Annotated in this window: 48 protein-coding genes (1 of these 48 running past the window's edge); 36 read left to right on the top strand and 12 right to left on the bottom strand. The window is 69.8% G+C overall.

The genetic code is table 11. From position 1 onward, the window contains the following. Positions 1-134: 134 nt before the first annotated feature. Complete coding sequence (locus AB0H43_RS37740) at positions 135-1,826, bottom strand: ABC transporter substrate-binding protein (RefSeq protein ID WP_360008127.1); 1,692 nt, start codon at positions 1,824-1,826, stop codon at positions 135-137. A 120-nt stretch (positions 1,827-1,946) separates the two neighbouring features. Then, positions 1,947-5,150, bottom strand: coding sequence for an efflux RND transporter permease subunit (locus AB0H43_RS37745; RefSeq protein ID WP_360008129.1), 3,204 nt, complete (start codon positions 5,148-5,150; stop codon positions 1,947-1,949). Between the two features lie 121 nt (positions 5,151-5,271). Between AB0H43_RS37745 and AB0H43_RS37750 the strand changes: the two genes are divergently transcribed. The 3 genes from AB0H43_RS37750 to AB0H43_RS37760 all read left to right on the top strand — a co-directional run bounded on the left by AB0H43_RS37750 (position 5,272) and on the right by AB0H43_RS37760 (position 7,688). Continuing rightward, positions 5,272-5,751: a MarR family transcriptional regulator gene (locus tag AB0H43_RS37750; RefSeq protein ID WP_360008132.1), complete on the top strand. Its 480-nt coding sequence runs from the start codon at positions 5,272-5,274 to the stop codon at positions 5,749-5,751. A 244-nt stretch (positions 5,752-5,995) separates the two neighbouring features. Next, the gene (locus AB0H43_RS37755; protein WP_360008134.1) at positions 5,996-6,403 is read left to right on the top strand and encodes a hypothetical protein; all 408 of its coding nucleotides are present in this window, start codon (positions 5,996-5,998) and stop codon (positions 6,401-6,403) included. Between the two features lie 49 nt (positions 6,404-6,452). Further along, a complete protein-coding gene (locus tag AB0H43_RS37760) occupies positions 6,453-7,688 on the top strand; it encodes a cation:proton antiporter (RefSeq protein ID WP_360008136.1) in 1,236 nt (411 codons plus the stop codon). A gap of 26 nt (positions 7,689-7,714) precedes the next feature. On the opposite strand, the gene AB0H43_RS37765 is transcribed toward AB0H43_RS37760, so the two are convergent. Next, positions 7,715-9,688, bottom strand: coding sequence for a glycosyltransferase family 39 protein (locus AB0H43_RS37765; protein ID WP_360008303.1), 1,974 nt, complete (start codon positions 9,686-9,688; stop codon positions 7,715-7,717). Positions 9,689-9,895: 207 nt separating this feature from the next. Here AB0H43_RS37765 and AB0H43_RS37770 point away from each other — a divergent pair, with 207 nt between their 5' ends. Continuing rightward, a complete protein-coding gene (locus tag AB0H43_RS37770; RefSeq protein WP_360008139.1) occupies positions 9,896-10,642 on the top strand; it encodes an alpha/beta fold hydrolase in 747 nt (248 codons plus the stop codon). Positions 10,643-10,734: 92 nt separating this feature from the next. On the opposite strand, the gene AB0H43_RS37775 is transcribed toward AB0H43_RS37770, so the two are convergent. Further along, positions 10,735-12,666, bottom strand: a complete 1,932-nt coding sequence (locus AB0H43_RS37775) for a penicillin-binding transpeptidase domain-containing protein (protein ID WP_360008142.1) — start codon at positions 12,664-12,666, stop codon at positions 10,735-10,737. A gap of 201 nt (positions 12,667-12,867) precedes the next feature. Here AB0H43_RS37775 and AB0H43_RS37780 point away from each other — a divergent pair, with 201 nt between their 5' ends. The 7 genes from AB0H43_RS37780 to AB0H43_RS37810 all read left to right on the top strand — a co-directional run bounded on the left by AB0H43_RS37780 (position 12,868) and on the right by AB0H43_RS37810 (position 23,960). Further along, complete coding sequence (locus tag AB0H43_RS37780; RefSeq protein ID WP_360008145.1) at positions 12,868-17,742, top strand: NAD-glutamate dehydrogenase; 4,875 nt, start codon at positions 12,868-12,870, stop codon at positions 17,740-17,742. 68 nt (positions 17,743-17,810) lie between these two features. Beyond that, entirely contained in the window at positions 17,811-18,251 is a 441-nt protein-coding gene (locus AB0H43_RS37785) for a hypothetical protein (protein WP_360008148.1), read from the top strand. Positions 18,252-18,285: 34 nt separating this feature from the next. Beyond that, entirely contained in the window at positions 18,286-19,125 is an 840-nt protein-coding gene (locus AB0H43_RS37790; RefSeq protein WP_360008151.1) for a DegV family protein, read from the top strand. A 331-nt stretch (positions 19,126-19,456) separates the two neighbouring features. Then, positions 19,457-20,191: a ComEA family DNA-binding protein gene (locus AB0H43_RS37795; RefSeq protein ID WP_360008154.1), complete on the top strand. Its 735-nt coding sequence runs from the start codon at positions 19,457-19,459 to the stop codon at positions 20,189-20,191. Continuing rightward, complete coding sequence (locus AB0H43_RS37800; RefSeq protein ID WP_360008157.1) at positions 20,188-22,443, top strand: ComEC/Rec2 family competence protein; 2,256 nt, start codon at positions 20,188-20,190, stop codon at positions 22,441-22,443. The genes AB0H43_RS37795 and AB0H43_RS37800 overlap by 4 nt, the downstream gene beginning before the upstream one ends. 6 nt (positions 22,444-22,449) lie before the next feature. Next, entirely contained in the window at positions 22,450-23,469 is a 1,020-nt protein-coding gene (gene holA, locus AB0H43_RS37805) for a DNA polymerase III subunit delta (RefSeq protein WP_360008160.1), read from the top strand. Further along, a complete protein-coding gene (locus tag AB0H43_RS37810; RefSeq protein WP_360008162.1) occupies positions 23,466-23,960 on the top strand; it encodes a hypothetical protein in 495 nt (164 codons plus the stop codon). The genes holA and AB0H43_RS37810 overlap by 4 nt, the downstream gene beginning before the upstream one ends. A 67-nt stretch (positions 23,961-24,027) precedes the next feature. Here AB0H43_RS37810 and rpsT read toward each other — a convergent pair whose 3' ends face one another. Both rpsT and AB0H43_RS37820 read right to left on the bottom strand, forming a co-directional pair. Further along, on the bottom strand, positions 24,028-24,297 hold the full coding sequence (gene rpsT / locus AB0H43_RS37815; RefSeq protein WP_360008165.1) for a 30S ribosomal protein S20: 270 nt from the start codon (positions 24,295-24,297) through the stop codon (positions 24,028-24,030). A 123-nt stretch (positions 24,298-24,420) separates the two neighbouring features. Then, positions 24,421-25,377 (bottom strand): phosphotransferase, encoded by a 957-nt coding sequence (locus tag AB0H43_RS37820; RefSeq protein WP_360008167.1) that lies wholly within the window; start codon positions 25,375-25,377, stop codon positions 24,421-24,423. A 68-nt stretch (positions 25,378-25,445) separates the two neighbouring features. On the opposite strand from AB0H43_RS37820, the gene AB0H43_RS37825 reads away from it, so the two are divergent. The 5 genes from AB0H43_RS37825 to AB0H43_RS37845 all read left to right on the top strand — a co-directional run bounded on the left by AB0H43_RS37825 (position 25,446) and on the right by AB0H43_RS37845 (position 30,929). Continuing rightward, entirely contained in the window at positions 25,446-25,988 is a 543-nt protein-coding gene (locus AB0H43_RS37825; protein WP_360008170.1) for a DUF4240 domain-containing protein, read from the top strand. Positions 25,989-26,268: 280 nt separating this feature from the next. After that, complete coding sequence (gene lepA, locus AB0H43_RS37830; RefSeq protein ID WP_360008173.1) at positions 26,269-28,146, top strand: translation elongation factor 4; 1,878 nt, start codon at positions 26,269-26,271, stop codon at positions 28,144-28,146. Positions 28,147-28,223: 77 nt separating this feature from the next. Further along, positions 28,224-28,652 (top strand): NUDIX hydrolase, encoded by a 429-nt coding sequence (locus AB0H43_RS37835; RefSeq protein WP_360008176.1) that lies wholly within the window; start codon positions 28,224-28,226, stop codon positions 28,650-28,652. A 96-nt stretch (positions 28,653-28,748) separates the two neighbouring features. After that, positions 28,749-29,885: a hypothetical protein gene (locus AB0H43_RS37840; RefSeq protein WP_360008179.1), complete on the top strand. Its 1,137-nt coding sequence runs from the start codon at positions 28,749-28,751 to the stop codon at positions 29,883-29,885. A 186-nt stretch (positions 29,886-30,071) separates the two neighbouring features. Then, positions 30,072-30,929 (top strand): hypothetical protein, encoded by an 858-nt coding sequence (locus AB0H43_RS37845; protein WP_360008181.1) that lies wholly within the window; start codon positions 30,072-30,074, stop codon positions 30,927-30,929. A gap of 58 nt (positions 30,930-30,987) precedes the next feature. Here the strand turns inward: AB0H43_RS37845 and AB0H43_RS37850 are convergent, their stop codons facing one another. The 3 genes from AB0H43_RS37850 to AB0H43_RS37860 form a co-directional block, all read right to left on the bottom strand. Then, positions 30,988-31,896 carry a phytanoyl-CoA dioxygenase family protein gene (locus tag AB0H43_RS37850; protein WP_360008183.1) on the bottom strand — a complete coding sequence of 303 codons (909 nt, stop codon included), beginning with the start codon at positions 31,894-31,896 and terminating at the stop codon, positions 30,988-30,990. A gap of 262 nt (positions 31,897-32,158) precedes the next feature. Next, positions 32,159-33,007, bottom strand: coding sequence for a hypothetical protein (locus AB0H43_RS37855; protein WP_360008186.1), 849 nt, complete (start codon positions 33,005-33,007; stop codon positions 32,159-32,161). A 160-nt stretch (positions 33,008-33,167) separates the two neighbouring features. Next, positions 33,168-33,914: an enoyl-CoA hydratase-related protein gene (locus AB0H43_RS37860; protein ID WP_360008192.1), complete on the bottom strand. Its 747-nt coding sequence runs from the start codon at positions 33,912-33,914 to the stop codon at positions 33,168-33,170. Between the two features lie 52 nt (positions 33,915-33,966). On the opposite strand from AB0H43_RS37860, the gene hemW reads away from it, so the two are divergent. Then, on the top strand, positions 33,967-35,178 hold the full coding sequence (gene hemW / locus AB0H43_RS37865) for a radical SAM family heme chaperone HemW (protein ID WP_360008195.1): 1,212 nt from the start codon (positions 33,967-33,969) through the stop codon (positions 35,176-35,178). On the opposite strand, the gene AB0H43_RS37870 is transcribed toward hemW, so the two are convergent. Then, positions 35,171-35,641, bottom strand: coding sequence for a DUF4870 domain-containing protein (locus AB0H43_RS37870; RefSeq protein ID WP_360008198.1), 471 nt, complete (start codon positions 35,639-35,641; stop codon positions 35,171-35,173). The genes hemW and AB0H43_RS37870 overlap by 8 nt on opposite strands. Before the next feature lie 286 nt (positions 35,642-35,927). On the opposite strand from AB0H43_RS37870, the gene hrcA reads away from it, so the two are divergent. From hrcA to AB0H43_RS37915, 9 genes are all read left to right on the top strand, one after another. Beyond that, entirely contained in the window at positions 35,928-36,947 is a 1,020-nt protein-coding gene (hrcA, locus tag AB0H43_RS37875) for a heat-inducible transcriptional repressor HrcA (protein ID WP_360008201.1), read from the top strand. 10 nt (positions 36,948-36,957) lie between these two features. Then, entirely contained in the window at positions 36,958-38,091 is a 1,134-nt protein-coding gene (dnaJ, locus tag AB0H43_RS37880) for a molecular chaperone DnaJ (protein ID WP_360008204.1), read from the top strand. Positions 38,092-38,096: 5 nt separating this feature from the next. Continuing rightward, positions 38,097-38,867 (top strand): 16S rRNA (uracil(1498)-N(3))-methyltransferase, encoded by a 771-nt coding sequence (locus AB0H43_RS37885; protein WP_360008207.1) that lies wholly within the window; start codon positions 38,097-38,099, stop codon positions 38,865-38,867. A gap of 147 nt (positions 38,868-39,014) precedes the next feature. Next, on the top strand, positions 39,015-41,267 hold the full coding sequence (locus AB0H43_RS37890; RefSeq protein ID WP_360008210.1) for a pectinesterase family protein: 2,253 nt from the start codon (positions 39,015-39,017) through the stop codon (positions 41,265-41,267). Positions 41,268-41,391: 124 nt separating this feature from the next. Next, on the top strand, positions 41,392-41,739 hold the full coding sequence (locus tag AB0H43_RS37895) for an HIT domain-containing protein (protein ID WP_360008306.1): 348 nt from the start codon (positions 41,392-41,394) through the stop codon (positions 41,737-41,739). 191 nt (positions 41,740-41,930) lie between these two features. Beyond that, positions 41,931-42,977: a PhoH family protein gene (locus tag AB0H43_RS37900; protein WP_360008212.1), complete on the top strand. Its 1,047-nt coding sequence runs from the start codon at positions 41,931-41,933 to the stop codon at positions 42,975-42,977. 71 nt (positions 42,978-43,048) lie between these two features. After that, a complete protein-coding gene (gene ybeY / locus AB0H43_RS37905) occupies positions 43,049-43,567 on the top strand; it encodes an rRNA maturation RNase YbeY (RefSeq protein WP_360008215.1) in 519 nt (172 codons plus the stop codon). Continuing rightward, a complete protein-coding gene (locus AB0H43_RS37910) occupies positions 43,567-44,832 on the top strand; it encodes a hemolysin family protein (protein ID WP_360008217.1) in 1,266 nt (421 codons plus the stop codon). Before ybeY ends, AB0H43_RS37910 begins: the two co-directional genes overlap by 1 nt. Beyond that, positions 44,825-45,193 (top strand): cytidine deaminase, encoded by a 369-nt coding sequence (locus AB0H43_RS37915; protein WP_360008220.1) that lies wholly within the window; start codon positions 44,825-44,827, stop codon positions 45,191-45,193. Before AB0H43_RS37910 ends, AB0H43_RS37915 begins: the two co-directional genes overlap by 8 nt. A 37-nt stretch (positions 45,194-45,230) precedes the next feature. Here the strand turns inward: AB0H43_RS37915 and AB0H43_RS37920 are convergent, their stop codons facing one another. Both AB0H43_RS37920 and AB0H43_RS37925 read right to left on the bottom strand, forming a co-directional pair. Continuing rightward, a complete protein-coding gene (locus AB0H43_RS37920; protein WP_360008222.1) occupies positions 45,231-46,310 on the bottom strand; it encodes a GNAT family N-acetyltransferase in 1,080 nt (359 codons plus the stop codon). A 10-nt stretch (positions 46,311-46,320) separates the two neighbouring features. Beyond that, positions 46,321-47,388 carry a beta-eliminating lyase-related protein gene (locus AB0H43_RS37925; RefSeq protein WP_360008225.1) on the bottom strand — a complete coding sequence of 356 codons (1,068 nt, stop codon included), beginning with the start codon at positions 47,386-47,388 and terminating at the stop codon, positions 46,321-46,323. Between the two features lie 385 nt (positions 47,389-47,773). Between AB0H43_RS37925 and AB0H43_RS37930 the strand changes: the two genes are divergently transcribed. The 10 genes from AB0H43_RS37930 to AB0H43_RS37975 form a co-directional block, all read left to right on the top strand. Beyond that, on the top strand, positions 47,774-49,060 hold the full coding sequence (locus AB0H43_RS37930; RefSeq protein WP_360008228.1) for a GNAT family N-acetyltransferase: 1,287 nt from the start codon (positions 47,774-47,776) through the stop codon (positions 49,058-49,060). A 72-nt stretch (positions 49,061-49,132) separates the two neighbouring features. After that, positions 49,133-49,909, top strand: a complete 777-nt coding sequence (locus tag AB0H43_RS37935; protein ID WP_360008230.1) for a methyltransferase domain-containing protein — start codon at positions 49,133-49,135, stop codon at positions 49,907-49,909. Between the two features lie 44 nt (positions 49,910-49,953). Further along, positions 49,954-51,264, top strand: coding sequence for an MFS transporter (locus AB0H43_RS37940; protein ID WP_360008233.1), 1,311 nt, complete (start codon positions 49,954-49,956; stop codon positions 51,262-51,264). Next, positions 51,261-52,283 (top strand): Gfo/Idh/MocA family oxidoreductase, encoded by a 1,023-nt coding sequence (locus AB0H43_RS37945; protein WP_360008236.1) that lies wholly within the window; start codon positions 51,261-51,263, stop codon positions 52,281-52,283. The genes AB0H43_RS37940 and AB0H43_RS37945 overlap by 4 nt, the downstream gene beginning before the upstream one ends. Continuing rightward, positions 52,280-53,368 carry a DegT/DnrJ/EryC1/StrS family aminotransferase gene (locus tag AB0H43_RS37950; protein ID WP_360008239.1) on the top strand — a complete coding sequence of 363 codons (1,089 nt, stop codon included), beginning with the start codon at positions 52,280-52,282 and terminating at the stop codon, positions 53,366-53,368. The genes AB0H43_RS37945 and AB0H43_RS37950 overlap by 4 nt, the downstream gene beginning before the upstream one ends. Beyond that, on the top strand, positions 53,361-53,936 hold the full coding sequence (locus AB0H43_RS37955; RefSeq protein WP_360008242.1) for a DegT/DnrJ/EryC1/StrS family aminotransferase: 576 nt from the start codon (positions 53,361-53,363) through the stop codon (positions 53,934-53,936). Before AB0H43_RS37950 ends, AB0H43_RS37955 begins: the two co-directional genes overlap by 8 nt. Next, positions 53,936-54,784, top strand: coding sequence for a sugar phosphate isomerase/epimerase family protein (locus AB0H43_RS37960; protein ID WP_360008245.1), 849 nt, complete (start codon positions 53,936-53,938; stop codon positions 54,782-54,784). Before AB0H43_RS37955 ends, AB0H43_RS37960 begins: the two co-directional genes overlap by 1 nt. Further along, a complete protein-coding gene (locus AB0H43_RS37965; RefSeq protein ID WP_360008247.1) occupies positions 54,781-56,085 on the top strand; it encodes a M20/M25/M40 family metallo-hydrolase in 1,305 nt (434 codons plus the stop codon). The genes AB0H43_RS37960 and AB0H43_RS37965 overlap by 4 nt, the downstream gene beginning before the upstream one ends. Then, positions 56,085-57,164 carry an Ldh family oxidoreductase gene (locus AB0H43_RS37970; protein ID WP_360008249.1) on the top strand — a complete coding sequence of 360 codons (1,080 nt, stop codon included), beginning with the start codon at positions 56,085-56,087 and terminating at the stop codon, positions 57,162-57,164. Before AB0H43_RS37965 ends, AB0H43_RS37970 begins: the two co-directional genes overlap by 1 nt. Continuing rightward, a protein-coding gene (locus AB0H43_RS37975) for a Gfo/Idh/MocA family oxidoreductase (protein WP_360008252.1) crosses the window boundary here: on the top strand, positions 57,161-57,671 show its 5' portion. It continues 404 nt past the right edge of the window; only the first 511 of its 915 coding nucleotides appear in the window; its start codon is at positions 57,161-57,163; its stop codon lies off the right edge, out of view. The genes AB0H43_RS37970 and AB0H43_RS37975 overlap by 4 nt, the downstream gene beginning before the upstream one ends.

A 57,671-nucleotide genomic window follows, 5' to 3' on the forward strand; every position in this document is an offset into this window, starting at 1 on the left:
GTCGGCGGCCTGGGGTGTGCGGATCTTCGGCCGGGTCCAGCCCAGGGTCTGCTTGAGTAGCCGGAAGTGTGTTCGAGGTCGAATCTGCGCACGCGCGCGGGAAGCACGCACAAACCTGATCCGCTCCTGACGGGTCAGCGGACGTAGGCGCCGGTGAGGTTGGGGCGTCCGCTGGTCGGGCTGAGGAACACGCCGCCCAGCCCCGGCCCGTGCAGCAGGAAGGCGCTGGCGGACACGGTCGGGATGAGGGGGGCGTACCGGGACATGACGTCGTGATCGAGCTGGCCGTAGAGCGGCGCGGCGGCCGTCCGGTCGGTCATCGCGGACAGGTCGTCGAGCCGACGGTTGACGCACGGTTCGTCGAACTTCGCGAAGTTCACGCTCCACCCGGCGGCGAGGCTGCTTCCGTGCAGCAACGTTCCCAAGGTCGCGTTGCCGTCGGGGAAGTCGGCGACCCAGGCGCTGTACATCAGGTCGCACGTCGAGTCGGTCGCGCCGATGATGCCCCAGTAGTCACCCGCGTTCAGCGGCGTCGGAGTGATCCGGAAGCCGGCCCGCTGCAACCCCGTACGCACGACGGCCGCCCCCGTGGCGTCGTCGGGCGTATCCGGGTAGCAGTAGGTGAGCGTCGGCTTCCGCCCGCGGAGCAGTTGCTTGGCCTGAGTGACGTCACCGTGCCCGGCACTCGGGTACGCGTCGTAGTCGAGCCACCCCGGCATGGTCGGCGAGAGGACGGTGGTCAGCGGCGCGCCGACGGCTGTGCCACCTTGCGCCTGGATCAGGGCTCCTCGGTCGAACGCCCAGTTCAGCGCCTTGCGTACGGAGACGTCGGTGATCCGCCGGGTGTTGATGCTGATGTACTTCGCGAGCCCGGTCGGGCCGGCGAGCGTACGGGCGGTCAGGGTGGGGTCGCCTTGCACGGCAGAGATCTGATCGGCGGCGACGTTCGCGGTCATCACCGCCGCCGCGTCCGTCCCCGTCGCCGTCATGAGGCGCTGGGTCTGCGTCGCCCGGTCCACCGTCCATTCGATGTGGATGGTGTCGGCGTACTGGTGGCGCAGCGGGTCGGAGGCCGGATTCCAGGCCGGATTGCGACCCAGGGTCAGCGAGACCCCCGGTACCTCGGCGATCCGCCGGTACGGGCCGGTGGCCAGGAAGGTCCGGTCGTAGTCGGCCTGCGTATCGCGGGCCTGCGGCACCGGGGTGGTCGTGGGGAACGCCACCAGATAGGGCAGCTCCGGATGCGGCTGGGCGAAGGTGAAGACAAGCGTCTGATCGTCGGGCAGGCTGATCCCCGGCGGGACCGGCGATCCCGCGTACGGGCCGGGGTAGGCGCCGGACGGATCCAGCGCGGGCTGCAGGTAGTGCGGCCCGTACGCACCCTGCTCACTGAACGACCGCGCGATCCCGTACGCGATGTCGCGTGAGGTGATCGGGCTGCCGTCCTCGAACGTGCTGCCGGGCCGGAGGTGATAGGTCCAGACGCGGCCGCCGTCGCTCGATTCTCCGGCGTTGGTCGCGAGGTCGCCGACCAGCCGGGTCGGCCCGCCGGCCGGATCCTCCCGATAGCCGGTCAGCGTGCGGTGGAAGAGCTGGGTGGACAGCTCGACGACGTCGTAGATCTGTTGCGGGTCGAGGTGGGCCGGGGGAGCGTCCTGCAGCCAGGTCACCTGCCCACCGGTACGCGCGCCGGGAACCGCCGGAGCCGGAGTGGGGGCGGTCCCGGCGAAGTCGATGACGACCTCGGCGGTCGCCGCCGACGCGGGTGACCCTGGGCCGGCGATCAGCCCGCTCGCTACCAGCGCGAGGACAAGTATGCGTCTCATGCGCGGACCGTAGGGCGACCGGGCGCGTACCTCCGCGTCGCTTAAGCCAGGAGTGAAACGAGCGAACGGCCCCCGCGCGGCTGCGCGGGGGCCGTCAGTGGTGCTGTCGGCCGGACTTCGTCAGGGACGAGCCCAGTCCTCGGAGGGCAGATCGCTGAATCCGTTCTTCTGCGCCGGCGTCTCCAGGAGGTTCGGACCGGGCGTGGGCTCGGGCTCGGTCGGCGTCTCCGCCGCGAGACCGGCCTTGCGGGCCCGCTTGGCGGCCTTCCGCTCCTTGCGGCCCTCCACCATGGTGTAGAGCGTCGGTACGAGGATCAGCGTGAGCACGGTCGAGCTGATCAATCCACCGATCACGACGACGGCCAGCGGCTGCGAGATGAAGCCGCCCTCGCCGGTGATGCCGAGTGCCATCGGCAGTAGCGCGAAGATCGTCGCGACCGCCGTCATCAGGATCGGGCGCAGCCGTCGCCGGCCGCCCTCGACCACCGCGTCGACCACGCCGGCGCCTTGGGCCCGGTATTGGTTGACGAGGTCCAGCAGCACGATCGCGTTGGTCACCACGATGCCGATCAGCATCAGCATGCCGATCAACGCCGGTACGCCGAGCGCGGTGTCCGTCACGAGCAGGGCCAGGATCGCCCCGGTGGCCGCGAACGGCACCGAGACCAGCAGGATCAGCGGCTGCACCAGGCTCTTGAAGGTCGCGGCCATGATCAGGAAGACGATCGCGATCGCGGCGAGCAGCGCCAGGCCGAGGTTGCCGAAGGCGTCCGCCTGGTCGGCGCTGGCGCCGCCCACGGTGTAGGTCGCACCGGCGGGCAGCTGCAGCGCCTTGAGCTTGGTGTTCAGATCCTGCGTCGTCTTGCCCAGGTTGCTGCCCGTGGCGGTGCCGCTGACGGTGACGCTGCGGTCGCCGTCGATCCGCGTGATCTGGGTCGGGCCGTCCACGGTGGCCACCTCGGCGACCTGGTCCAGAGTCAGCGGTCCCGCGATCGGCAGCTTCTTGAGCTGGTCCAGCGAGGTCGGCGAGGCCGCCCCGAAGGTCAGCACGACCTGCTGCTGCCGTCCGTCCAGGGTGTACTGGCCGAGCGGAGCGCCCCGGAAGACCGCGCCGACCGCCTGCGCCACCTGGGCCTCGGTCAGCCCGACCGCGGCCGCCTTCTGGCGGTCCACCGTCACCTGGACCCGCGGCGCGCTCGTCGACAGGTCGCTGGCGACGTCGGTGACGTCCGGCACCTCGGACATCGCCTGCCGTACCTGGTCGCTGGCGGTCTTCAAGGCCGCGTCATCGTCGGCCTGCACGATGATCTGCAGCGTGCTCGCCGAGAAGCCGCCCCCGCCGTTGCCGGCGTCGACCTTGACCTCGCCGACGTCGGTCAGCTTGGCCAGCTCGTCGCGCAGCTTCGCCTGCACGTCGTACGCCTTGGCGTCCTTCTTCAGCGTGATGCTGACCGTCGAGGTGTTACTGCCCCCGGCGCCGAAGCCGAAGGTGCCTCCGGAGCCGACCGTGACCTGGTAGGTCTCGACGCCCTCGGTGTTCGCCACGACGGACTCGATCTTCTTCGCGGCCGCGTCGGTCACCGCCAGGCTGGTGCCCTTCGGCATCTCCTGCGAGACCGTCAGGGTCGTCTCGCCGGACTGGTCGAGGAAGTTCGTCTTCAGCAGGCTCGCCATCCCCATGGTGAGGAAGAAGACGAGGATCGCGGCGGTCACCGTGAGCCAGCGACGCCTGGTCGCGAACCGGATGATCGGCACGTACGCCCGCTGCAGGAAGCTCCGGCGTTCCTTCGCCTCGGCCGCCTCCCGGATGGCCTCGCCGTCCGCCGAACCGTTGGCCGGCTTGAGGAACCAGTACGCCAGCACCGGGATGATCGTCAGCGACACCGCCAGCGAGGCGAGCAGGGCCACCGTGACGGTGATGGCGAAGCTGGAGAACAGCTGCCCGACCAGTCCGCCGACCAGGGCGATCGGCGAGAACACGGCGACCGTCGTCAGGGTCGACGCCGTCACCGCGCCCGCGACCTCCTTGACCGCGCCGAGGACCGCGTGCTGCTTGTCCTCCCCGTACGCCAGGTGCCGCTTGATGTTCTCGAGGACCACGATCGAGTCGTCGACGACGCGGCCGATCGCGATGGTCAACGCGCCCAGCGTCAGGATGTTGAGCGAGTAGTCGCCCACCTTGAGCGCGATCAACGCGATGATCACCGACAGCGGGATCGACACCGCCGTGACGATCGTCGACCGGATCGACAGCAGGAAGACCAGGATCACGATGATCGCCATGACCAGGCCGAGCGCGCCTTCGGTGGTCAGCCCTTCGATCGACTTCTCCACGTACGGGGCCTGGTCGAAGACGGCGGTCAACTGAGCGTCCCCGCCCAGCTTCGTCTTCAGGTCGGGCAGCATGTCGGAGATCTCGTGCGAGATCCCCACGGCGTTGCCGTCCGGCGCGGCGAACACCATGATGCCGAGGCTCTCCTTGCCGTTCGTCCGGGTGATGGACGTGGCCGGGGCGAGCTGCTCGGTGATGGTCGCGACGTCGCCCAGCTTGACCGGGACGACGACGGTGCCCGGGGCGGCCGAACTCGGCCGCAGGTACAGGTTCTTGAGGTCGTCGATCTTGGTCAGCGGCGTACCGACCGAGACGGTCAGCGTCTTGTCGCCGGCGGGCAGGGTGCCGGCCGGCATCGCGATGCCGTTGACCTTCAGCACGCTCATCAGGTCGGCGACGGTCAGGCCCGCCCCGGCCAGCTTCGCCGGGTTCGGCGCGATGACCAGCTGCGCCTGGCGCTCACCGGTCAGCTGCGCCTCGCGTACGCCGTCGATGCCCTGGATGGCGGGCAGGACGTCCTTGGTGATCTTCTCGGCGAGCTGGCGTTCGTCGCCCCCGTTGCTCGCGCTGAGCAGGACCACCGGGAAGTTGTCCGTGCTGAAGGCGAAGACCTGGGGGTCTACGCCGTCGGGCAGGGTGGCCGAGAGGCGGTTCAGCGACGACTGCATCTTGGTCGTCGCGTCGTCGAGGTCGGTGCCGAACTCGAACTCGATCTGCACCGTCGAGACGCCCTCGGAGGAGGTGGAGGTGACCCGCTTGAGGCCCGGCGTCCCCTGCAGGGCGTTCTCGATCGGCTCGGTCACCTGGCCGGCGACCACCTCGGGGGCGGCGCCGGGGTAGGCCGCCGAGACGAAGGCGGCCGGAAAGTCGAGGGAGGGGAAGAGCTGTTGCTTCAGCTGGGGAATCACCATGAGGCCGAACGCGGTGACGATCACCGCGACCAGCGCGGTGAGCCCGCGGTTGGCGAGGCTGAGCCTCGAGAAGAAGGACATTGTCAACTCCGGGGGTCCGGTGGGCCCGACCCGGATAGTTTGCCTGACCCTAATATTTAGCGTTTCACCGGGTTCCTGTTACGCTGCTGGTGCGCGGGGGCCGACCAGCACAGGAGTAGCGGTGACCAGCAAAGACGCGGCGATCGCGCGGATCATGGCCGGTCAGCGGCGGTTCCAGCTGGCGATGGCGCGAGATCGATCCAATCCGTTCTTCGCCGTCAACCTGACGATGTCGCAGCTCAAGATCCTCTTCGCCCTGCGGCTGCACGGCGGCCAAGGTGGGCATGAGCTGGCCCAGAAGATGGGGGTCAGCCCGGCCACCATGACGGGCATTGTCGACCGTCTCGTCGCGGGGCGTTACGTCAGCCGCCGCGAGGATCCCCAGGACCGGCGCGTACGCCTCGTCGAGCTGACCCCGCACGGCACCGAGGTCGTCGAGGGGATCATGACCGTCGGCGAGGAGCACTCCCGTCGGCTGCTCGCCCGCCTGAGCGTCGACGAGCTGGACGTGGTGGCCGACGCGATGGACATCCTGGGCCGAGCCCTCGCGGCGGAAGCCGACGCCGAGGAGTCCGGCGCCGAAGCGGCCTCCGCCGACTGATCCGGCGCGGGAATAGATCGAAGAATCGGCCGAACGGAGGTCCCGGCCGTATTCCTTGGTGGCATATTCTGTGCCATATGCCCGCGACTCTGAGTGGGCTTACGCAACGCCGCTGACCTGCTGGTTCTCACCGACGGATCTCGTCGAGGCGGCAGCGGGACGCACCCGTGCGAGTGCTTCCGCAGACTATTCACGCCCATTTTCGGGCGGCAATCCACATGCGATTCGACGACATTCTGGAGGCATGATCATGCGCCGGTTCATCGTCATACTCGGGGCGATCGCGGCAGCCGTCGTCCTCGCGGCTCCACCCGCGTCGGCCGGCAGCCCGCACTTCGTCACCGTGTCGGCTTCGAGTTCGGGAAGTTCGCTCACGGTCAGCGGCAAGGAGGCCGGCTTGGGCAACGAGTCCCAGGTCCACATCGTGGTCAGCGCGACCGCGTTGTGCGTCAACAAGGGGGGCAACCATCCGAGCGCGGAGAACAAGGGGAGCTTCTCCGCCGACGGAACGTTCCCGGTCCAGAACGGCAAGGCGAACTTCTCGCTGACGATCTTCGCCACCATCTCGCCACCGTGCTCGCCGCCGATGACGCTCACCTGGACGAACATCACGGTCACGGACACCACCAACGGAATCTCCACCGGCGTGTGAGACTCCGGAATCCCGGCAGTGACGAAGGTCGGGGTGTGAGCATGATCCCGTGACCTCGTCAACGCTGTTCACGCTGCTGTTGATCACGGTCGCGGCGGTGGCGTCGCCGATCGTGGCGGACCGGCTGTCGCGGTGGATCGTGATCCCGACCATCGTCCTGGAGCTGATCCTCGGGGTTCTGGTCGGACCGTACGTGTTGCGGTGGGCGCAGGTCGACGACATCATCAGCGCCCTGTCCAGCCTCGGCCTGGCCGTGCTCATGTTCATGGCCGGGTACGAGATCGACTTCGGCCGGCTCCGGGGACGGCCGCTGACGTTGGCGGTCGTCGGCTGGCTCTGCTCGCTCGCACTAGGGCTCGGGCTCGTCGCGCTGCGTACCGGATTCACGGTGAAGACCATCGTGATCGGGCTCGCCCTGACCACCACCGCGCTCGGCACCTTGCTGCCGATCCTGCGCGATCGGGGAATGCTCGGTACGCCGCTGGGCAACCGGGTCATGGCGATCGGCGCGATCGGGGAGTTCGCGCCGATCGTCGCGATCTCGGTCGTGCTGACGACCGACAACCCGGTGCACTCGATGATCCTGCTCGCGGTGTTCGCCGTCATCGCGATCGTCGCCGCCCATCTGGCCCGGCGACCGCCGTCGCCACGGATGGCGCGGCTGGTGATCCGGACCCTGCACACCTCGGCCCAGCTGGCGATCCGGCTGGCCCTGCTGGTCCTGGTGACGATGGTCTGGTTGGCCTACCGGTTCGAGTTGGACACCCTGCTCGGCTCGTTCGCGGCCGGCATCGTGGTCCGCCTCGCGATGCGCTCCGCCTCCGAGCATCTGACGCATCAGGTGGAGTCGAAGCTGGACGCGATCGGCTTCGGGTTCCTCATCCCGATCTTCTTCGTCGTCAGCGGCATCAACCTGAACCTCGGCGCGCTCTCCTCCGTCGAGGGGCTGCTGGCGACGCTGCTCTTCGTGGTCGCGCTGGTGGTCGTCCGGGGTGGGCCGATCCTGCTGCTGCACCGGCGGGACCTGCCCGGCGTACGCGAACGGGTGGCGCTGGCGCTGTTCGGCGCATCGGCGTTGCCGTTGATCGTCGTCATCACCACGATCGGGACGGCGGACGGCGTACTGACGACTCCACTCGACGCGTCCCTGGTGGCGGCGGGAGCGTTGTCGATCCTGATCTTCCCGCAGGTCGCGATGCGCCTGCAGCGCAGCGGTACGCAAGAAACCGGCGCGTCCACGCGGGACACGCCGGTCACCCTGCCCGCCGAGCCGGAGGCTCTGTAGCCCGGCGGAAGCGCTCAGCTGGAGAGCTACTGGGTCAGGTCGTACACGGTGACGCCGCCGACCGTCTGAGCCGTGAAGTTCTGCGCCACCCAGCTCGCGATCTGCTGCGCGGAGGTGCTGCCGCCGTTCGACATGCCGCCGAACCCGCTGCCGCCGAGGAGGTAGTGGACCTTCTTCTGCTCGACGAGCTGCTGGAAGTCCGCCAGCGAGATCGACGGGTCGCTGCCGTTGAAGCCGCCCAGGCTCATCACCGGCTCGCCACTGCCCAGCTGGTAGCCCGCCGCATTCTGCGAGCCGACCGCCGCCCCGGCCCAGGTGTACTGGTCCGCGTCGGTCTGCAGCAGCTTGACCAGCGCACTGTTCGGCGTCGACGCGGTGAGCAGGCCGCCCGCGCCGCCCCCGCCCATCCGGCCACCGCCGTCGGAGCGCGTGCCGGTCCCCGGGAACCCGTTCTGGCCGTTGCCGGGCTGGGTCGCGCCGTTCTGCGTACCCATGTTCGGCGGAGCCTGCATGCCCCCGTTGCCGAAGCCGCCCCGCGGACCGCCACCGCCCATCCGGCCGCCGCCGAACCCGGAGCCTTGCACCGACGGGCCGGCCGTGGGAATCGAGCCGGTGTGCGCGGTCGCGGCCGTGTCCAGCGCGTAGGCCGCGGGTCCCGCCAGGCCGGCCGCGATGCCCGCGGCCGCGACCACCGTGGCCACCCGGCGCCAGCGCAACCAGGGCAACGCGAGGAGCGCAGCCGCCGCGAGCAGTCCCGCCACCACCACAGTGGTACGCAGCCAGGGCACGAAGTCGGCGCTGCGACCGAGGAGCACGCTCGACCAGACGGCGGTGACCGCGAGCGCGACCGCGAGCATCGAGCGCGCCACGATGTGGGCTCGGTGCTGCCAGAGCGAGACAGCGCCGATGCCGATCAGCGCGCCGATCGCGGGCGCCAGCGCCACCGTGTAGTACGCGTGGAAGATGCCGGCCATGAAGCTGAACGTCCCGGCGGTGACGAGCAGCCAGCCGCCCCAGAGGATCAGCCCGGCTCGCATCCGGGAGGTACGCGCGGCGCGAGCGCTCAGTGCCAGCCCGCCGATCAGGAAGATCAGCGCGGCGGGCAGCAGCCAGGCGACCTGGCCGCCGATCTCACCGTCGAACAGGCGGGTGAGCCCGGTCGAGCCCCACATGCCGCCGTTGCCGCCACCGCCGCCGACGCTGCCGACCTCCTCACCGGTCAGGCGGCCGAAGCCGTTGTAGCCGAGGGTCAGCTCCAGGATGCTGTTGGACTGCGATCCGCCGATGTACGGGCGCGACGAGGCGGGCCAGAGCGACACGATCGCGATCCACCAGCCGGCCCCGGCGATCATCGCGCCGAGCGCGGCCAGTAGCTGCCACACCCGCTTCCAGAAGCCGACCGGCGCCGCGATCAGGTAGACCAGGCCGAACGCCGGGACGACCAGCAGCGCCTGCAGCATCTTGGCGAGGAAGGCGAAGCCGACAAGCCCGCCGGCCAGCAACAGCCACTTCGTCTTGCCCTGCTCCACCGCCCGGGTGACGGCGTACGCCCCCGCGACGAGCAGCAGCACCAGCAGCGCGTCGGGGTTGTTGAACCGGAACATCAACACCGCGACCGGGGTCAGCGCCATGACGCCGCCCGCGAGGAGTCCCGCCGCCGGACCGAACCAGCGGCGTACGGCGGCGTAGAGCAGGCCGACCGCGGCGACGCCTTCGAGCGCCTGCGGAACGAGGATGCTCCACGAGTTGACCCCGAAGATCCGCGCCGAGATCGACATGACCCAGAGCGACGCCGGAGTCTTGTCGACGGTGATGAAGTTCGCCGAGTCGAACGAGCCGAAGAACATCGCCTTCCAGCTCTGCGAACCCGCTTGGACCGCGGCCGAGTAGTACGCGTTGGCCCAACCGGACTTGCCTAGCCCCCAGACGTAGAGAACGCCGGTCGCGATCAGGAGAGCCAGCAGCGCGGGCCGCTCCCATCTCCGGCGGCTCGGCCTCATGGCCGGCTTCTCGGCCGTCGCGGGTTCCAGGGTGGTTGCTGGCGTGTCCTGGACGCGGTCTTCTGCGATGGTCATGCCCCCAGGCTGAGCTGATCGCATGGGCGACTCGTCGGACCGCCCTGTGTGGCGCCTGTGAACCTCTGGGATTTATGGAAAAGAAACCTTACTGCCGCGAACGTGCCGTCGGGTCCCGCGCGTCCTGTCGGCATGCGTAAATCGATGCTGATCCTGTCGCTCGTCCTGACGCTGGCGGGTTGTGGGAAGACCGGTACGCCGACGGCACCGGACCCCAGCGCGGCGGCCCGGGAGATGCGGCTGCAGTCGGCCAACGCGGTCTGCGTCTCCGAGCAGAACCGCTCCCGGCTGGTCACCTACCCCGGCACCGACGGCGAACTGGGCGCCGGCTATCTGACCGGCACGGGCGACACCGCCGTCGTCCTGCTGCACCAGTCCGGCGGCGGACTGTGCCAATGGCTCGGCTACGCCGACGCGTACGCCGCCAAGGGGTGGCGCGGCTTCGCGATCGACATCCGGAACCAGACCCGCGTCGACGACGCCGTCGCGGCGGTCGCGTACCTGCGATCGTCGGGCGTGCGGAAGGTCATCCTCGTCGGCGCCTCGATGGGCGGGACGACCGCGTTGGCCGCCGCCGCGACGATCCAGCCACCGGTCGACGGCGTCGTCAGCCTGTCCGGCCCGGCGACCTTCTCCGGAGCCGACGCCGCCTCGGCCGTGCCGAAGCTGGCCATGCCGGTCGTCTTCGCCGCCGGGACCAACGACGGGAACTTCGCCACCGACGCCCAGTCCCTGTACGACGCGTGCGGCTCGAAGCAGAAGAAGCTGATCCTGCTGCCCGCCAGCGACCACGGCGTACTGCTCATGTCGCGAGGAATGGGCGAGTTCGTGCTGTCCTTCGTCGCCGACCCAGGCGCCGCCCTCTCCCTCACCGTCTGACGGCGCCCTCGCCGTCTGATGGTGATCATTGCGTCAGCCATGCTGCTTCGCGCGACGAAATGTCCGCTGAAACAGCATGGCTGACGCGACGATCATGCTTTGTTGAGGGCGCGGAGGAAGGATTCGGCGAGAGGGACGGCGGAGGAGGTCGAGTCGCCGCCGTTCTCGACGAAGACGGCGAACGCGATGTCACCCTGCCAGCCGACGAACCAGGCGTGCGTGTGCGCCGGGTTAGCGTCGTACTCGGCGGTGCCGGTCTTGCCGCTGACCGGGCCGCCGGGGACGTCCGCGAGCGCCTTTCCGGTGCCGGCGGTGACCACCTCGCGCAGCGCCGGGCGCAGCTGGTTCAGCGTGCTCGTCTTCAGCGTCGGGCCGTCTTCGGCGACCGCGGCCGGAGCCGGGTCGAGCAGCACGATCGGCTGCTTCCACTTGCCTCGGGCGACGGCCGCGATCGCGCCGACCATCGCGAGGGGGGAGACGATCGTGGTGCCCTGGCCGAACGCGGCGGCGGCCCGCTCGGCGGCGGAGCCGCCCGAGGAGACGGCGCCGGTGAAGCAGTCGACCCCCATGTCCCACTTGGTGCCGAGGCCGAGCGCGGTGCCCGCGGCGGCCAGCCCGTCCGGGCCGAGCTTGGGGGCCAGCGAAGCGAACGCCGTGTTACAGGACTTCGCGACGTCGGTGTGGAACGGCACGGCGCCGAGTTCGAAGTCGTGCGCGTTCTTGAAGACCCGCCCGTCGACGGTGAAGGTCTTGGGGCAGTTGACCACCGTGTTCGAGGTGACCGAGCCGTTGTCGAGCACCCCGTACGCCGTGACGACCTTGAACGTGGAGCCCGGTGGGACCTGGGCGACGAAGGCCAGGTTGTCCCCGCCGCCGTCCGGCCCGTTGGCCACCGCCACGACGTGCCCGTCGCTGATCCGCATCGCGACGATCGCCGTACGCCGGTCGGTCTTGGTCGCGAGGGCGGCGTCGGCCGCGTTCTGGGCCTTCGTCTCCAGCGTCACCTTCAGCGGCTGCCCGTTGACCGCGTCGGTGTCGTAGACCTGCTGTTCCCGGGTCGTGCCGGTGGACGTCTTGCTCGTGATGACGACCTGGAAGCCGTCGGCGCCGCGCAGCCGCTCGTCGTACTTCTTCTCCAGGCCGAACAGCCCGACCTGGTCGCCCACCTGGTACTTGCCCGGGTTGGCGTCCATGATCTCCTTCGTCACCTCGCCGACCGAGCCGAACAACGCACGGCCGAAGACGCGGGTCGGAGCCAGCTCGCGGGTCTCCTCGCGGAACACGGTGCCGTCCAGGTCCCGGATGTCCTTGCGGATCTGGTCGTACGCCTCCCGCCGGAGCGTCACGAGTTCGACGAAGGAGTCGGGCTTGGCCGCCTTGACCCGGTCGGCCAGGTCGCCGAGGTCCACCGCGACCTTGATCGACTTGAACGCGGCGTCGAGGAGAGCGGTCAACGCGGGCAGGTTGGTGATCTTCTGCGGCTCGACGCCGACCACGACCACGGGCCGTGCCGACATCAGCGTCTCGCCCTTGGCGTCGACGATGCCGCCCCGCTGGGCCTTGACCTGCTTCGTCGCCAGCGACGCTCCCGGCTGCAGGTCGGGGTGGACCACCTGGGGCTGCCACACCACGTTCCAGGCGTCCTCGCCGTTGACCTTGCCCTTGGTGAGCTTGACGTCCGTGGAGTACTCCCAGTGGGCGCCGTCCGGCAGCGTCCAGTCGAGGTGCAGCTTCCCGGCCGCGGAATCCTTGGTCACCGTGGGTTTGCCCGCGGACTTCGCCGTCGGCGGGGTCAGCGTCCCCGCGTACGCCTTGAGCTGCGCGGCGACGTCCGTGCTCGGAACCGGCTTGTTGTCCGGATCGACGAACGTGACCTTGCCGTCCCATCCGGTGCCCGGCCAGCCCGCGGCGAACGCGTCCAGCGCCGAGCCGGGCTCGGGTTCCTTGGTGCAGGCGGCGAGCGTGGTGGCCGCGAGCAGCGCGGCGAGGGTGGCGGTGAGCAGGCGGCGCGAGGGGGCGTACATGCCGACCATTCTGCGCGAAGAGCAGCATCTCGCGCAGCCGCCCCGAGCCCGGAACGCGGGTGTCGCCCTCGTTGTCCGGCTCCGCCCGACGCCCGGACGGTTGTATTCACTGCACTCCTGGCGGCCGGGCCTGGTGGCTCCCCGGCTAGGGTGGAAGGGACGGACGAGCCCACAGCGTGGTGGGTGAGGGGAGCGGTTGTGATGTCACCAGAAGGTGGCCTGCTGAGCGGCGAGAGCGTGGACGCTGACGCCGAGTCCATGGACGAGGGCGCGGACGACGCCGCCGACCTCGACGACGATCTGCCCAATGCCGAGCGCCTCGTGGCCACCGCGGTCGCGCTGGCCGGCGAGGATCTAGACACCGCCCAGCTGGTGAGCCGCTACTGGCGGTTCGCCCCGGACGAGGAGCTGGTGGGGCAGACGCCCACCGCGATGCTCACCGCGGTGCGCGCGCACCGCGAGCTGGCGGCCAGCCGCGTCGCCGGGGAACTCAAGCTGCGGATCGCGCTCACTCCCGACGGCCATCACACGGCCATCGAGATCGTCACGGACGACATGCCCTTCCTCGTGGACTCCATCACCGCGGCCCTGTCGGCCCGCAACCTCGACGTGCACATGCTGGTCCATCCACTTCTAGTGGTACGCCGAGCGGCGCTGGGCGAGTTGGTGGAGGTCTGCGCCGACGTCGAGCCCGACGACGCGATCGCCGGGGACCAGATCGAGAGCTGGATGCGGATCGAGACCGATCCGATCCGGGACGAGACGGAGAACGAGCAGGTCGGCGAGGAGCTGCGCCGGGTGCTGACCGACGTGCGCGAAGCCGTCGAGGACTGGCCCCGGATGCGCGCCCGCGCCCTGGAACTCGCCGACGACCTGGCCACCGCCGAGCTGCCGGTGCCGGACAAGGACATCACCGACTCGGTCGAGCTGCTGCGGTGGCTGGCCGACAATCACTTCACCTTCCTCGGCTTCCGTGAGTACAAGCTGGTCGAGGGGCATCTGCTGACCGCTGTTCCGGGCACCGGCCTGGGCATCCTGCGCAACGACCAGGCGCACCCGCGTGAGCTGGCCTCGATGACGCCGGAGGCGTACCGCAAGGCGCTGGAGAAGCGGCTGCTCATCATCACCAAGGCGAACTCGCGAGCGACCGTCCACCGGTCGGCGTACCTGGACTACATCGGGTTCAAGACGTTCAACGCCGAGGGCCAGGTCGACGGCGAGATCCGGTTCCTCGGCCTGTTCAGCTCGGCCGCCTACCGGGGCAGCGTCCGGGATCTGCCGGTGGTCCGCCGCAAGGTCGCGGAGGTGCTCGACCGGTCCGGGCTGAGCCCGCGCAGTCACTCCGGCAAGGATCTGCTGGAGATCCTGGAGAGCTACCCGCGCGACGAGCTCTTCCAGATCAGCACCGACGACCTCTACCAGGCGTCGGTCGGCGTACTGCGGATGGCCGGGCGGCGGCAGTTGCGCGCCTTCCTGCGGCGCGACGCGTACGGGCGCTTCATCTCGTGCCTGGTCTACCTGCCCCGCGACCGGTTCACCACCCAGCACCGGCTGGCCATGCAGGAGATCCTGCTCCAGGAGCTGCACGGCGTCGGGCTCGACTACACGACCAAGGTGACCGAAGGTCCGCTGGCCCGGGTGCACTTCATCGTCCGGGTCGACCCGACCGCCCCGCCCGGGGCCATCGACGCCGACGCGTTGGCGGAGAAGCTCGCCGAGGCCACCCGGGCCTGGGACGACGACTTCAAGCTCGTGCTCGCCCGCAAACTCGGCGACGAACAGGCCAAGTTCCTGTTCGGCCGGTACGCCGACGCGCTGCCGGAGACGTACAAGGACGGCTACAACGCGTACGAGGCGATGCAGGACCTCGCCAAGCTGGAGCTGCTGGAGGAATCCGGGCAGCTCGAACTGCACCTGTTCCGCCGCCGGAAGGACGACCGGGACGTCCGGTTCAAGATCTTCCGGTTCGGTGAGCCGATGGTCCTGTCCGCTGTGCTGCCGGTGCTGCACTCACTCGGCGTACGCGTGACCGACGAGCGACCCTACGAACTCCACCGGGAGGACGGCCGGGTCTTCGTCTACGACTTCGGCCTTCAGCTGCCGGAGAACTCCCGGGAGATGGCCGAGGTGCGGGCGCACGTCGAGAACGCCTTCGCCGCCGCCTGGCGCGGTGAGGCCGAGATCGACGGGTTCAACGAGCTGGTGCTGCGGGCCGGGCTCACCTGGCGGCAGGTCATCGTGCTCCGGGCGTACGCGAAGTATCTGCGGCAGACCGGGACGGTCTACACGCAGGAGTCGATGGAGCAGACCTTCATCGCGTACCCGCAGCTGGCCGCCGCGCTGGTCGCGTTGTTCGAGACGCGGTGCGACCCGCAGCTCAAGCTGGCCGACGAGGACCGGTCGACGCAGGCCAAGGAGCTGATCGCGTCGATCAACCGGCAGCTGGACGCGGTGACCAGCCTCGACTCCGACCGGATCCTGCGGCACTACCTGACGCTGATCCAGGCGACCCTGCGGACGTCGTTCTTCCAGAAGGGCGCCGACGGCCGGCCGAAGTCGTACGTGGCGTTCAAGCTGGACCCGCGCGCGATCCCGGAGCTGCCCGCGCCGCGGCCGAAGTACGAGATCTTCGTGTACTCGCCGCGGTTCGAGGGCGTGCACCTGCGGTTCGGCGCTGTCGCCCGCGGTGGCCTGCGCTGGTCCGACCGCCGCGACGACTTCCGGACCGAGATCCTCGGCCTGGTCAAGGCGCAGATGGTGAAGAACGCCGTCATCGTGCCGGTCGGCGCCAAGGGCGGCTTCGTGCTGAAGCAGGCGCCCGCGTCGAGCGACCGGGACGCGTTCATGGCCGAAGGCGTGGCCTGCTACCGGTTGTTCATCTCGGCCCTGCTGGACGTCACGGACAACCTCGACGCCGGCAAGGTCGTGCCCCCGGTCGACGTCGTACGCCACGACGGCGACGACACCTACCTCGTGGTCGCGGCGGACAAGGGCACGGCGACGTTCTCGGACATCGCCAACGAGATCTCGCTGAGCTACGGGTTCTGGCTCGGCGACGCCTTCGCCTCCGGCGGCTCGGCCGGCTACGACCACAAGAAGATGGGCATCACCGCCCGGGGCGCGTGGGAGTCGGTGAAACGGCACTTCCGCGATCTGGGCAAGGACATCCAGAACGAGGACTTCACCGTCGTCGGCGTCGGCGACATGTCCGGTGACGTGTTCGGCAACGGAATGCTGCTGTCCCAGCACATCCGCCTGGTCGGCGCGTTCGACCACCGGCACATCTTCCTCGACCCGAACCCGGACGCGGCCACCTCGTGGGCCGAACGCAGGCGGCTATTCGACCTGCCCCGGTCGTCCTGGGCCGACTACGACGCCTCGCTCATCTCCGAAGGCGGCGGCGTGTTCCCGCGTACGGCGAAGTCGATCGAGGTCTCGCCGCAGATCCGGGAGGTGCTCGGCCTGGCCGACACCGTCACCTCGATGAGCCCGACCGAACTGATGAAGGCGATCCTGCTCGCCCCGGTGGAACTGTTCTGGAACGGCGGCATCGGCACCTACGTCAAGGCGACCACCGAGTCGCACGGGGAGGTCGGCGACAAAGCCAACGACGCCATCCGCGTCAACGGCGGCCACCTGCGCGTGACCGTCGTCGGCGAGGGCGGCAACCTCGGCTGCACCCAGCGCGGCCGCATCGAGTTCGCCCAGACCGGCGGGCACGTCTACACCGACTTCATCGACAACTCGGCCGGAGTCGACTGCTCCGACCACGAGGTCAACATCAAGATCCTGCTGTCGGCCCAGCCGGAGCTGAGCCTGGAGGATCGCAACGCCCTGCTCGCCGAGATGACCGACGAGGTCGGCGAGCTGGTGCTGCGCGACAACTACCTGCAGGCGACCGCCCTCGGGACGGCCCGTTCGCAGGCCCACTCGCTGCTGCCCGTGCACCGTCGCCTGATCACGGCGTTGGAGCAGTCCGGCCGGCTCGACCGGGCCCTGGAAGGGCTGCCGGCCGACGAGGAGCTCGCCACCCGGTTCGCGGCCGGTCAAGGGCTGGCCACGCCGGAGTTCGCGGTGCTCATGGCGTACGTGAAGATCGCGATGGAGGAGGACATCCTCCACTCCGATCTGCCGGACGAGACGTGGACCCACCAGTTGCTGTCGGACTACTTCCCGACGCCGCTGCGGGACCGCTGCACCGACGCGATGGCGCAGCACCCGCTCAAGCGGGAGATCGTCACCACGGCGATCGTCAACGAGGTGGTCAACCGGGGTGGCATCTCCTTCGTCTTCCGGGCGATGGAGGAGACCGGCGCGCACGCCGCGGACGTGCTGCGGGCGTACGTGATCGTCCGGGACGTCTTCGACCTGCCCCGGCTGTGGGCGGCGGTGGAGGAGCAGGACAACCGCATCCCCACCGACGCGCAGACGATCATCTACCTCCAGGCCCGGCGACTGCTGGACCGGGCGGTGCGCTGGCTCGTGCAGTCCCGTCGTCAGCTGGACGTCCCGGCCGAGATCGAGCGGCTCCAGCCCGGCGTGGCGGCGCTCCTGCCGCAGCTCACCCACCTGTTCCTCGGGGTGGAACGAGACGCGCTGGCCAAGCACTCGCAGAAGCTGGAGGAGCTGGCGGTCCCGGTCGAGCTGGCCGAGTGGGGCACCCAGATCCTGCACAGCTTCGGGCTGCTCGACGTGGTCGAGGTCGCCAACCAGACCGGCCGGAGCCTGGCCGACGTGGCCGGGGTCTACTTCGTCCTGTCCGAACGCTTCCGGGTGGACGACCTGCTCACGAAGATCTCGATGCTGCCTCGCGAGGACCGGTGGCAGACGCTGGCCCGGATGGCGCTGCGCTACGACCTGTACGCCGCCCTCGCCGCCCTCACCGCCGAGGTGCTGGCCGCGTCGCCGGACGACGCGGACCTCACCCCGGAGGAGCGGGTCAACCAGTGGGAGCAGGTGAACGAGGCGTCCATCACGCGGGCGTTCAACGCCATCGGCGAGTTCGACTCCTCGCGGGCCGATCTCGCGGCGTTGTCGGTGCTGCTGCGACAGATCCGCACGCTCGTCATGCGATAGCTCCGTGATGCCCGGCTTGGCGCTTTTGCGTCAGGCCGGGCTCGCACCGACTGCGTTACATTGAGCGAATGGTGGCTCGATACCTCGCGATCGGCGCGATGGCGGCGACGTTCCTCGCCGGTTGCTCCTCGGGGACACCGTCCGCCTCCTCGTCGACGTCGTCCGCCGCGTCTCCGAGCAGCGCGGCCTCTCCTTCGACCGGAGTGGGCAGCCCGTCGCCCGGCGTGGGTTCGCCCACACCGAGCCGGCTGCTGCCGTCCACCAAGCAGCCCGCGTCACCGAAGGCGGGCACGGTGCTGACCGGGACCGTCGTCAAGTCCGAAGTCGAGGGCGGGTGCCTCGGGCTGAACAGCGACACCGGCAAGACTTACCAGCTCATCGGCACTGCCGACCTCGACGTGCTGACTCCGGGCGCCCGCGTACGCGTGACCGGCCGGGTGCGCGACGACATCGCGACGATCTGCCAGATCGGCACTCCGTTCGAGGTCGCGTCGGCAGAACGTCTCTGACCATCGTCCAGGTTGATCGGCTACCGTTCGCTGCATGACGATCGCTCTGGTCACCGACTCGACGGCGGGCCTGCCCGCGGAGTTCGCCGACCGGATCCGGGTCGTTCCGCTGGCCGTGGTGATCGACGGCGTCGCCCGCGCCGAAGGCGTGGAGGTCTCCTCAGCCGAGGTGGCCGCCGCCCTGCGTAATCCCAAGCTCAGCGTCACGACCTCCCGGCCGGCCCCGGCGGAGTTCGCCGCGGCGTACCAGGCTCTGCTGGACGGTGGGGCGTCCGGTGTGGTCTCCGTCCACCTGTCGGCCGCCCTCTCCGGTACGCACGAGTCCGCCGAACTGGCGGCGCGGCAGTTCGACGGCCGCGTACGCGTCGTCGACTCCCGGTCGACCGCGATGGGTCTGGGATTCCCCGTGTTGGCAGCCTTCCAGGCAGCCGAATCGGGTGGCTCCGTGGACGACGTGGCCGCCGCGACGACGACGGCGGTGACGCGTACCGAGACGTACTTCGTCGTGGACACCCTCGAACACCTGCGCCGGGGTGGCCGCATCGGAGCGGCGTCCGCCCTGTTCGGGACGGCGTTGGCGGTCAAGCCGATCCTGCACGTCGTCGACGGTTCGATCGTCTCCCGCGATCGCGTACGCACGACGTCCCGGGCGTTGGACCGCCTGGTCGAACTGGCGGTGGCCGCGGCCGGAGACGAAGCCGAGGTCGACGTCGCGGTGCAGCACCTCGACACCCCGGAACGCGCTGAGCAGATCGCCGCGACCGTCCGGGAACGGCTGGGCGACCGGCTGCGTGCCCTCTACACGACCGAGGTCAGCGCGGTGATCGGGGCGCATGTCGGGCCGGGCGTCGTCGGAGTGATCGTCCACCGCTGACCCCGCGCCGCGGCGCCGGATCCGCGTGATGATCTCCGGAGGCCCAGGTACCTGATCTTGGCGCGATAAGGTGCGCAGCCGTCCGGAGATCACGAAGCGCTCCGCCGGACGCGGCCGCGGCGCTACGCGTAGACGGCTGGACGCGGCCGCGGCGCTCCGCGCGGGACGAAGCCGCGGCGCTCCGCGCGGACGGGCGGGCCGCGGCCGCGGCGCTCCGCGCGGACGGGCGGGCCGCCGCGTAATCGGGCGGCTTGTCCACATCGCGCCGATGCCCACAGAAGAGGCGTTCATCGATGCGCCAGGCGGGCGCCGGAGCGCCTAGCGTCGCCGCGTGACCCAGCCCGACGAACCCGATGCCCGAGGCCGGCTGGCCGCCCTCGTTGGCAAACCGTTGACCCGCCCCGAGCCGAACAGCCGCCCCGAGCTGACGAGTCACTCAGCGGAGCCGGGCAGTCGCGCGGCGGAACCCAATCGCCGCGAGCCCAAGCCCAGTCTCACCGCCGCGTTCGACCCGGGCCGTCCAGGTCTGAAGGCGATCGCCGCGATCGCGGCGGTGGTCGTCCTCGCGGCGGCGGCGTACGCCTGGTTCTCCCGCCCGCATGCCGAACCGGTCGCCCCCGCCCCTTCGACTGCGGAAACCACGCAGGCGAAGGAGACGGGGATGGTCGTCGTGGCCGTGTCGGGGAAGGTGAAGTTCCCCGGACTCGTCCGGCTGCCGGCCGGGGCGCGGGTCGCGGACGCGATCGAAGCGGCGGGTGGCGTACTCCCCGGGACGGATCTGTCCACCGTGAATCTCGCCCGGAAGGTCACCGACGGCGAACTCATCACCGTCGGCGTACCGGCGAACACCGCCGGCCCCGGGACGGCCGCCGACGGCAAGGTGAACCTCAACACCGCGACCGCTGCCCAGCTCGACGCCCTGCCCGGGGTCGGTCCCGTCCTCGCTGAGCGGATCGTGGCGTACCGGGATCGCAAGGGCGGCTTCCGGAACGTCGGTGAGCTGAGGCAGGTCGAGGGCATCGGCGACGCCAAGTTCGAGCAGCTCAAGGATTTGGTGACGGTGTGACCGGCCGGGATCTGCGGTTGGCTCCGCTCGCCCTCGGATGCTGGCTGGCGGCGTACGCCGCGTTGCTCACCAGCCTGCGAGTCGCGCTCGTGCTCACGACCGGCGCCGCGATGGCAGCCGCGATTGCGCGGCGCAAAAGAGTCCTCTGCCTGGCGTTGATCGGGGTGGCGTTGGGCGCGGGCGCGACCGCCGCTCGACTGGCGATCCGCGACGATCCGACGGTCACGCGGCTCGTCAGTGACCGGGCGACGATCACGGCGGAGGTGGTCGTCCGCGACGATCCGCGAATGCTGCCGGGGCGTACGCCCTCCTTCTTGATCGACGCCGACCTCACCCGGGCGGACGACCTGGATCTCGACGTTCCGGTGCTGCTCATCGCCAGTGGCGACGGCGATTGGCGGGCACTCCTGCCGGGCCAGCGCCTGACGGTCACCGGCCGGCTCGGCCCGGCCCGGGGAGGCGACCTCAAAGCGGCGGTCCTGGCGGTGAATCGGCCGCTGAAGGTCATCGGCCGCGCACCCTGGGTCCAACGTGCGGCCGGGAGTCTGCGTACCGGACTTCAGCGGGCGTGCGAAGGACTGGAACCGCGCCGGGGCGGCCTGTTGCCCGGGTTGGTCGTCGGCGACACGTCACGGCTGCCACCAGAGGTCCAGGAGGACTTCAAAGCGGCGGGGATGACGCACCTGACAGCCGTCTCCGGCTCGAACGTCGCGATCGTGATCGGCTGCCTGCTACTCCTGTTCAAGGCGTGCCGGGCGAGCCCGGCGATCTGCGCGGCGGCCTGCGTACTGGGCGTGGCCGGGTTCGTCATCCTGGCCCGGCCGTCGCCGAGCGTCCTGCGGGCCGCAGTGATGGGCAGCCTCGCGCTGGCGGCCTTGGCCACCGGGCGCGGCCGGGCAGCGCTTCCCGCGTTGTCCGCGACCGTCGCGATCCTGGTGGTGGTGGATCCGGAATTGGCCGCCGACGCCGGATTCACGTTGAGCGTCTGCGCCACCGCCGGACTGCTGCTCCTCGCGCCCGGCTGGCGCGACGCGTTGCAGCGCCGGATGCCCCGGATCGCGGCCGAGGCGCTCGCGGTCCCGGCCGCCGCCCAGGTCGCCTGCGCACCGGTGATCGCGGCCCTGTCCGGCTCGGTCAGCCTCATCGCGATTCCCGCGAATCTGCTGGCCACGGCTGCGGTCGCACCGGCCACCGTGCTCGGCGTCCTGGCCGCCGGCCTGTCGCCGATCTGGCCGCCGGGCGCGCAGTTCGCCGCCTGGCTGGCGAGCTATCCGGCCGCGTGGCTGGTCACGGTCGCGCGGGTCGCCGCCGGCTTGCCGGGAGCCGCTCTGCCCTGGCCCAGTGGTACGCCGGGCGCACTGCTCCTGACCGGGTTGACCGTCCTGGCGCTGATCGGTTTCCGCAGCGCCAAGGTCCGGCGCGTCGTCCTGGTCGTGACCGTCGCGGCCGTGCTGGGCGCGACACCGGTACGCGTCCTTGCGCCGGGGTGGCCGCCGACGGGCTGGTTCCTCGTGGCCTGCGACGTCGGCCAGGGCGACGCGACGGTGCTGCGTACGCAGGAAGGCGAGGCGGTCGTCGTGGACGCCGGTCCGGAGCCGTCGGCGGTGGCGGGCTGCCTCGACCGGCTGGGCATCACGACGGTCCCGTTGCTGGTGATCAGCCATTTCCACGCCGACCACGTCGGCGGCGTCGCCGGGGTGTTCCAGGGTCGTCGCGTCTCCGCCGTCCTCACGCCCGCCTGGCCGGAACCGGCGGAGGGGCGCACGGGGGTGCTCGCGGCGGCGGCCGCCGCCGGCTCGCCGGTGGCGATGGCCGCCCCCGGCGAGGTACGCCGCATCGGCCCGCTGACGATGACGGTCGTCGGCCCGGTGACTCCCTTACACGGCACGAGGTCGGATCCGAACAACAACTCGGTTGTGCTGAGCGTCTCGTTCGGGGGAACGTCGGTGCTGCTCACGGGCGATGCCGAGGTCGAGGAGCAGCAGGAGCTCGTGACCGCCGGGGCCGGCCGGGCCGACGTCCTCAAAGTCGCGCACCATGGCTCGGCGTTCCAGGATCCGGCCTTCCTGACCGCCGTCGCACCGGCGATTGCGCTGGTCAGCGTGGGTGCCGGCAACGACTACGGGCATCCGAACCCGGCTGTCCTGGCGAGCCTGGCCCGTGGCGGCGCGCGTGTCGTGCGTACGGACCAGGCGGGCGACATCGCGATCGCCATCGACGCTGGTGAACTCACCGTGACACCGCGGTCGTGAATACGGATGTGCCGCCCACCCCGACGAGTGAGCGGATCATGGCCGTCGGCATGCGAGTATTGCGGTGTGAGTGCTCCCGCGCTGCTGTTGGTTCTCGGTGACGAAGAGTTGTTGGCCACCCGCGCCGTCAACCAAGTAGTGGAAGCGGTCAGACAGGACGATCCGGTCGCGTCGGTCAGCGAATTCCAGGGCAGCGATCTCCTTCCGGGTGAGCTGGCGGGCGCGTTGAGCCCGTCGCTGTTCGGCGGTCGCCCGGTGGTGATCGTCTACAACGGACAAGACGCGAAGAAGGATCTGACGGCGGCGCTGCTGGCGTACGCGGCCAACGCCGATCCGGGGGCGTCGCTGGTGATCTGCCACGCCGGGGGAGCCAAAGGCAAGGCCCTGGCCGACGGGCTGAAGCAGGCCGGGGCAGAGGTGGCGCTGGCGGCCAAGGTGACCCGGCACGCTGACAAGGTCGACTTCATCCGCTCCGAGATCCGCCGGCTCGGCGGCAAATGCAGCGGTGAGGCGGCCGAAGCGCTGCTCGACGCGGTCGGCAACGACCTCCGGGAACTGGCGGCCGCCTGCCATCAGCTGATGGCCGACACGAACGGCCGCATCGAACTCGACGTCGTGCAGCGGTACTACAAGGGCCGCGCCGAGGTCAGTGGATTCGCCGTGGCCGACGCCGCCGTCGCGGGCGACGTTCCGGCCGCACTGGAGGCGCTGCGCTGGGCGCTGGCCACGGGCGTGGACCCGGTCCCGATCGCCGACGCGCTGGCCGACGGCGTACGCACCGTCGCCCGGGTCGCCTCGGCCGGTCGCGGCGGAAACGCGTACCAGCTGGCGAGCAAGCTCGGCATGCCCGCCTGGAAGATCGAGAAGGCGCAGCGGATGGCCCGGGGCTGGACCCCGGAAGGTCTCGTCGACGCGATGGCCGCCGCCGCCGTGTGCAACGCCGAGGTCAAGGGCGGCTCCGACGATCGCGGGTACGCCCTGGAGCGGGCCATCATGGCGATGGCGGCGGCCCGGAGCGGACGATGATCGCCGACGTACGCGCGAAGGATCGTCCGTTCTATGCCCGGGTTCTGGGCCTGCAGTACATCCGGCCGAGCGGCCTGCTGTGTTTCTTCTTCTTCGAAGGCGCGATCGCGCTCGCCACCCTGCTCGCCCTCGCCGAGCTGGTGACGTGGTGGGCGGTCGTGGTGCTCCCGGCCGCGATCGCGATCATGGTGAAGATCAACGATCTGATCGCGGGATTCGGCGTACGCTCGGCGGCCCGCGCGCAGGCTCGGGCGGCGGTTCGCAGCGCCACCCGGCGGGCGGCCAAACGCGAGGCGAAAGCGGCCCGGCGGAAGGCGGCCGAGGATGCCGACATCGTTCCCGCGCAGCCGGTCGGCGAGGACTTCCCGGAGGAGCCGCCCGCCGTCGGCCGAGCGGCCGTGCCCCAGCCGTACGCCGGCCTGGCCGCCCCGGACGAGGTGCGCTCGAGCCAGGCGCGCCGTCGCCAGTCCGCCGCCCACCGCTACGACTGATCACGGGAGCCGGGTAAGCGAAAGCCCGCCGCCGAATCGGCAGCGGGCTTCGTCGCTGAAAGGGGCGTCAGGCCGCGGCGGCGGTGTTCAGCCGCTTGGCGATCGACGACTTGCGGTTCGCCGCCTGGTTCTTGTGGATCACGCCCTTGCTGACCGCCTTGTCGAGCTGACGGGAAGCGGCGACCATGAGCTCCGAGGCCTTGGCGGTGTCGCCGGCCTCGGTCGCCTCGTGGAACTTGCGGATCGCCGTCTTCAGCGAAGACTTGACCGCCTTGTTCCGCAGCCGCGCCTTCTCGTTCTGGCGGTTGCGCTTGATCTGCGACTTGATGTTGGCCACGTGTCAGCCTCTCCTAAATCGGGGCATCAACCCCGCTGAAGCGGGGACACAAAAGTTCGACGTGCCAGGTTAACAGGCGCGGCCTTGGTCAGCCAAAGCGGAGCACAGCTTGGGCGGACTAGGTCACCAGCGCCAGTCCCGGCGTCTCGCCAACCAGTCTATCGCCAGCCGGCCGCAGTGTCGCTGGTGGGTCCGCACGTAGGGGGAGGTCGGGATCTCCGGCCGCAGACCCTGCGTCAGGTAGTACCCGGCGAGGCCGGCCAGCGTCGCGTCGAGCGCGTCGGCCGGGGCGTCCGCCGCGGCGGGATGCGTCGCGAACAGCGTATCGACGTCGTGATCGGGCACGGCGGAGATCAACAGACTGACCAGGTCGAGCCAGGCCGGACCCCGGCACAGATGGTTCCAGTCGCAGATCCACGCCGCACCGGCGGTGTCCAGGATCACGTTGTCCGCCCGCAAATCGCAGTGCATGACACCCGGCATCGCGTCGCCGTAGTCCAGCAGCCGTCGCTCCAACCGGGCCAGCTCGGCGAGGTGCGGCTCCATCCCCGGGTCCGGTAGCTGCTCGGTGCCGGACAGGACGGCCGCCCAACGGCCCAGGGTGCCGTCCATGACGGCGCTGAAGGACTCCGGGGCGAACTCCGCCAGACTGGCGGGCATCGGGGACAACGACACCGCCGCTTGGGCGTACGCGGTCAGCGCGGCGGTCAGCTCGGCCGGCCGCCACGGCAGCGCCGGCATGCGAGCGCCGTCCACAGCGTCGAGGCAGATCACGAAGTACCCCGCCGGTTCCGCCGTCCAGCGCACCCGGGGCGCCGGTACGCCGACCGGCAACGCCTCGGTGATCCGCGCCTCTTTCGCGTACCACTCGGCCGGTGCGAGATCGAGGGGCGCGGCCTTGACGAAGGCGCGGATCCCGGCCACCGTGGTGAGGACCGCCGCGAAGCCTTGGGTGAAGCCGCTTCGGGCGACCCGCGCGGACGCGACCTCACCGCCGAGCCGATCCGCGATCGCGATACGCAGCGTCTCCGGCAGCTGTTCCCAGTCGGGCCGCTGAGCGGTCTCGGTGTACGGGATCATGCCCGGAATGGTCCCGCAGAGCCGCGACCGGGCGCGAGTCGTTAAACGAGGAGACCGAGGAGGCGACCGTGGAGCTGGACGAGTTCTGGGGCGTGATCGACGCCGCGCGATCCGATGTCGACGGCGAGATCGGCCAGGACGGCGAGGCGCTCGCGAAGGCGCTGACCGCGCGGCTCGGGAGCCTGCCGGCGGATGGGCGCACCGCGTTCGGGCAGATCTTCGCCCAGGTGAGCACGGCTGCGCTGCGCTGGGACCTGTACGCCGCCGCCTACCTGATCGGGGGCGGTTGTGATCTCGGCGGCTTCGAGGATTTCCGCTTCGGCCTGATCGCCACCGGCGAAGCCTGGTACGCCAAGGCGCTGGCCGATCCGGACGCGCTCGCCGGGCACCCCGTCGTGGCCGAGGCGGCCGACTGGGACGACGACAGCGCGATCTACGCCGAGCTGGTCGGGGACGCCGTGGCCGAGGCGTGCGGGGTCGAGCTGCGGAACCAGGGCGAGCCGGTCGGGGAGCGGCCCGAGGTCGACAACGACCTGATCATGCGCGCGCGACTGCCGCGGCTGGCCGCACTCTTCCTGGGCTGGCCGGCGAACGAGGGTTGCCGCTGCTGACCGCGCCGCACCGCGCCGCACCGCGCCGCACCGAACCGCGCCGCACCGCACCGCACCGCACCGCGCCCGCGCCGCACCGCGCCCGCACCGCACCGCGCCCGCACAGCACGCCGCCGCCGCCGGATCACGGTTCCGGGTCGAATCTTGGACCAAGATTCGACCGCGAACCCTGATCCAGCGGCAAAAACGGCGGCCCGTGGGAGACGACCCGGGAGCATGGGATCATAGAGGCGAGCTGCAGCCGCAGCCCCATCCCATCTGACGACGAAACGGACGATCCGTGCCTCCGACGCCCGGTGTGAACCAGCCCGGTACCACCGACCCCGGTGCCATCCGGAACTTCTGCATCATCGCACACATCGACCATGGCAAATCAACGCTGGCCGACCGGATGTTGCAGCTGACCGAGGTGGTCGACCCGCGCCAGATGCGGGCCCAGTACCTCGACCGCATGGACATCGAGCGGGAGCGCGGCATCACGATCAAGTCGCAGGCGGTCCGCATGCCGTGGACCGTGCGGGAGGGGGAGCGGACCGGCGAGACGGTCGTCCTCAACATGATCGACACCCCGGGGCACGTCGACTTCACCTACGAGGTCTCCCGCAGCCTGGCCGCCTGCGAGGGCGCGATCCTGCTGGTCGACGCCGCGCAGGGGATCGAGGCGCAGACGCTGGCCAACCTCTATCTGGCCATGGAGAACGACCTCACGATCATCCCGGTGCTGAACAAGATCGACCTGCCGGCGGCCCAGCCGGAGAAGTACGCCGAGGAGCTGGCGAACCTGGTCGGCTGCCTGCCCGACGAGGTCCTGAAGGTCTCGGGCAAGACCGGAGTCGGCGTACCGCATCTGCTGGACGAGATCGTGCGGCGGCTGCCGACGCCGATCGGCGACGCCGCCGCGCCCGCGCGGGCCATGATCTTCGACTCCGTCTACGACATCTACCGCGGTGTGGTGACCTACGTCCGGGTCGTCGACGGCCGCATCGAGGCGCGCGACCGGATCCGCATGATGTCCACCGGCGCGGTGCACGAGCTGCTGGAGCTGGGCGTCATCTCGCCGGAGCCGGTGAAGTCGGGTGCGCTCGGCGTGGGCGAGGTGGGTTACCTCATCACCGGCGTGAAGGACGTACGCCAGTCGCGAGTCGGTGACACGGTCACGATCAACGCCAAGCCGGCCAAGGAGTCGCTCGGCGGCTACAAAGACCCCAAGCCGATGGTGTACTCGGGGCTCTACCCGATCGACGGCTCGGACTACCCGGCGTTGCGTGAGGCGCTGGACAAGCTCAAGCTGAACGACGCCGCGCTGGTCTACGAGCCGGAGTCGTCGGCGGCGCTGGGCTTCGGCTTCCGCGTCGGCTTCCTCGGCCTGCTGCACCTGGAGATCATCCAGCAGCGGCTCGAGCGGGAGTTCGGCCTCGACCTCATCGCCACCGCACCCAACGTGGTCTACCGCGTGCTGCTGGAGGACGGCAAGGAGGTCGTCGTCACCAACCCCAGCGAGTACCCGGTGGGCAAGGTCGCCGAGGTCTTCGAGCCGGTCGCCCGGGTCACGGTCCTCGCGCCCAACGACTACGTCGGCGCGATCATGGAACTCTGCCAGGGTCGCCGCGGCACGCTGCAAGGCATGGACTACCTGTCCGCGGACCGCGTCGAGCTGCGCTACGTGCTGCCGCTCGGCGAGATCATCTTCGACTTCTTCGACCAGCTCAAGTCCAGGACCAAGGGGTACGCCAGCCTCGACTACGAGCCGTCCGGCGAGCAGTCGGCCGACCTGGTCAAGGTGGACATCCTGCTGCAGGGGGAGACGGTCGACGCCTTCTCCGCGATCGTCCACAAGGACAAGGCCTACACGTACGGCACGACCATCGCCGCGAAGCTGCGCGAACTGATTCCGCGGCAGCAGTTCGAGGTGCCGATCCAGGCGGCCATCGGCTCCCGGATCATCGCCCGCGAGACGATCCGCGCCATCCGCAAGGACGTGCTGGCCAAGTGCTACGGCGGTGACATCACCCGGAAGCGCAAGCTGCTGGAGAAGCAGAAGGAAGGCAAGAAGCGCATGAAGATGGTCGGCCGCGTCGAGGTGCCGCAGGAGGCCTTCATCGCCGCGCTGTCGACGTCGGACAGTGGTGACTCGTCCGGCAAGTCCGGGCGCAAGTGATGTTCTGCCCACGATGCGGGGCGGCCCTCCAAGCCGCCCCGCCGAGCACGTGTGGGCGTTGTGCGTACCAGCTGTATGTGAATGCGAGACCCACCGCGAGCCTGATCGTGCACGACGGCGCGGGGAGGTTCCTGGCCCTGAAACGGGCCCGCGACCCGCAGGCGGGGCTGTGGGAGACGCCCGGCGGGTTCTGCGACGGCTGGGAGGAGCCGGCGGAGGCCGCGATCCGCGAGGGCCGCGAGGAACTCGGTGTGGACGTCGTCCTGGGCGACTTCGTCGGGATGTACGTGGGGAGCTACCTGTTCCAGGACGAGCTGCTGCCGGTGCTGGACTGCTTCTGGCTGGCCCGGTTGCCCGGCGGCGAGATCACGCTGGACCCCGAGGAATCGTCGGAGCTGGCCTGGTTTTCGCTGGTGACACCACCTCCCATGGCGTTCGGCACGATGGACCGCGCGCTCACAGACGCCGTCCAGATCCTTTGTAGAAAAGATCAGTTCGCTGAGTAACGTCGGCGTCAACCCATCGTTACCCCAAGTGCAGTGTTTGCCGCTTTCGCCCGAATTGCCGGGGCTGAAGCGGACCTATGTGCACAAGGAGTGACAATGCAGATTAAGAAGGCCGGAGCTGTTGCCTTTGGCGCGCTCGCGACCGTCGCGGTGATCGGTGCTCCCGCCGCCGCTTCCGCCCACACCACCGAGGCCAAGGCGCAGTCGATGCGTGAGGTCGCCTCGCCCTTCCTCGGCGCTGCCCGTGACATGTGGCAGGCCCCGTGGGATGGCCCGCAGCAGTCCCTGGTCTCCGCCGGCACCGGTTCCGTCGCGAACGCCGCCGCGTGGCAGATCTGTGCGTCCAACGTCATGGCCGGCGTCGGCGGGGTCATCAACTCCAGCAGCCCGACCACCGTGCTCGACGGCTGCACCAACGCCAACATCTGGCTGAAGCAGGACACCGTTCCGCCGGTCATCGGCGCGCTGAACGACACGGCGATCGCCGCCGCGTCGTGGCAGTTCTGCGGCTCGAACGGCGTCGCGGGCGTCGGCGGCACGGTCGCGCTCCAGACCCCGGCGACCGTGCTGGGCGGCTGCGACAACTCGAACATCGTGATCAGCGGCCCCGACGGCAACTACACCGAGGCCGGCACGGTCGCCACCGCGCGTACCAAGCCGACCGCGCAGCAGAAGGCGGCCTTCAAGGCCGCCAAGCAGCAGGCCAAGCAGCAGCGCGTCGCGGCCAAGCGGCAGCAGCTCGCCGCCAAGCTGGCCGGTGTCGGCGGCGACCAGACCGACGTGGTCCGCGCCGCCTTCAGCGCCCGCAAGGACGCCCTGCTGAACAAGAAGATGCACGTCGTCCGGACGGCGGCGGCGTCGCCCAAGGCCGGCATGGGCTGGGGTGCGCCGTGGGACGTCGAGCCCCAGTCGCTGGCGACCGTCGGTGACGGCTCGGCGGTCCAGGCCGCCAGCTGGCAGGTCTGCGCCTCCAACGTCGTGGCCGGCGTCGGCGGCACCGTCGTCAGCAGCTCGCCCGACGCGGTCTTCGGCGACTGCCGCAACGCGACCGTGAAGATCACCCAGGACGACCCGACCTCGGTCATCTCCGTCCTGGACAACACCTCGATCAACGTGGCGCCGTGGCAGATCTGCGGCTCCAACTCGGTCGCGGGTGTCGGCGGCACCGTCGCCCTGCAGTCGAGCACCACGGTCTTCGGCGCCTGCCACAACGCCGACACGATCATCGACTGACGTCGGGTTCGGCGTACGCGGACAGTTCCCTGTGGGGCGGATCTTGAGGATCCGCCCCACTCCCATGTCCGGACTGGTACGCGGTAACGAGATCAGCTTCGGGTCGTTACCCAAAGTGCAGTGTTTGCAGCATTTAGAAGCATTTGTCCACTTTATTTGGACCAATCTCCAGTACGAGGAGTGACCATGCAGGTGAGAAAGGTGGGGGCGGTCGCCGTCGGCGCGCTCGCGACCGTGGCCGCGATCGGCGCACCCGCCGCCGCGGCGCCCGGCTTGGCGACGCAGCACGGCGACGCGTCCGTCACGACCGCCACCGCGACCACCGGTGCCGCGAAGGCGCTGGACAAGGTGGGCGAGCCGTTCTTCCAGCCGCTCATCACGATCGGCACGGGCTCCTCGATCAACGCGGCCGCGTGGCAGATCTGCGGCTCGAACGCGGTCGCCGGCCCCGGCGCGGTGGTCACCTCGGGTACGCCGCACACGCAGCTGGGCGACTGCACCAACGCCAACGTCCGGCTCAAGCAGGACACCGGGCCGGGCGTCATCTCCATTTTGGACGACACGTCGGTCAACGCCCTGCCGTGGCAGGTCTGCGGCTCCAACGTGGTGGCCGGCGTCGGCCTCCAGGCGGCGGTCAACTCCCCGGCGACCGTCGTAGGCGACTGCGACAACGCCAACACGCAGATCACCGACGGCAAGAACCTGGGCGGCCCGAACAGCCTCGTCTCCCTGCTGTCCGGCTCGGTCGTCAACGCGGCCGCCTGGCAGGTCTGCGGCTCCACCGCCGTCATGGGGCTGGGCGTCTCGGCCGGCTTCGACTCGCCGACCACCGTCACGGGCACCTGCCGCGACAGCAACAACAAGATCAGCGTACGCGAGCCGCAGGCGGACATTCCGCTGCTCAGCAACGTCGTGCTGGACGTCCTGCCGTTGCAGGTCTGCGAGCAGGACTCGCTGATCTCCCTCGTGGGCCTGTCGCCGGCGATCAACAGCCCGGCGAACGTGCTCGGCGGCTGCGTACCGCCGCACGCCATCTACGAGTAGGTCACCTAGACGCGAAACGGGGGCCCCGGCGGGGCCCCCGTTCTCATGTTCAGTTCGGTCAGCGCAGCCAGGGGATGGAGCGGTCGAGCAGCCCCCGCTCCTTCAGCTCCTTGCGCAGCGGGATCTCGTCGTCGATGTAACCGTCCCAGTTGATGCCCCAGTAGTTCGCCGAGTGCGGCGCCTCGCCGAGCAGCTGACGCTGCACGGGGGTGCGGTTGGCGTACCACTCGCCGTTGGGGTCGAAGTCGATCGCGTCCAGGTGGCGGATCCAGCGGTAGGTGTAGCCGACGAACAGCATCTTCCGCGTGATCGTGGAGAGGTTCGTCGACCGGGAGTGCCACTGGCGGCGGTCGAAGATGAACGCGTCACCGGGGTTCGCGGTGATCTCGACGGTGCCCTCGGGGTCGGGGTTGTGCACCGAGAGGTCGGCCGGGCGGGGCAGCGAGTTCACCAGGTGGCTGCCCGGGATCACCTTGGTCGCACCGCGCCCGGTCTCCGACAGGTCGGAGAGCACGTACGCGATCTTCAGCGAGAACATCGGCCGCGGCAGGTTGGGGTCCATCGTCTCCGGGTCGGAGTTCTGCCGGTAACCATCCTGGTGCCAGCCCCAGTAGGGCTTCTCCGGCTCCTTGGCCGGCGGGGTCACGTCGAGGTGGTTGTGGTGCGAGTAGATGTTCCAGCCGGCGAGGCCCCACATGTACGGAAGGACCTTGGGGTGCGTCAGCAGGTCGCCGAACAGCTCGTCCCGGTTGAGGAAGCCGAGCAGGTGAACGGTGCCGTCCTTGTGCCGGCCCGCCTCCAGCTCCTCGGCGTAGACCCGGTCGACCGCCGCTTCCAGGTCGGCCCGGTGCTCCTCGGTCAGCACGTTGCGCAGCAGCAGGAAGCCCTGCTCGTGGAACTCCTTGCGATCGACCTCGCTGATCGGCTCGTAGCCGGTGAGGCCATAGCCGTAGTCCTTCTTCGCCATGTCTCCCCTAGGGTGGTAAGCGGTCTGGGAGGGACCGGTCGGGACCGCTGCTCGGGCTCGGCCGGACACAAAGCGCGATGGTAACTCGCGTTCCTGGCGTTGTTCAGACCGAGATCGCCTCCTGCGCACAGTGCTTACGCTGCGCTAATTCGCCGTCACCGGCGGTTGATGAGGCTCGCGGTAAATGTCCGATGTGCTGGATTCGAGGCACGGCGGTGCCGTCTGCCGGGTTTCCCACGTGGTGGGACGCCGCACGGGCCGCTCAGAGCGCTGCGATCACGCGGGAGGCGTCGTTCACCGCGGCGGGCTTCCACTCGCCCGAGTCCGCGGTCCACACCCGGCCGGCGAAGGTCACGCTGGCCACGCGGTGATCGGCGGCTCGCGCCACCAGCCAGTGCGCGTATGCCCAGCCCTTGGTGGCGTCGGCCGCGCTGACGAGCACCGCCTTCGCCCCGTCGTCGGCGGTGGCCGAGATCGTGCCGTAATCGAGCTTCATCGCCTCGGCCAGCGACCCGATCGCGGCGGTGTCGGTCGCCTCGCCGTCGCCGTCGGGCAGCGTGCAGCGTACGGCGGCGGACACCTTCCCCAGGAGGGCGTTCGCGATCACCTCGGCCTCGTCGGCCCACTTCTGATATGCCTCCGGGTACGCCGACCGCTGCACCTTCTGGGCGGCCTCGGTGACCCGCATCTTCTGCCAGCCCTTGACCTTCAACAGGGCGGTGTAGAACTTCTTCGCGGCGTATCTCGGGTCGGCGATCTGGTCGGGCGTGCCCCAGCCCTGGCTGGGCCGCTGCTGGAAGAGGCCGATCGAGTCGCGGTCGCCGCCGTCGAGGTTCTCCAGCTTCGATTCCTGCAACGCGGTGGCCAGCGCGACGACGACCGCCCGATCGGGCACCTTCCGCCCGATGCCGACCGCGGTGATGGTCGCGGCGTTGCTCATCTGGGTCAGGTCCAGCCGGACCTCGGTCTCCGCGTCGGACACCTTGCAGCCGGCCGACTGCGGCAGACGGAAGGACGGCGAGCCGCCCTTGGCGACGAAGTAGAGCGCGAGCGCGCCCAGCACGGCGACGATCACCAGCCCCACCAGTGTCCCGCGTGCCGCCCTCGTCACGCCGACCACTCTAACCCCGAAACACCTCCCGCCAGCCTCCCTCTGGAGCGCTGGACTCAGTTGCGCTGGATCAGGGATACCGGTCGAATCTTGGCCCAAGATTCGACCCAGATCCCTGATCCAGCGCCCAGGGGAGCGCGCCGAAGGCGGGCATCGGGCGTCAGCGGAGCCAGGACGGGTCGCGCTTCTCCCGTGCGGCGGCCACGCCTTCGCGCCCCTCGGCGGAGCTGAAGTGCTTGACCGACAACGCGGTCAGCTGAGCCATTCCGATCGGGTGTTCCCGTAGCAGCCGCTTGGTCGCCCGCAGCGCGTCCGGGCCGCCCCGCAGCAGAGACTCGCGGAACGCCGCCGCCGCCGGTTCGAGGGCGTCGGCGGGCACGCTACGACTGACCAGGCCGATCTGCTCCGCGCGCGGGCCGTCGAAGACGTCACCGGTGAGGAACAGTTCCGACGCCGCCCGGGAGGTCAGCCGGGGCAGGACGACCGCCGAGATCACCGACGGGACCACGCCGAGGCGTACCTCGGTGAAGGCGAAGTGCGCGGTGTCGGCGCAGACCGTGACGTCAGCCGCCGCCATCAGGCCCAGCCCGCCCGCACGGGCCGGACCGGCGACCACCGCCAGCACCGGTTTCGGATGCCCGGCCAGCGCCTCCAGCACCTCGCCGAGGCGGGCGACCGGCAAACCGTCGCCGTCGCCGGCCTGGGTCTCCTTGAGATCGGCCCCCGAGCAGAACACCGGACCGGTGTGACGCAGCTCGACGAGGCGTACGCCGTCGTCGGCGGCGGCCGCGTCCAGGGCCGTCGTCATCTCCGCCAGCAGGGCGAGGGACAGCGCGTTGCGGTTGGCCGGGCTGTCGAGCGTGATGGTGGCCACCCCGCCGGAGTGCACCGCCTGAATCAGAGCCATGCCCGTCAGGTTAACGGTCGTTCAAGTCCAGCGCTGGGGCAGACTGGTACTCATGCCAGCCACGCTGCCCGACGGTGAGCCCGTCCCGACCTCCGGCGAGCTGCCCGCGACGGCGCTCGACGGCGTACGCGAGCGTGACTTCGGCGTCTACCTCCACGTCCCGTTCTGCGCTAGCCGCTGTGGTTACTGCGACTTCAACACGTACACCCCGACCGAGAGCGGGCTGGCGCAGGGCGACTACGTCAGCGCGGCGCTGGCCGAGATCGAGCTGGCGCGACGCGTACTGCCGGAGGCGGGGCCGGTTCGGACGGTCTTCGTCGGCGGCGGCACTCCGACGCTGCTTCCTCCAGACGACCTGGCCCGGCTCCTCGACGCCGTCGACCGGACCTGGGGCCTCGCGCCCGGAGCCGAAGTCACCACGGAGGCGAACCCCGAGTCCGTCGACCCGGCCTCATTGGCTCGGCTGCGGAAGGCCGGCTTCACCCGGATCTCCCTGGGCATGCAGTCGGCCGCCGCGCACGTGCTGCGGGTGCTGGATCGTCGCCACACGCCGGGCCGGGCCACCGCCGCGGCCACCGAGGCGCGCGAGGCGGGCTTCGAGCACGTCAACCTCGACCTCATCTACGGGACGCCCGGCGAGACCGCGGACGACTTCGAGGCTTCGCTGCAGGCCGCCGTCGCCGCCGGGGTCGACCACGTGAGCGCGTACTCCTTGATCGTGGAGGACGGGACGCGGCTGGCCGCACGGATCCGCCGGGGCGAGGTGCCGATGCCCAGTGACGACGTGGCCGCAGACCGCTACCTGGCCGCGGAGAACGCGTTGAGCGGAGCCGGCCTGGGCTGGTACGAGGTCTCGAACTGGGCGGCCTCGGCGGCGGCCCGCTGCGCGCACAACCTGCTCTACTGGACCGGCGGCGACTGGTGGGGGGTCGGGCCGGGCGCGCACTCACACGTCGGCGGAGTCCGGTGGTGGAACGTCAAACGCCCGGCGCACTACGCCAAGCTGCTCGCGGACGGTCAATCGCCCGGGGCCGGCCGGGAGCTGCTGAGCGACGCCGACAAGTACGTCGAGGACGTGATGCTGCGGCTTCGACTGCGCGACGGCTATCCGCTCGCCGAGCTGAGAGACGACGGTCCGGCGGCAGCCGAGCGCGCGCGGGCCGATGGTCTGCTCGACGATGTCGAATATGCCGACGGCCGCGCGATGTTGACCCTGCGCGGCCGTCTCCTGGCGGATGCGGTCATCCGCGAGCTGCTTACTTGATCAGCTCGATGGTGGCCGGGTACTTGTACAGCTGGCCCTCGTTCGCCTTGAGCCCGGCGATGATCGCGATCACAAACGGGAAGACCGGGACGAGGAACAGCACCAGCGGCAGGATCAGCCAGCCGAGGCACGTCGCGATGATGTACGACACGAAGCTGATGATGTTCCAGAGGATCTGGAAGTTCAGCGCCGCGACCGAGTGCGCGCGTACGGTCGGCGACTCGTTGCCCTTGACCAGGAACACGACCAGCGGCGCGATGAAGCCCGTGATGGCGCCACCGAAATGGGCGACGAGCGCCCACGTCTTTTCGTCGGAGTTCGCATAGCCGACCGGCGCGACCTGACCGGCGACCGGCGGAGGCGGCGTGGAGCCCGTCACCGGGGGAGGCGGCGGCGCGTCGTATTGAGGGGCAGCCGGCGGCTCGGGGTCCGGCGTCCCCGGAGGGGTGGGGGTTTCACTCATGCGCGACACGGTAAGCCCACAGATCAATATCCGCCAGAGCTCGCATTCGACTGGTTGGCGACACTAAGGCGGCCAAATGTCCAGTGAATCGTCGCCGGTAGACGGGCGGCCGGGCGATTTCGGCGGCTTCGTCACCCATGACGACCAAGGGGCGATACCGCAGCCCGCCGAGCGAGACGAACGCCCGGTAAACTGGCACTCGCGGCGTACGAGTGCCAGAATCGAGCCGCGGCCCGACCCTCTCCAGGGCCGGGGGCCCGACCGCGAAGGGCAGGGAGGTGCGCCGGTGGGACTCGACGATCGCAAGCTCGACGTACTGCGCGCCATCATCGAGGACTACGTGTCGACCCAGGAACCGGTCGGCAGCAAGTCTTTGGTGGAACGGCACTCGCTAGGCGTCTCCCCGGCGACCGTCCGCAACGACATGGCCGTCCTCGAGGAGGAGGGCTACATCCGGCAGCCGCACACCAGCGCCGGTCGTGTCCCGACCGACGCCGGCTATCGCCTCTTCGTCGACCGGCTGTCGAAGATCAAGCCGCTCTCGCCGGCCGAGCGCCGGGCGATCGAGCGCTTTCTGCTGGGCGCGGTGGACCTCGACGACGTCGTGCACCGCACCGTACGCCTCCTGGCGCAGCTGACCCGGCAGGTCGCCGTGGTGCAGTATCCGTCGCTGTCCCGGTCCAAGGTCCGGCACCTGGAGCTGGTCCCGTTGTCGACCACCCGGATGATGTTGGTGATGATCACCGACACCGGCCGGGTCGAGCAGCGCCAAGTCGACATCCCGGGCACGCTGCCGGCCGAGGACGTGCTGGAGCTGCGCCGGATCATCAATGCCAAGCTCGGCGGTCAGCCGCTGACCCAGACACCGCCCCTGGTCCAGACGCTGGTCGAGGAGGTCTCCGACGACCTGCGCCCGGCCATGACCACGCTGGCCAGCATCCTGCTGGAGACCCTGGTCGAGCGGCACGAGGAGCGGATCGCGCTGGCCGGCACGGCCAACTTGACCCGCGCGAGCATGCTGGACTTCGCCGGTTCGATCCGGCCGGTGCTCGAGGCGCTGGAGGAGGAGGTCATCCTCCTCAAGCTGATCGGCGAGCAGTCCGGGTCGACCCGGGTCAGCATCGGTGACGAGAACGAATACGCCGATCTGCGCGCGACCTCCATCGTGAGCACCGGATACGGACCGGGCGGGCAGATCGTCGGCGGGATGGGCGTGCTCGGCCCGACCCGGATGGACTACCCCGGCACGATCGCCACCGTCCGGGCCGTGGCCCGGTATGTGGGCGACCTACTCGCACAGAACTGAAGAGGATCACGTGGCCAAGGACTACTACGGCATCCTGGGTGTGCACAAGGACGCCACCGCGGACGACATCAAGCGGGCTTATCGCAAGCTGGCGCGGCAATACCACCCTGATGTCAACCCGGACCCCGAGGCGCAGGACCGCTTCAAGGAGATCAACGCCGCGTACGAGGTCCTGTCCGACGACCACAAGCGACAGATCGTCGACCTCGGCGGCGACCCGCTCGCGCCCGGTGGCGGCGGCATGGGCGGCGGTCCCGGCGCCGGCGGCCCGTTCGTCGGGTTCCAGGACATCATGGACGCGTTCTTCGGCGGCGCGAGCGCGCGTGGGCCGCGGCCACGCGTACGGCCGGGGGCGGACGCCATCATCCGGCTCGACCTCGAACTGCAGGAGACCGCCTTCGGCGTCGAGGCTCCGCTGACCGTCGACACCGCGGTGCTCTGCTCGACCTGTTCGGGCGCCGGCACGGCGGCCGGCACCCATCCCGTGACGTGCGACATCTGTCACGGCAAGGGCGAGGTCCAGTCGGTTCAGCGCACCTTCCTCGGCCAGGTCGTCTCGACCCGCCCGTGCGCGGCCTGCCAGGGCTTCGGCACGACCATCCCGCACCCGTGCGCCACCTGCGGCGGCGAGGGCCGGGTGCGTACGCGGCGGACGCTGACCGTGAAGATCCCGGCCGGGGTCGAGGACGGCATGCGCATCCGGCTGGCCCAGCAGGGCGAGGTCGGCCCCGGCGGCGGCCAGCCCGGCGACCTCTACGTCGAGATCCACGAGCGCCCGCACGACGTCTTCGCCCGCAAGGGCAACGACCTGCACTGCAAGGTGACGGTGCCGATGACGGCGGCGGCCTTGGGGACCCGGCTCACCATAAAGACGCTGGACACCGAGGAGCAGGTCGACGTCAAGGCCGGCACCCAGGCCGGGGCCACGGTCCGGATCAAGGGCCGGGGCGTGCCGCACCTGCGGGGCAGCGCTCGCGGTGACCTGTTCGTGCACTTGGACGTGCGTACTCCGACGAAGATCACGCCCGAGCAGGAGCGCATGCTCCGGGAGTTCGCCAAGTCCCGCGGCGAGGAGATGGCGGAGCTGGCGAAGCAGACCGGCGGGTTCTTCAGCTCGCTGCGCAACGCGTTCAACGGTCACTGACCGCCGTGAGCAGGCCGCTGTTCCTGGTCGACGCGCTGCCCGCGATCGGGCAGTTCGTCCTGGAAGGTGCGGAAGGACGGCACGCCGCCGATGTGCAGCGGCTCCGGCCGGGGGAGGAGTTGCTGCTCGGCGACGGGCTGGGCGGCCTCGCCCCGGCTACGGTGGTCTCGGCCGCCAAGGGCTCCCTGCTGCTCGACGTGGGTCAGGCCGCGCTCACCGATGCGCCACAACCGCGTCTGATCGTCGCGCAGGGCCTGGCCAAGGGCGATCGGGGCGAACTGGCCGTGCAGGCGATGACCGAGGTCGGCGTGGACGAGATCCTGCCCTGGGCGGCCGCACGCAGCGTCACCCAGTGGCGCGGCGATCGTGGCGCCAAGTCCCGCGACAAGTGGGCGGCCACCGCCCGCGAAGCGGCCAAACAGGCCCGCCGCGCGTGGGTCCCGGCCGTGGGCGGCGCACCCGACGTTTCCACCAAGCAACTCGCCGCGCGGATCAGCAGACTGCACTCCTGGCGGCTCACGCAAGCGTTCCCCGGCTCCGGGTCCGCGTTCGTCCTGCACGAGGAGGCAGGTGTACGCCTGGCGGCCGTCGACCTGCCGGACAATGGTGACCTGATCCTGGTCGTCGGGCCGGAAGGCGGCGTGGCCCCGGACGAATTGGCCACGTTCACGGAGGCCGGTGCGGTGCCGGTGCGGTTGGGCGACAACGTGCTGCGTACGTCGACGGCCGGGGTGGCGGCGATCAGCCTGCTGAACACCCGGCTCGGCCGGTGGTGAGACTGCAACTGCAAACGGTTGCAAACCTCGACGACCTAGTCGGATAAGTCGGCTTGACAGGCCACTTCGGCGGCGATCAAGCTATTCGATACATCTGCATGTGCAGAATTATTGGTGGGTCCGGTCGGCTTTCGTAACGTGCTCGGCATGCGTACGACACGTCTGGTGCTCGCCGTCTCGCTCGTCGCCCTCGGGCTGACCGCCGGGCCGGCCCCCGCCACCGCCCAGGGTCCCCAGGCCGGCCCCGGCCGTGACGCCTTGCCCGCCGACGACGGATGGGCGTCGGCGACGACGGGGACGACCGGTGGGGGAGCGGCCGACGCCGCGCACACCTTCGTCGTACGCGACCGAGCCGGGCTGATCGCCGCGCTCGGCGACGGCACCGACACCGCGCCCCGGATGGTCTACGTGGCAGGCAAGGTCGACGGCGACGCCGCCCCGGACAACTGCGCGAAGTACGCCGACCCCGGCTACACACGGGAGGCGTACCTCGCGGCGTACGACCCGGCGGTGTGGGGCCGGACGACGAAGCCGAGTGGCCCGCTCGAGACCGCTCGCGCGGCCTCCCAGGCGAGGCAGTCCGCCGACACGAAGATCCGGGTCTACGGCAACACCACGATCTACGGCCTCGGTGGCGGCGCTCGCCTGTCCGGGATGAACCTGATGCTCAGCGCGGCCGACAACGTGGTGATCCGCAACCTCGACATCGAGGCCCCCGTCGACTGCTTCCCGAGCTGGGACCCGACCGACGGCGCCGAGGGCAACTGGAACTCCGAGTACGACGCGATCACGCTGACCTACGCGTCGACGCACGTCTGGATCGACCACAACACCTTCAGCGACGGCCGCTATCCCGACTCCACCCAGCCGCTCTACTTCGGACGGCCCTATCAATGGCACGACGGCCTCGTCGACCTGATCCGGGGCAGCGACTTCGTGACGATGTCGTGGAACGTCTTCGCCGACCACGACAAGACCCACCTCATCGGCAACACCGACAAGACCACCAACGGCGACGAGGGCAAGCTGCACGTCACCATTCACCACAACATCTATCGCAACTCCGGCCAGCGGGTGCCACGCGTACGCTTCGGCCAGGTCGACGTCTACGACAACCTGTATCAGGTCACCGATCCCGACGCGTACTCCTACAGCTGGGGCGTCGGCGTCAACTCGGCCATCGTCGCCCAGCACAACGCCTTCGAACTGGCCGACGGCGTCGACCCCGCGAAGATCATCAAGTACTGGAAGGGCACCGCGATAACGGCGTCGGACAACCTCGTGAACGGCGCTGTCGTGGATCTGCTTTCGGCGTACAACTCGGCGAATGTAGAGCAGCTCGGCGCCGACGCCGGCTGGACCCCGACCCTGCGCGCCACCGTGCACGCGCCCGCCCAGCTGGCGCGAGTGTTGCGCGACCTGGCGGGGGCGGGTCGCGCGGGCCGTGAGGAGACCATCACGGTCGACCCGGCCGGCGAGTTCCCGACCGTGCAGTCCGCGGTGGACGCCGCACCCACCGGCAGCCCTGCTCGCGTCACCATCCGGGTCCGTCCCGGCGTGTATCGCGGCACCGTCACGGTGCCCACGGACAAGCCGAACCTCGCGATCGTCGGCACGACCGGCCGGGCCGCCGACGTGGTGATCGTCGAGAACCACTGCAACGGCTGCCTCAAGCCGGACGGCACGACCTACGGCACCACCGGAAGCGCGACGGTCACCTTGAAGGGCAGCGACTTCATCGCGCGGGACGTCACGTTCGCCAACGACTTCGACGAGGCCGGGCATCCGGAGATCAGCGGCAAGCAGGCGGTCGCGGTGAAGACGACCGGCGACCGGATCCTGTTCGACAACGTGCGGTTCCTCGGCAACCAGGACACGCTCTACGTCGACACCGCCGTCGTCACCGCGACCGCCCGGGTCTACGTTCGCAACTCCTACGTGGAGGGCGACGTCGACTTCATCTTCGGCCGCGCCACCGCCGTCTTCGACCACGTACGCATCCATGGCCTCGACCGCGGGCTGAACCCGGCCGGCTACTTCACCGCGGCGAGCACACAGCTCTTCAACCCGCACGGCTTCCTGATCATCCACTCGACGCTGACCAGCGACGCCCCGGCGCAGAGCTACTACCTCGGCCGCCCCTGGCACCCGAGCAACGACCCGAACGCCCAGGCCCAGGTCGTCATCCGCGACAGCAGCCTGCCCGCCGCGATCAAGAGCGCACCGTGGACCGACATGTCCGGATTCTCCTGGCGCGACGCCCGGTTCGGCGAATACGCCAACACCGGACCCGGCGCGCTGCCGCCCGGGTCCCCGGACGCCGACCGGCCGCAGGTGACCGACCCGGCGTCGTTCACCATCCCCGCCTACCTGGCCGACTGGACCCCCTCCCCCTGCTGACCCACCCCGACTCCCTCCCTTCCCGCGCGATCATGAACTAACGGGCGTGATCGACCGGCCTGTCGTGTCCGTAGCTGCCTGATCGATTCCCTGAGCAGGTGATCGACTCGTGGGTCGTATATTGCTGAACGTGACCGATTGCCTGTTCTGCCGGATCGTGGCGGGCGAGATCCCCGCGACCGTGGTGTACGAGACCGACGCCGTGCTCGCCTTCCGCGACATCCGGCCGAAGGCCCCCGTCCACGTCCTGGTGATCACGAAGCAGCACTTCGACGACGTCCTGGCGCTGGCGTCCGATCCCGCCGCCGCGAGCGCGCTGCTCGCCGCGGTCGCGGAGGTGGCGCGGGCGGAGGGTGTCGTCGAGCCCGGTTTCCGGACGATCTTCAACACCGGGCCGGACAGCGGCATGGAGGTGCCGCACGTGCACGCCCACGTGCTGGCCGGGCGTCCGCTGGGTGCGCTCGCGGGCTGATCCACCCCGCTCGAACGGGCGTACGGGGAATGTGGCGGCGGCCGGCGACGTTTTCCTCCAGATCAGGGCGGGAATTCCGGTGGCGACGCCCGGTACCATGGAGTCCACCGGACGCCGGAGTGCCCGGGAAGTGCGCCGGGAGCCGGCAGGGAGCAGGGAGAGCAGGTGCGAGAAGGCCGTAGCGCCAGCCCATGACAGAGACCATTTCGAGCAACCAGCAGACCCCCGAGCGGGTGCAGACGAAGTTGACCGTGACTGACCCGCACGCGATGGTCAAGCTCTTGGGCGCGGGCGACGGCATCCTCCGGCTTCTGGAGAAGTCCCTCGTCAGTGACGTCCTCGTGCGCGGAAACGAGATCACCATCTCCGGCCCGGCGGCCGAGAACGCGTTGGCCGAGCGGGTGTTCACCGAACTCCTGGAACTGATCGAGAAGGGCGAGACGCTGACCGAAGACGTGGTCCGTCGCAGCATCGGCATGCTCACCTCCGGTGAGGCCGAGCGTCCGGCGGAGGTGCTGACGCTCAACATCCTGTCCCGGCGCGGCCGGACGATCCGGCCGAAGACCGTCGGTCAGAAGCGCTACGTCGACGCCATCGACGAGCACACCATCGTGTTCGGCATCGGCCCGGCGGGTACCGGCAAGACCTACCTGGCCATGGCCAAGGCGGTCCAGGCGCTCCAGGCCAAGGAGATCACCCGGATCATCCTGACCCGGCCGGCGGTCGAGGCGGGTGAGCGACTGGGCTTCCTGCCCGGCACGCTCAACGAGAAGATCGACCCCTACCTGCGGCCGCTCTACGACGCGCTGCACGACATGATCGACCCCGAGTCCATCCCGCGGCTGATGACCCAGGGCACGATCGAGGTCGCGCCGCTGGCGTACATGCGGGGCCGGACGCTCAACGACGCCTTCATCATCCTCGACGAGGCCCAGAACACCACGCCCGAGCAGATGAAGATGTTCCTGACCCGGCTCGGCTTCGGCTCGAAGGTCGTCGTCACCGGTGACGTCACGCAGGTCGACCTGCCCGGCGGCACGAGCAGCGGCCTGCGGGTCGTCCAGGACATCCTGGAAGGCCTCGACGACGTCCACTTCTCCAAGCTGACCAGCGCCGACGTCGTCCGCCACCGGCTGGTGGGCGAGATCGTCGACGCGTACGCCAAGTGGGACGCCGAGCAGAACGCCACCCAGATGCCGCACAACCTGCAGCCGCGGCGGGCCGGCCGCCGGCGCTGAACCTGCCCCGGTGGTCCGGCGAAAGCCGGGCCGCCGGGAACGAGGTCGGCCCGATGAAGGAAAATGACGCCATGTCCATCGAGATCGCCAACGAGTCCGGCTTCGAGGTCGACGCCGACGAGATCGTCGCCGTCGCCCGGCACGCCCTCGACGAGATGGGCGTGAACCCGCTCGCCGAGCTGTCCGTGCTGCTGGTCGACGTCGACTACATGACCGAGCTGAACCACCGCTGGATGGGCGGCGACGGCCCGACCGACGTCCTGGCGTTCCCGATGGACGAGGAGACGATCGACCACGGTCCGGCCGAGGGACGGGCCGAGCCCGCGCTGCTCGGCGACATCGTGCTCTGCCCCGAGGTGGCCAGCCGTCAGGCGGCCCAGTTCGGCTCCGACGACCCGCGGATGCGCCAGCCCGACGCGCCCGCCCCGACGCCGTCGCCCGACTACACCATGGCCAACGAGCTGCAGATGTTGACCGTCCACGGCGTACTGCACCTGCTCGGCTTCGACCACGCCGAGCCTGAGGAGGAGCGCGAGATGTTCGGCCTGCAGGCCAAGCTGCTCAACAGTTGGCGGGGGCGCGGCCGCTGATGTCCGACGGTCCGTTGATCTGGACGGCGGCAGCGCTCGTTGTCGTCGCCGGGTTGGTGGCCATGACGGAGGCCGCGCTCGGCGTGGTGTCTCCGGCCCGCGCCGGTGAGATGGCCAAGGAGGGTCAGCGGGGCGCCGCGACTCTCCAAGTCATCGCCGGCGACGTGGTACGCCACCTCAACCTGTTGCTGCTTCTGCGGATGGCGTGCGAACTCGTCGCCACCGTCATGGTCACCCTCGTCGCCGTGGACGCCTTCGGCACGGCTTGGGGCGCCACCTTCACCGCCGCCGTGATGACGGTGATCCTGTTCGTCGTCATCGGCGTCGCGCCGCGCACGATCGGCCGCCAGCACGCGTACCGGGTCGGGCGGTATGCCGCGCCCATCGTGTTCTGGCTCAGCCGGGTCCTCGGCCCGCTGACCCGCCTGCTGATCGTCCTGGGCAACGTGCTCACGCCCGGCAAGGGCTTCCGCGAGGGACCCTTCGCCACCCAGGTCGAGCTGCGGGAACTCGTCGACCTCGCGGAGCAGCGGGGCGTCGTCGAGCACGGCGAACGTCAGATGATCCACTCCGTCTTCGCCCTCGGCGAGACCATCGCCCGCGAGGTCATGGTGCCCCGGACCGAGATGGTCTGGATCGAGAGCGGCAAGACCCTGCGCCAGGCGCTGCAGCTCGCGCTGCGTTCCGGCTTCTCGCGTATCCCGGTCGTCGGCGAGTCCATCGACGACGTGCTCGGCGTCGTCTACCTCAAGGACCTGGCCCGCGCCCTGACCGGCGGATACGACGAAGGCACCACGGTCGGCCGGGTCATGCGGGAGGCGGTCTTCACGCCCGAGTCCAAGCCGATCGACGACCTGCTCGCCGAGATGCAGGCCGCCCGGACGCACATGGCCGTCGTCATCGACGAATACGGCGGCACCGCCGGCCTCATCGCGATCGAGGACATCCTGGAGGAGATCGTCGGCGAGATCACCGACGAGTACGACGTGGAGCGTCCGCCGATCGAACACCTCCCCGACGGCGCGGTCCGCGTATCGGCGCGGCTGCCGGTCGAGGACCTCGGCGAGATCTTCGACGTGGAACTTCCGGCCAACGAGGTGGAGACGGTCGCCGGCCTGCTGGCCCAGGCCCTCGGCCGAGTGCCGATCCCCGGCGCGAGCGCCGAGGTCGGCGGCCTCACCCTCACCGCGGAGGGCGCGACCGGCCGGCGCAACCGCATCGACACCGTGCTGGTCACGCCGCAGAAGGAGCTGCAGGATGCCTGACACCCCCGCCCTCGCGCCCGCGCCCGCCGAACTCACGGCCGAGGACGCGAAGCTGGTCACCCTCGCCCGGTCGGCGCGGGCTCGCGTCGCCGCTCTGGAAGGGGCGGCGGTACGCGATCAGGACGGCCGGACCTACACCGGAGTGACGGTCGCCCTGCCCTCGTTCGGCCTGGGCGCCCTGCAACTGGCCGTGGCCGCCGCCGTGGCCGCGGGAGCCGCCACGCTGGAGGCGGCGGCCCTGGTGACCGAGGCGAGCACGCTCGACGCGCAGAACGCGGCCGCCGTACGCGACCTGTCGGGCTCCGCCCCCGTCTACCTCGCCGACGCGACCGGCAAGGCGTTCGCCGTCCTGTCGGAGTGAGTGGTCGGTGCCCGGCCCGAGTCGGTGGGCCGGGCGGTCAGGCGCCGGCTCGGCATCGTTCGGCGAAGAGGGCACGGTTGCGCTCGTCCACGTGTACGAGTTCGTCCGCCATCCGCTGCTGCGTGGCCGGATCCAAGGCTCGAAGATAGACGTGGCCTTCCTCGAAAAGGCAGCCGCGCTGGACTTTGGCCCAGTGCGATCCCTTGCCGAAGTGCACCCGTTCGCAGCCGGCGGCCGCGGCCCGCCGCACCGATTCGACGTAAACGAGATTGCCGTAGAGCCGGGTCCACTCCTCGACCTGGGGATCCCGCCCGTAGCGCAGCATGTGCATGACGCCGTGCCCGAGGACGGCCGCCGCGAAGCCGACGATCGAGTCGTTCCGGCGGGCCAGCATCATCCGCTGCGGACCGACCAGGCGGCGGAACGCCTGGAAGGACTCCGGGGTGAACTCCGGCTCACCGCGTCGGTACTTCGTCATCAGGTGAGCGTGCAGTTCGGCGAGGCGCTCGGCGTACTCGTCGTAGTCGGCCACGTCCTCGATCTGGATGCCACTGCGGGCGAGCCGGTTGGCGTCTTTGCGGAAATGCTTGCGTGGTCCGGGGGGAAGGCTCGCGAGGAACTCCTCCATGGTGGACCCGGCGATGGGAAGGAAGAAGTCGCCCTCGTAGAAGGCGGACGCGAAGCCGGACTCGATCAGTGCGTCGCGGGTGGGCCGATCAGACCCGAGCACGAAGGAATACACCACCGCGGTCAGGCCCTCGGCTCGCGCCCAGTCCACGATCTGCTCGCTCATCCGGGCGCGGGACTCGGCGTCGCGCCCGAAGATCCGCGAACGCAGCCGCAGCGGAACGTTGACCACCAGGTGCGGGCCGACGGGGGATGCCGTCGGCCCGAGGAATTCGTCCAGACGGAAGGTGAGGGGGATGGGTGACTGGTAGACGTAACCGACCGTGAAGGCGGACAGTCCGTCGGCGTCTCGTTCGTAGAAGTACACGGTGCGTGCGCGTGCGCCGTGCGAAGCTTCGACGAAGGTGAGGAAACCCGCGCTGTAGAGACAATCGCCCAGGCTCTCCAACTCCTCCTGGGAGAAGTCTCGGACCGTCTCAGTGACCTTCACTCCGCCTCCCTCACTCGAGCGCGCTTCTCGCAGGTAGGCGGGACAGGAGTAGTTCTCCAGCCCGGTGGACCTCCTCGGCTGACCATGAGGTGGCGTCGGCTCCGACCGAGACCTCCGCCATGCTCACACCGCCGGGCGGCTGTTCGGTCCAGCCGCCGATGAAGCGCAGCCCGTCCTGCTCGACCATCGTGAGGAAGGCTTCCTCCAGGTCGCCGGCCACGTGTGGCAGCCAGAGCTGGAACTGCTGAGTGTGGGGCGGATCGGGAAAGACGCGGGCTCCCGGAAGTCCGGCGAGGACCGTCGCCACCGTCCGGGCGTGCGCGGCGTACTCGCGCAGGCGCGGGAGTTCCTGGTCCAGTCCGATGAGCGCGCTCAGGATGTGCGGCCACTGGATGAGAATCTGCCCGCCGTAGCGGTGCCGCCACGCCTTCGCCTCGGCGACGAACTCCGCCGAGCCGGCCAGCGCGGCACCTCCGAATGCGGCCAGGGACTTGTAGAACGAGACGTAGACGCTGTCGGCCAGGTCGGCGACGACGGGCAGATCCCGGTCGAACCAGGTCGTGCAGTCCCAGAGCCGAGCACCGTCGAAATGCACCGAGAAACCGCGGTCGCGGGCGGCCGCACACAACTCGGTGAGCTCCTCGAAGGTCGGCAGCAGGAATCCGGCTCGCCGCAAGGGCAGTTCGACGACGAGGGACGAGATCGGTTCGGCGAGCTCGCGTATCTCCTGCGCGGTCGGAGATCGGCGTGCCGTCGTGGGCCAGATAGACCGCAGCCCGGACACCGCCGCATACGCCTTGCGCTCCTCCGCCTCGATGTGACCGAGCGGGTGGAGGCCGACGGCCGGATTGCCCGTGCGTTCGGCCCACACCCGCAGCGCGATCTGCTGGGCCATCGTGCCGGTCGGGAAGTAGGCCGCCGCGGGCTTGCCGAGCAGAGCGGCCACCCGATCTTCGAGTTCGCGGACTATTCCGTCGCCATAGGCGTCCTGGGGCCGATCGAGATACGCGTCGCCCCTGCCGAGTTCGGCGAGCATCTCGCCGACGGTGAGCGGGCGGCGACCCATGAAGAGTCGCACGTCCTTTCTGGACGCGTCGAAAAGCCGACGCTCGTTATCCGCCGAAGCCATTTCTCGTCCCCCGTTTGGACGTAGCGATCGGCGTCACCCTACCGCAGTCGAGCGACTTGCGCATCGCGTCGGAATTCTCGGGAAGCGGAGTTGTCGACACAGTGTGACGCCGGCCGGCACGCGCCGGGCGAACCCCGTTGCCCGGAAGCGTTTCCATGGAGATCGTCGATGACTCATCGGCTACGAGGGCATCGTCCGTTGGTACATCGATGCAGGTCAACAAATAGGTCTTGCGAACCGGTCCTGCGGTCCGGCACAATACCGGCGTCTCACGACATCGACGGGGGACGACGGCCTCGCGGCCGGCTTCGCCGTGCGTCGAGGACTGTCCGCGATGCCGGCCGACACGAACGCCAAACGGGGAGGCGATGTGTTTTCGGTGTGTTTGGCCGACGGCCGACATTCCATTGATGTATTTACTGACATCAAGGACGTTCCGCTATCGCATTGGCCTTCAACCACAATTCCCTCCAGTGTTTATCCCACCGGTGAATGGCTGGATTCACAGCAAGGCTGGAATACGCCGACGCCGGTCTACGCGGTTCTGCGGCGGACATCGGACGACTCCGTGGCCGCAGCCGTCTCCTGCTTCCTGGCCGAGCAGCCGGATCAGGTGCGGTTCGACAACGTTCCCCGGATGCTGCTGAACGTCGACCATCCCCGTGACTTGGCCGGCTCACTCGATGAGGCCGAGGCGTCGGTGCTGCGCGAGCGGGCGGCGTCGCTGCGGGACTCGGACGCGCTGCCGTACCCGGCGCTCGTCGTCACGGCGGCCAACGCGGCGATGTTCGGCTACGCCACCACGGAGGCGGAGTCGCCGCTGCCGGACGCGGAGACCTTGGCGGCGCTGGCGGACGGGATCGACGTGATCGCCGAACGCCTCGGCGCACCTACCCGGGCCTTCTGGTACGTCCGCCCGGCCGACTTTCCGGACTTCGGCGACGAACTGGTGAAGAAGGGCTACGCGCGAACTCTGATCAACGCAGATTCCCGGCTGGACATCGCCTGGAATTCACTGGACGAATACGTCGCTTGGTTGCCGCGGAGCCGCCGCTACGACGTCAAACGGGAGATTCGGGCCTTCCGCGAGGCCGGCTATCGGGTCACGGTGGACGGTGGCGACGCCATCGACGAGCGCCTGTCCGAACTGTACGCAGGCCTGCAGCGGCGCTTCGGTTTCCCCGCCGAGCCGGGCGCCGTCCTGGCCGGTTTCCAGCGGGTGCGGGAACGGCTGGACGCCAAGATGCGGGTCTTCGTGGCCAGAGACGGCGACGAGCCACTGGGCTTCGTCCTCGCGCTCGAGCACGAAGGCGTGCTTTACACGCGGCAGGCCGGGTTCACCCGCGGAACGGGCTCGTCCTCGAACTTCATCTACTTCAACACGCTGTTCTACGAGATGATCGCGTACGCGATCGACCGGGGCCTGCGCGGCATCGAGTACGGCACCGAGTCCTTCGGCGCGAAGCTCCAGCGTGGCTGCCGGCTGCGGGCGATCGAGTCGTATGTGCGGTCGACTTCCGCCGCTCCTGAGGAACTCTCCGACTACTTCCAGCTCTACGAGCGCGCCATCGGCGCCTACATGGTTCAGCACGGGGTGGATCCGGCCAAGCTCGCCTCCTGAGCGGCGCCGCCGGCTTCTCTTCTCACATCCGCTTCATCAGTCCCCCGAGTATGCCCGAGGGAGCAGTCAGTCATGCCCAAGAACGCCTCTGTCCAGGAAATCCAGTCGTTCTACGACGAGGAGGCCAGCCGCTACTACTCGACCCGCTACATCGGCGACTCGGCGGACAGCGTCGTCTGGCGCTCCCGCGCCGACGTCGTCCTCGAGCTGACCGGAGACGTCGGCGGCGTCGTCGTGGACCTCGGTTGTGGACCGGGCGTGCTCGCTCCACGGCTGGTACGCCAGGCGGGCCGGGTCATCTCGGCCGATCTCTCCTGGGAAATGCTGAGAGTCGGCCGGGACAACCTCGGCCTGGGTCAGGATGCGCACTGGATCAACTGCGACCTCAGCCATCTGCCCTTCGCGACGGGCAGCGTCGAGGCCCTGCTGGTGATCGGGGTCTACGGACTCGTCGAGGACCGGGCCGGCGTACTGCACGAGTTCGCACGAGTGGTACAGCCCGGCGGCCGCCTCATCATCCAGACCCCCAACGCGTGGAGCCCTCGCAAGCTCGTCGAGAAGGGCACCCGGCGACTGCGGCTGTCCCGCCGTGAGGCGTATGAGAATCGGCTCGCGACCCACGGCATCGATCCGCGGCCGCTGCGTTCCGCGGAGTTCGCTCAGATGCTGCGGACCGCCGGGTTCGTCCCCAGGCGCCGTCGCTACTACGACTTCCGGCTGCCCTTCCTCAGCCGCCTCGGGGCTCGAACCGACGCGCGTACGGCGGCCGTGCTGCATCGCCTCCTGCACCGGCGACCGGTCCTCGGCCAGCTGGGCGAAGGCCTCGTTCTCGAGGCGGAGCGCCGCTAGGCGCTCGGCGCCGAGCGACCACCTTCACACGGGAGGACCTCTTCATGACCGGGCCGATCACCGAACGCCGCAGTGCAGCCGCCGCATTTCTGGCACGGACCCGCGCGGGCACCCACGCCCTGCGGGGCCGGGCGTTCCGTAGGTTCTGGCTGTCCCAGACCCTGTCCGGGACGGGTGAGTCGCTGGTGCAGCTCGCGTTGCCGTTCGTGGTGCTGGCCGCCGGAGGAACGCCACTCTCACTGGGACTCGTGCTGACCGCGTACGGGGTGGCGCGGGTGGTGGCCCTGCCGTTGGCCGGAGTGATCGCCGACATCGCCTCGCGGCGGTTGATCATGCTCTTGGCCGAGGCGGTCAAGATGATCGTCCATATCGTACTGTCGGCCGCGTTGTTCACTGGGCACGCGCACATCTGGCACCTGGTGCTCGGGTCGATCGCCTACGGTCTGGCGTACGGCACAGGCATGCCCGCGGCCACCGGGGTCGTGCCGCAACTGGTCGGGAGAGAGCTGCTCCAAGAGGCCAACGCGTTGGTCAGCCTCTCGCGCAACGCGGCACAGATCGCCGGCTTCGCCGTGTCCGGCGTCCTCATCGCCGCCTTCGACCCCGAAATTGTGTATGTGCTGGGCGGGGCGTTCTTCGGCGCCAGCGCGCTCGCCCTGGCCGGTATGCCGAACGGCACCATCATCCGGTCGCAGTCCCGTTCGCTGCTGCGCGATCTGGTGCAAGGGTGGTCCGAGCTGGCCGTTCGCCGGTGGTACTGGATCAACCTGATCACGCATTGGCTCTGGAATCTGGCGTACGCGGCCTTCTTCGTCATCGGGCCGATCATCGCGGTCCGCAGTTTCGGCGGATCCACGACGTGGAGCCTGATGTCGATCGCGGTCGCGATCGGCGGGCTGACCGGTGCGGCGGTGGCGCTCTACGTGGCGACCGACCGGCCGCTCCTGCACGGCAATCTCGCCATGGCGCTGGCGGCCCTGCCGTTCCTCGCGTTGGCGACACACTCGGGCGTCGGAGTCCTCGTCGTGGCCACCGGCGTCGCCTTCGCCGGTCCCGCGTTCCTCAACGTCGTCTGGGCCGCCACTCTCCAGGACCGGATACCCGATCACCTGCTCGCCCGGCTGAGCTCCTACGACTGGGCGTTCTCGCTGGCGGCGCTCCCGATCGGGTCGGCGATGGCGGGCTGGTCCGTCGACTCGCTCGGCGTGCCGATGACGTTGGCCTGGGCGCTGGTCTGTTGCCTGGTGCCCGGAGCAGTGGCCTTGGTGGACGGCGAACTCCGGACGTTTCGGCGCATGGGCGCCGGCGACGTGATGGAGCCAGTCGCCGCGGTGTCGGGATCGCGGGGCCGATGATGGAGCTCCAACGGATCACGCTGGCCGACGTGCCCGGGGCCGAGACCGTCATCGTCGGATTCGGCCGCTGCGGTCGCGACCTTCACCTCGGCGCCCTGCGGGAGATGGCCGCGCACCTGCGGCCGCGCCGGGTCATCGCGGTCGACCCCCGCCCGGTCCGCGACAGCGGTCCAGTCGTCGTCCATCCGTCGATGGAGCCGGCCTGGCAGTCGCTGGCCGATCCACGAAGAGCGATCTTCCACGTCGCCACCCCGCCGCAGCTGCATCAACCGGTCGTGGCGGACCTCGTCAACCGTGGCGCCCGGCGCATCATCGTGGAGAAGCCGATCGCGCCGACCGCCGCCGCGGCCGCGCTGCTGCTCCGGCACGCCGCAGCCGGCGGCGCGACGGTGATCCCGGTCGCGGTCTGGCCGCACAGCACGCTCGTTCGTGAGGCTCGACGGCACCTGATCGGCTTGACCGTCAAGTCGATGCATATCACCCAGAGCAAGATGCGGATCGAGCGGACCGTCACCGACCGCGGGCACCTCTCCGCCCTGCACGTCGAGGTCCCGCACCAGGTCATGCTGGCCATCGCCCTGGCCGGCAGCATCGCCGCGGTTCAGTCGGTCCGCACCTGGGACGCCCGGATCGACGGCCGGATCTACCCGGATCTCGGTGGCGCCCGGCTTGAGCTGCTGCACACCGGCGGCGTGCGTACCGAGATCTTCAGCGATCTCTGCGCTCCCGGTCGTCAGCGCCGCCTTCGTGTGGTCGGCGACGGCGTCGAGGTCAACGTCGACCTGCCGTTGTCTGCTGATAGTCACAGCGGCCGTATCCAGGTGTCCGGCTATACGCGGGCGGCCGATCGCTACGACCGTCCGCTCACCAGCTTCATGAACCACGCGTACGAGCTGTTCAAGGGAGGAGCCGAAGTGCCCGCGGTGGAACTCGGTCTGCACATGCAGGTCCTGAGGGTCCTGGAGGAAGCCGCCGTCCGTGCGGGCGAGGCGGCTCTGGACAAGGAGCGTGAACTGTGAAGATCCCCTTCTTCAGCGTGGCGCGAACGGTGGAGCGGTATCGGGCGGAACTGGACACTGCGCTGGCCAAGCTCGATTCGTCCGCTCTGGTCGACGGCCCGTTGACCGACGTGTTGGAACGGCGTCTGGAGCAGTACACCGGTGCGGCGTGCTGCGTCGCCGTCGGCAGCGCCACCGACGCGTTGGCGCTCGTGTTGCGCGCGACCGGCGTGGGACCGGGCGACGAGGTCATCGTTCCCGCGTACACCTTCTTCGCCACGGCCTCCACCGTGGTGCACGTCGGCGCGACGCCGGTGATAGTCGACGTCGACCCGGACTCGTACGCCATCGACCCTCGGCAGGTGGAGGCGGCGATCACACCGCGGACCCGGGCGATCATGCCGGCCCACATGTTCTCGCAGATGGCCCGGATGCAGGAGTTGTGTGAGATCGCAGACCGGCACCGGCTGATGATGATCGAGGACAGCGCCGAGGCGATCGGTATGCGGTTCGGCGGCCGGCACGCCGGATTGTGGGGCCGCGTCGGCGTGCTCTCGTTCTTTCCGACCAAGACGCTGGGCGCCTTCGGCGACGCGGGAGCGGTGATCACCGACGACGCTGAGCTCGCCGATCGCGTCCGGCGGCTCGCCCGTGACGACGGCAGCGGCTGGGCCAGCAGCTGCGACGATCTGGCCGCCGCGGTGTTGGGCTTCCGGCTCGGTCATCTCGACGAGGAGATCACCGTCCGGGCCGCCCTGGCGGAGCGGTACTCGACGATGCTGGCCGGCCTGTCACCGGTGCGAACGCCCAGGCCGCCGACGGATCACGACCCGGTCTGGTACGTCTACCTAATTGAGTGCGATCAACGCGATGACTTGGTCCGTCACCTCGCTGAGCGAGGCGTGGAGACCGAGGTCTACTACCCCCGGCCGCTCACCGAGCAGCCGTGCTTCGACGCCACGAACTCCGTCCGGCATCCCGTCCCGGTCAGCGCGCGAGCCAGCGGCCGGGCCCTGGCCCTGCCCCTCCATGCAGACCTGACCGAGCCCGAGGTCGACCTGGTCTGCGCCCACATCCGCGAGTTCTACGGAGGCCGTGATGCCTGAGACGTTTCGACGTGACCTGCTCGCCGCCACCGTCGCCGAGATCGCCGACTCGGGCGAGTTCATACTGCGGGCGTACTGCGCCGAACTCGAGTCGGCGCTTGGCGAGCGCACGGTCCTCACCGCCTCGGTACCTGCCGGTCTACTGCTCGTTCTGACCGCCGCCGGGGTCGGACCGGCATACCCGGTCCACCTCGCCAACGGCGTACGTCCGGCTGTGGCGGGGGTGTTGCGGCGGCTGAACGTCGCGCTGGTCTCGGTCGAGGAGGCCGACTGTCACATCGCGGACCATCCGGACGATCCCGATCAGCTGCTGGTCACCCGGGCTGGGCGGCCTGACGTCGTCGTCATCGACCTCGGACCGTCGTCGCGGTGGGCGGGAGTCACCGTGGCCGCCGCCGTCCGCACCTCCGACGCCGACCTTGCCGAGCGGGTCCGCTGGCTGCGCAATCACGGGCAGGACGGGCGTACCCGATTCCTCCACCAGCTCGTCGGATTCAACGCCCGCATGGACGAGATCGCCGCGGCGTATCTGCTCCGCGTGCACTTCTCAGGTGAGGACGGCCGTTGATGACGCTTTCCATGGACCGGGTGTGCGGCATCGGCGACGAGGCCGCCATAGACCTTCCCGAGCAGGTGTCGATCTTCACCGCGCTGGGATTGCGCGGGTTGGAGCTGCGTTCGGTCGCCGGGCGGTTGTCCCACGAACTGGACGATGACGCCGTTCGCCGGTTGGCCGCCACGATCGAGGACGCCCGCCTGACCGTCCCCGTCGTGGACACGCCGATCGGCGGGTGGGCCACCACACTGGCCACTCCGCTGTCCGACGAGGTCGATCTGCTGCGGGCATACGCGGCGGTCGCCCGGCGAGTGGGGTGTTCCCGGCTGCGCATCATGTCCTATCCCTCGGATGGGCGGCCCGAACCGGAGTGGGGTCGGGAGTCCATCCGGCGGGTGGGCGTACTGGTCCGCGAGGCCGTGTCGCTGGGCGTGACGCTGCTCCACGAGAACTGCCACGGATGGGCGTCCCGGGACGCCGAGTCGACGCTCGCGCTGCTGCGCGCTGTCGAAGACGAGCGACTGCGGTTGATCTTCGACGCCGGAAACGGCATGGCCTACGGATACGAGGGCTTCGAGTTCCTCCAGGCCGTCCTGCCCTGGGTGGAGCACGTGCACATCAAGGATGCCGTCCTGGTCAACGAGCAACCGGTCTGGGTGACCCCCGGACAGGGCACAGCCCGGCTGACCGAAATGCTCGAGACGCTCGCCGCCGCGGGATACGACGGGTGGCTCAGCCTCGAGCCGCATGTCGCGCTGATCCCGCACACGGGGGTCGAGGCGGCCGATGACGTCCGGGGCCGGACCTTCGCCGCCTGCGTACGCGGCCTGCGGACCTTGATCGACGGGCTGGGCTCGTGATCGGCGGGCGCCCCATTCCGTTCACCGACGACGATCGGCGGCTGCTCACCGACTTCGTTGCCGTGCCGTCGGTGAGTCCGTTGGAGGGCGGTGATCCGGCCGAATGTGAGCGGGCGCAGGACCTCTTTCAGTCCGCGGCCAGCAAGCGGGGTTTCCAGGTGGTGCTGCACGCGGCCGCGCCGGCCGCCGCGCTCCAGGCCTACGGGGTGCCGGCTCAGGTCCTGGCGGCAGCGGAAGCGGATCCAGAGTTTCTCCGGCGACAGCCGAGCGTCGTCATCGGCTTGGGTGACCCGGCGACTGTCGATCGAACCTTGATCTTCAACTTCCACGCGGACACCGTCGGTCCCCACATTCCTCCGAAGTGGATCCAGGACCGCCTGCACGCGCGTGGGGCGGCTGACGACAAGGGGCCCGGCGTGGCGGCGCTCATCGGAGTGGCGGCCGCGTACGCAGATCGGCCGGAGATCGCCCGGACGACCCGGGTCTTGATCGCCTCGGTGCCAGGAGAAGAGGGCGGCGCTATGGGCGTCTTCGGCACCCGATGGCTGGTCGACAGCGGATTCGTCGGACGGCTCATGGTCTTCGCCGAACCGACCGGCATGCGGAGCCTCGACGCCTGCTCGGCGACGATGACGGCGGCGATCCGGGTGGCGGGAGTCGACGCGACCGATGACCACCCAACGGACGGGCATAACGCCACCGTCGTCCTGGGCTGGATGGCGTCGTGGCTGGCCCGGAGGCTGGGGCCAATCGTGTCCGCGCAGGGCGCCAAGCTCACGATCGCCGGTCTGCACACCGGTCATCAGCACAACCGGGTCTACGGCACCGGCGAGCTCAAGGTCAATATCGCCTACTACACCGCGGCGGCCGCTCCCGTCCTCGAAGACGCCCTGGTCTGCCTGATCAGTCAGGCCCGGGAAGCATTCCGCGACGACCACGGCGATCTGGCGATCGTCCGGCGCGTCCTCGAGGACTGGGACCAGATCGTCGGACTCGTCTGGCTGAAGCGGGGCATCCCGCCCCTGGCGAACGAGGACGCGGCGGGCCGCGAGGTGCTGGCGATCGCCGGTCTGCCCTGGGCCGACGGGATCGCCGACGGTTCGGCGTTCACCTGCGACGCGGTCTGGGCCGGTGGCTCCGGCAGGTACGTCGTGGCCTGCGGGCCCGGGCGGCTCGACGACAACGGCGCGCACACCCCCGACGAGTGGATCGACCTGCGCGACCTCGAGGCGTACGCCGGCCGCGTGCGCGATCTCGTCCATGCGTTCGCCGACTGGACCTCCGTGAAAGGACCGATGTGATGACCTTCCGCGTTCCGGTGGCCGACCTGCACGCCTTCGCCGCCGGCTGTCTTCGGGCGGCCGGCCTCGACGAGTGGCAGGCGAATCGGGCCGCCGACGTACTCACCTACTCCGATGTGCGAGGGTGCACGACGCACGGCACTTTCACACTGTCGAGCATCTACCTGCCGCGACTGCGCGACGGCCGGATCCGCCCGGACGGCGTCACGTCGGTCGTTCGGGACACCGGTCCTTGCGTGCTCGTCGACGCCGGACGGCGGCTTGGTCTGGTCGCCGGAACCGAAGCCGTTGACCTCGCCGTCGCGCGGGCCCGCCGATTTGGCATCGGCGCGGTCGGGGTGCGTGACAGTACGCATTTCGGCAGCGCGGGCTTCTATACGACACGAGCCGCCCAAGCCGGCCTGCTGGGGGTGGCGACGACGAATTGCGGCGCGCAGGCGATCGCCCCGCCGATCGGGGGCAGCCGCCGTCTGCTCGGCACGAATCCGGTGAGCGCGGCTGTCCCCACCGCCGGTGAGGCGCCCTTCGTGCTCGACATGAGCACGACCACCGTCGCCACGGGCAAGCTACGAGCAGCCCAGCTGAGTGGAAAGGACATCCCGGCTGGGTGGCTTCAGGATTCCGGCGGCGGCGATTGTCTCGATCCCGGTGCCTACTACCGCGGCGAGGCCGATCTCACCTGGCTCGGCGGGCGGCTCGAAACCGGCGCGGCGAAGGGCTTCGGCCTCGGCATTCTCGTCGAGATGCTCGCCGGGGCCTTGACGGGCGGTTCCGTGGGGCCGAGCGCGGGCGACAGTGACGACGACATCGGCCACTTCTTCCTGGTGATCGACCCGCAAGCGTTCGTAGGCTCCAAGGAGTTCACGAGCGCCGCCGACGCACTGCTGGAGACGATCGCCGATTCGCCGGCTCAGCCGGGCTGGGGTCCGGTGCAATATCCGGGACTGCCGGAGGCGCGGGCGTACGCCGAATCCGCCGCGGGGGGAGTGGCTTTGCCGGATCATGTCCTGACGGCGTTGGACCAGGCCGCGACCGATCTTGGCCAGCCACCGCTGAGCGAGTGGGGCGTACGCGCATGACTCGTGCTGTCGGCGTCATCGGCCTCGGCGCCATCTCACCGTATTTCTGCGCCGCGATCCGGGACAACCCTCGATGGCGGCTGGCGGCCGTGTGCGATCGCGACCCCGAACGGTGCGCACCCTTCGTCGCGCAGGGCGTTCCCGCTTTCGGCGCGTACCAGGATCTGCTGGAGTCCGAGCTCGTGGAGGCCGTGGTCGTGACGCTCCCCAACGACTTGCACCCCGAGGTGGTCCGCGCCGCGCTCGACCGTGGACTGGACGTATGCTGCGAGAAGCCGCTGGCTACCGACGCGGATGAAGCGCGCCGGCTGGCGGAGGCAGCCGTCCGGCGGGGACGCACGCTGCTGACCGCGTCGCACCGGAGGTATAACCGGCACCTCGTCGAGCTGGCGAACTCGTTGCCGCCGCGGGCTGAGATCACCCGGGTGGTGAGCCGGTACTACGAGGACATCACGGAGCACACCGGCGGCGAAACCTGGTACTTCGACTCGCGGCGGTGCGGAGGCG

Source organism: Hamadaea sp. NPDC050747 (genome assembly GCF_040654195.1).
GTDB lineage: Bacteria > Actinomycetota > Actinomycetes > Mycobacteriales > Micromonosporaceae > Hamadaea.

Excerpts from the sequence above, each read along its gene's own strand:
- AB0H43_RS37930 (WP_360008228.1), top strand. The coding sequence starts at position 47,774 with ATGCCGGCCGACACGAACGCCAAACGGGGAGGCGATGTGTTTTCGGTG.
- AB0H43_RS37935 (WP_360008230.1), top strand. The coding sequence starts at position 49,133 with ATGCCCAAGAACGCCTCTGTCCAGGAAATCCAGTCGTTCTACGACGAG.
- AB0H43_RS37790 (WP_360008151.1), top strand. The coding sequence starts at position 18,286 with ATGACGATCGCTCTGGTCACCGACTCGACGGCGGGCCTGCCCGCGGAG.
- AB0H43_RS37740 (WP_360008127.1), bottom strand. The coding sequence starts at position 1,826 with ATGAGACGCATACTTGTCCTCGCGCTGGTAGCGAGCGGGCTGATCGCC.
- AB0H43_RS37960 (WP_360008245.1), top strand. The coding sequence starts at position 53,936 with ATGACGCTTTCCATGGACCGGGTGTGCGGCATCGGCGACGAGGCCGCC.
- AB0H43_RS37970 (WP_360008249.1), top strand. The coding sequence starts at position 56,085 with ATGACCTTCCGCGTTCCGGTGGCCGACCTGCACGCCTTCGCCGCCGGC.
- AB0H43_RS37755 (WP_360008134.1), top strand. The coding sequence starts at position 5,996 with ATGATCATGCGCCGGTTCATCGTCATACTCGGGGCGATCGCGGCAGCC.
- AB0H43_RS37910 (WP_360008217.1), top strand. The coding sequence starts at position 43,567 with ATGTCCGACGGTCCGTTGATCTGGACGGCGGCAGCGCTCGTTGTCGTC.
- holA (WP_360008160.1), top strand. The coding sequence starts at position 22,450 with ATGTGCCGCCCACCCCGACGAGTGAGCGGATCATGGCCGTCGGCATGC.
- AB0H43_RS37765 (WP_360008303.1), bottom strand. The coding sequence starts at position 9,688 with ATGAGGCCGAGCCGCCGGAGATGGGAGCGGCCCGCGCTGCTGGCTCTC.
- AB0H43_RS37915 (WP_360008220.1), top strand. The coding sequence starts at position 44,825 with ATGCCTGACACCCCCGCCCTCGCGCCCGCGCCCGCCGAACTCACGGCC.
- AB0H43_RS37845 (WP_360008181.1), top strand. The coding sequence starts at position 30,072 with ATGCAGGTGAGAAAGGTGGGGGCGGTCGCCGTCGGCGCGCTCGCGACC.
- AB0H43_RS37860 (WP_360008192.1), bottom strand. The coding sequence starts at position 33,914 with ATGGCTCTGATTCAGGCGGTGCACTCCGGCGGGGTGGCCACCATCACG.
- AB0H43_RS37840 (WP_360008179.1), top strand. The coding sequence starts at position 28,749 with ATGCAGATTAAGAAGGCCGGAGCTGTTGCCTTTGGCGCGCTCGCGACC.
- hemW (WP_360008195.1), top strand. The coding sequence starts at position 33,967 with ATGCCAGCCACGCTGCCCGACGGTGAGCCCGTCCCGACCTCCGGCGAG.
- AB0H43_RS37775 (WP_360008142.1), bottom strand. The coding sequence starts at position 12,666 with ATGTACGCCCCCTCGCGCCGCCTGCTCACCGCCACCCTCGCCGCGCTG.
- AB0H43_RS37820 (WP_360008167.1), bottom strand. The coding sequence starts at position 25,377 with ATGATCCCGTACACCGAGACCGCTCAGCGGCCCGACTGGGAACAGCTG.
- AB0H43_RS37955 (WP_360008242.1), top strand. The coding sequence starts at position 53,361 with ATGCCTGAGACGTTTCGACGTGACCTGCTCGCCGCCACCGTCGCCGAG.
- AB0H43_RS37900 (WP_360008212.1), top strand. The coding sequence starts at position 41,931 with ATGACAGAGACCATTTCGAGCAACCAGCAGACCCCCGAGCGGGTGCAG.
- AB0H43_RS37945 (WP_360008236.1), top strand. The coding sequence starts at position 51,261 with ATGATGGAGCTCCAACGGATCACGCTGGCCGACGTGCCCGGGGCCGAG.
- AB0H43_RS37770 (WP_360008139.1), top strand. The coding sequence starts at position 9,896 with ATGCGTAAATCGATGCTGATCCTGTCGCTCGTCCTGACGCTGGCGGGT.
- ybeY (WP_360008215.1), top strand. The coding sequence starts at position 43,049 with ATGTCCATCGAGATCGCCAACGAGTCCGGCTTCGAGGTCGACGCCGAC.
- AB0H43_RS37890 (WP_360008210.1), top strand. The coding sequence starts at position 39,015 with ATGCGTACGACACGTCTGGTGCTCGCCGTCTCGCTCGTCGCCCTCGGG.
- AB0H43_RS37870 (WP_360008198.1), bottom strand. The coding sequence starts at position 35,641 with ATGAGTGAAACCCCCACCCCTCCGGGGACGCCGGACCCCGAGCCGCCG.
- AB0H43_RS37780 (WP_360008145.1), top strand. The coding sequence starts at position 12,868 with ATGTCACCAGAAGGTGGCCTGCTGAGCGGCGAGAGCGTGGACGCTGAC.
- AB0H43_RS37940 (WP_360008233.1), top strand. The coding sequence starts at position 49,954 with ATGACCGGGCCGATCACCGAACGCCGCAGTGCAGCCGCCGCATTTCTG.
- AB0H43_RS37745 (WP_360008129.1), bottom strand. The coding sequence starts at position 5,150 with ATGTCCTTCTTCTCGAGGCTCAGCCTCGCCAACCGCGGGCTCACCGCG.
- AB0H43_RS37810 (WP_360008162.1), top strand. The coding sequence starts at position 23,466 with ATGATCGCCGACGTACGCGCGAAGGATCGTCCGTTCTATGCCCGGGTT.
- AB0H43_RS37785 (WP_360008148.1), top strand. The coding sequence starts at position 17,811 with ATGGTGGCTCGATACCTCGCGATCGGCGCGATGGCGGCGACGTTCCTC.
- AB0H43_RS37850 (WP_360008183.1), bottom strand. The coding sequence starts at position 31,896 with ATGGCGAAGAAGGACTACGGCTATGGCCTCACCGGCTACGAGCCGATC.